This window comes from Candidatus Nitrospira salsa (assembly GCF_965152625.1).
In genome coordinates, this window is the sequence record NZ_CBCUCO010000002.1 from 55456 (window position 1) to 113126 (window position 57671).

Here is a 57671-nt window from a genome sequence, read left to right on the forward strand (position 1 = left end):
CTGTGCGGGATATCACCTATCGTTATCAATCACGCTTTGCAAAAAACCCTGAATCGGTCTTAACGGAACTAAGCTGTACGATTGAAGCAGGTAGCCTCATTGGAATTCTTGGCCCCAATGGATCAGGAAAAAGTACATTACTCAAACTTTTGGCTCGAGTTTTTTCGGCTCAAGATGGAACGATTGAGCTATTTGGACAAGATATCCTGAAGCTCTCTCAGGCTGAGATTGCTAAAACCGTGGCATTTGTTCCGCAAGAAACACAACAGATCTTTCCATTTACGATTGGCGAGATGGTTCTAATGGGTCGCTTTCCTCATCATGCAGGGGTGGGCGGCTGGCATTGGGAAGATCCCGCAGATTTAGCCATTGCAGAAATGGCCATGCAAGATCTTGATGTGGCGCATCTGGCTGATCGACTCATCACCGATGTGTCGGGAGGTGAACGGCAACGAGCGATCATTGCGCGTGCTCTCGCGCAAGACCCGAAAATTTTACTGCTGGACGAACCGACCGCATTTTTAGATCTGCATCATCAATTGGATATTGCCAGAATCCTTCGACGGTTGAATCAAGCGCGGAACCTCACGGTTGTTCTCGTCTCGCATGATCTCAATTTAGCCAGCCAATATTGTGAGCAGTTAATGCTCTTTAATCATGGTCATATTGTGACGACAGGCACGCCAGAAGAGGTCATCAGTCCTGATGTTTTAGAACAGGTGTATGGGTGCGAGGTGTTGGTTGATCGTCATCCGCAATCAGGCATGCCGAGAGTTTCATTGCCCGTATAAGAATTCGTCTCTCGTGAAACGTCTCTTGTCTCGTTTCGTCTACTGCGAGAGACGAACGACAAGAAGCTCGTTACAGTTTTTTCGTTAATGAGTTAATAAAAAGAGGAGGGAACATTTAAAGAGCAGTGTTCGTTGTGAAGGGGAAGCTGGTGAAAATCCAGCACGGTGCCGCCACTGTAAGCGGGGAGCAACTCTACTACAAGGCCACTGTGGATGCTTGATCCATGGGAAGGCGTAGAGACGCGATGATCCGTAAGTCAGGAGACCCAACTGTCCAGTCATTCCATAATACCCTTCGTGCTAAAGGGAGGTCGGTTCATGTATTCTCGTTATCATCGATTAATTATTTGTGTCTCAGTTTTCCTGTTTTGGAGTCTTGCCGTTTTCGTTCCTACGATTCTGCTCGCCGCAGATGAGCCTCAACTCGAGGATGTTCAACAGCTAGAACCCGTGGTCGTCAGTGCCACCAAAACCCCAGTGCCACTCAGTCATATCACGAGTGCCGTTGAAGTTATTACGGCGGAAGACTTTCTGCGTCGTAACGATCGGACCCTTGTTGATGCTCTTGGATTGAGTCAAGGCGCAGCGATAGTTTCCACTGGTGGATTTGGCGCAACTTCCACGTTTCGAATTCGCGGCGGAGAATCCGGGCAGACCTTGGTGCTCATTGATGGCGCCATTATTAACAGTGCCACGACAGGAAGTGCGAATCTAGGTACGTTGACCACGGACAATATTGAATCGATTACTGTCCTCCGAGGGGCCCAGAGCATGCTGTGGGGATCGGACGCCATGGGAGGCGTGGTTGATATTCGAACGAAACGGGGAGACGGAAAACCTGTGGCAAGAGTATTCTCGGAGTATGGGTCATTCAATTCTATTCGAGAGGGCGGAAGTCTTGCCGGACAGCTTGGACCGGTAGATTTTTCTGTGGCGTTGTCTCGTTGGGATATGAGTAAGTTTTCCTCAATCAATTTCCGTCGAGGAGCGGGTGAACGTGATGCCTTTCGAAACTGGCAGGGGTCTTCGTTGATTGGGGTGAACACGCCGTGGGATGGACGATTGGAGGTTTCGTTACGATGGGTTAATAACGATGTCGATATTGATAATCCGAGTACTATTGGCGGACCGTTTGATGTCTACAAAGCCAAGTCTACAAGCCGCCAGTATATCTACAGCGGGACGTATCATCAGCCAATCACAGATTGGTGGGATCAAAAAATTACGGTGTCACAAGCTCGAGAGACTGGGATCACCCAAGCAGGGACGAATCGGCTCAGTCTCACGACGGGACTCAGGAGTATCCCTCCCGACTTTGGGAATTCGGATATTCGAACACGAAGTAATCGGATTGAATGGCAAAGTAATTTTCATATCGGAGACCCGCTGATTGTGACCGTGGGATATCAGTTTCGAGAACAACTCGGGAAAAACAAGGGCAGTTTTGCAGAGAAAATCGTTTCAAGTCATGCCGGCTTTGCGCAGGCGCAACTGAATGTGTTTGATCGATTTTTTGCGACGGCCGGAGTTCGTCAGGATGCACATAATACGGCCGGAGATAAGACGACCTATCGCGTGACCGGTGGGTATTTATTGAAAGAGACGGGGACGAAATTGCGGGCGAGCTATGCCACAGGGTTTCGAACGCCTGATATCAATGAACTATTTTTCCCGAATTTTGGCAATCCGGCATTAGTCCCAGAAACCAGTCAAAACTTTGATGTGGCAATCGATCAAACGCTGTTTGAGAAACGCATGAAGATGAGTGTCGGGTATTTTTGGAGTCGATATCGACAATTGATCGTCACCGCGTTTGATCCAGTCAGTTGTGCGCCGTTTACTGTATTTGGGTTTTGCGCGCAAAACATAGGAAGTGCGAGAGTGAAAGGCGTGGAGACAAGTCTAAACGTGGTCGTGGCTGAAGACTTGCCAGGTCTTAAACGAGTCAGTTTGGATGGCCAATATACCTATACCTCGACGAGAGATCTGATGACCGGCACGCGATTAGCGCGCTGGCCTGTTCACCAAGGAAGTGCGTCTCTGACGTATCAGCCCACGGAGCCGTTGAGTCTGACGGGTACCGTTCGCTATGTGGGGTCGAGGTTTAGTACGACAGGCAATCAACGTCCTCTCCCTGATTTTTATCTCTTCAATGTTTCAGCAACCTTCCACATGACTGACAATGTACAAATTTATACGCGTGTCGAAAATCTCGCTGATCGAAAGTATGAAGAAGTTTTATTCTATGGGACACCTGGTCGTTCAGTCTGGGGAGGTGTACGTGTGAATTTTGAAATTCCTGTATATTCTGAATCTTCTGAAAGTGAGTAAATCATGAATTATCCTCGATTATTGATTGCCGGGACGCAAAGCGGTGTCGGCAAGACGACGGTGACATTGGCATTGTTAGCCGCGTTTCGAGCAAAAGGAAAGCGAGTGCAGCCGTTTAAAGTCGGTCCGGACTTTATAGATTCGGGACATCACCGAATGGCCAGTGGGCGCGAGTCCCGAAATCTTGATGGCTGGATGCTTGACCAAACGATCAATCGAACGACATTTTTGAGGGCCGCTCACGATGCTGACCTCTCCCTTATTGAAGGGATGATGGGCCTCTTTGACGGGAGTTCTCCGGTGAGTGAGCGAGGCAGTGCGGTTGAGCAAGCGAAGCAACTCGGTATTCCTATTCTTTTGGTTGTCGATGCGAGTGCCATGGCTCGTTCGGCGGCGGCCATGGTGCATGGATACGCGACATTTGATCCCTCCCTTCAAATCAATGGCGTCCTGTTCAATCGAATCAAGCGCGATGGGCATTACAAACTCTTAAAGGATGCGGTGGAACAGGAAACGAAGGTGAAGGTCGTGGGCTATCTTCGTCCTGATCCTGAACTGACTATTCCCGATCGACATTTAGGTCTTCAAACAGCCATTGAGGGAAAGAATGAACATTTTTATACGAAGTTGGGCGAGTCTATCAGAGAGACGGTTGATTTGGATCTGATTGAACAACTGGCTCAATCAGTCTCTCCATTGAGCAGTCAAGAGGAGAGTGACCAGATACATATTACTGGTCAAACAACCAAACACACAGTCAAGATTGGTGTGGCCTATGATCCCGCGTTTTGTTTTTACTATCAGGACAATCTTGAATTGCTGCAAGCCGAGGGTGCGGAAATCGTGAAGTTTTCTCCTCTCAAGGATCACGAACTTCCCAATGTCGATATGCTCTATGTGGGTGGTGGGTATCCAGAAGTCTACGCCAGTCAATTAGCGCAGAATATGGAGATGCGAAATGCAATTCATGATTTTGCCGATCGGGGGGGACTCATTTATGCGGAGTGTGGTGGCTTGATGTATTTAGCTGAAGCATTGCGAGATTTCGATGGAACGGTGTATGACATGGTTGGTGTGATTCCTGGAGAGACGGCGATGAGTCGATCTCAGATGACACTTGGTTATCGCGAATTGACCTTGACGTGTCCTGGAATTCTTGGAGAACAGGGAATGAAGATTCGTGGTCATGAGTTTCACTATTCACGACTCCAGGCCAAGAATGCACTGGAATATGGCGGACACATTGCTGATTCGCAGGGACGAGATCGAGGCGGTGATGGGATCAGAGTCAAAAATGTCATGGCGTTGTATACGCATTTACATTTTGCCAGTAATCCTCAGGTGCCATCCGCACTGCTTCGAGCGGCAAAGGTCTGATCAGATGATGAAGATTGGCGAACGTCGGATAGCTGTTCTCCCTTTCACCGCAACTTTATTTCGTATGGTCGGTGGTGCGTTGTTGATACTCCTGGTGACCGCGAATGTCGGTTTTGGGAAGACGCTTCTGGCTATTGTCTCTGACCGTTCAGCCGCTGATCTTGCCGCCGGAGCTGATGAGTTTCATGAACGGCATCAATCTCATCAATTGGTGATTCGCTCGCACTCTCAATTTTCGACGATGAGTGATACGGAAGCACAATCATTGCTAAACCAAAGTGATGCGTTCTTGGCCGTGGCGACGTTTGGCGATGATGCGGTTCGATTGCAACAGTTACTGAGTAAATACCAGACAAAGCCCATACTGGCCATCAGTTCGTCTCCCTCGCTTGTCTCTCAGTCACGTGATCATCTTGGTCCGCTATTTCGTGGCATGAGCGCCGATGCCATCGAGGAGATCGGAAAAGCTCCACGAAAGGATCAGAGCGCCGTGGAGTGGATCAATGAACGTTCCACGAAATTTCCCCGTCAGAAGATTTGGATACAAGTCAAAGCGTATTGGCATGCTCGTGGTCAAACGAACCTCGCGAACATGATTGCGCTGTTATTCAAGACGGCGGGGGCTGAAATTGAAATCGATGTCGTCCGTTCTCGAGAGAATGTTCGCCTCTATCACCAGCATGTCTTGAAGAGGCCCGATGAGATTTCGTTAACACCCGAGAAGCCGTGGATGGCCATCATCGATCATGATCGTGGTGATAGTAAGGGGAATATTGATTTGATCAATCAATTGTGTGCGTCAGCCACTAACGAAGCGTTGGATTGTGTGGCCGTCTTTGCCTTGTGGGGGGAAAGCAGCACGCAAGCGTTAACATTGCTTGAGACATTACAAGCGAAGGCTCCCTTGGCTGGAATTATTTCGCTTCAGGATTTCGTGATAGGTGGGGGGGAGGGGCGTGAAATGGCCACCCAGGTCCTGTCGCGTCTGAATGTGCCGGTCTTCAAAGGACTTCGTCTCACTGACCGTACCCGTGACCAGTGGGAACTCTCAGAAGACGGCCTTCCGTGGAATTCCGTCCATTTTCGTATCGCCATGCCTGAGGTCCAGGGTGTTAGTCAGCCACTCGTTCTGGCGACCGCCACGAAATCTTGGATACATCAATTAACGGGGCTTCGTCTCAGTATCACACAACCGCTCGCTGAACAAACGGATCGGATGGTCAAGCGAGTGAACGCCTGGAACCGATTACGTATAACCTCTAATGCGAAAAAGCGAGTGGCCATTGTGTATTACAATCATCCACCAGGCCGACATAACATTGGAGCGGACAACCTTGATGTTCCAGCAAGTCTTTGGCACATCCTGACAAGGATGAAGGCGCAGGGCTATCACACCGGAAAGCTTCCACCTGATCCTCAAGCACTGCTAGACCTTATTCAAGAACGTGGGGTGAACCTGCCAGAGCAGGCAGATTCATTGCGTCAGATGTCCAAGCTCATTACGACGGTGTCTCCTGATAGATATCGAACCTGGTTTACGCAATTACCTGATCCCTTGCAAGCTGAAATGGAGCACGGCCCGTTAGGGTATCTTCACGAACGGTTGCGAAGTGCGATTGACTCAAGTGAGCGGGAGCTTGCCGTCAAAATTTTGGAATCGGTCATGGGAAATGTACGGTTTGTTCTTGATGGAGCGACCCATGCGAGTCGAGATCGGGCCAAAGATCTTTTAGCTCAACTGGAGAAAGAATATCGTAGGCTGATAGACGGTGGAACAGACTGGAGTCAGGCGAGCAAGTTGAATCAGGCTGTTCGTGACACCTCGATAGAAGGATTGCGAGGATGGGGGACGATCCCAGGGCGCGTCATGGTTCATGAGCAACAGCTGCTCATTCCTGGAATACGTTTTGGAAATGTGTTCATTGGGCCACAACCTCCTCGAGGTTGGGAATTGAACGAAGAACTCTTGCATGCCAATACGACGTTTCCTCCTACGCATCAATACCTGGCGTTTTATGCCTGGCTTCGTGAAGAGTTTCAAGCTGACGGCATCATTCATTTAGGACGGCATTCAACGTACGAATTTCTTCCACGGCATAGCACTGGCGTCGGTCTGCTTGACTACTCTTGGCATATTGCGGGAGAGACGCCGGGTGTGTATCCCTACATTGTTGATGGTGTGGGTGAAGGTATTCAGGCCAAACGTCGGGGGCTTGCGGTCATGGTGAGTCATTTAACCCCGCCGTTAAGTACGACAGAGCTGTACGATGATCTTCTAGGACTTCGGCAATTGGTCGAAACATTTGAGGCGGCGGATCCTGACCCGGCTTCACCCGCGCGCATTCGTTCAGTGGCCGCCATTCGGGAACGGATTGACGGACTGAATTTACGTGATGAGCTTGCCGTCAGCATGGCTGACGAATTAAGCATTCGAGGGATACGTTTTGAAGAAGTCGATGATGATCTTCTTGTGCATGAAACCGGACATTATCTGACCAAACTACAGGAAAACTATATGCCACTGGGCCTTCATGTTTTTGGGAAAGATTGGACCGCGCAGGCGGTCAATATCATGATGGCCTCCATCGTGGGAGATACCGAAGAAAGACAAGAGGATGTGGCCCGACGACAGGATCTCGTAGATTCACCGAAAGAAGAGCGACGATCACTGTTCAATGCCTTAGCTGGTGGATTTGTTTCGCCGGGAAAGGGGAATGATCCGATCCGAACCCCTGAGGTCTTGCCAACAGGTCGAAATTTTCATGCACTTGATGGCAGTCTTTTGCCCACACGATTGGGTTTTGCTTTAGGAAAGGAACTTGCGATCAAAGCACGATTGGAGGCCCCAGCTTCAAAAGATGGTAAGGAAGCCGTGATTCTCTGGGCATCCGATGCGGTACGTGATGAAGGTGCGATGGTGGCCTTTGGGTTGAACATGTTGGGTATTGAGCCAGTGTGGAACAGCCGAGGGATCTTGACCTCGATTCAACGTGGGGTGTTGGCGAACAAGGAAGAGCGACGCGATGTGGTTTTTGTGACGTCTGGATTGTTTCGGGACTTATATGGGGCGCAGTTGGAATGGTTAGACAAAGCAGTGTTGTTAGCGCTCGATGGGGCGAGCGAGACGATTCGACGTCAATACCCGTCGCTTCGTTCAGCTCTCGAGGCCGCGTTGGAACCCTTAGGTCCACTAGCTCACGGTGGCAACGAACGGCTTCAGCAGAACCGAGTGGCTGCACAATGGGTGAAAGAGGCCACCACATTACTGGCAACAGGTGCGTTGGCGAAGGCCGCTGGACGCGAGGCAAGTTTGCGAATATTTGGAACAGCCCCGGGGTCCTATGGAGCTGGCGTCAATACTTTAGTGGAACGGTCTGGTGCCTGGGAGGACAGAAAGGAAATTGCTCAGGCCTACCTGAACCGGATGGGCCACGCGTACGGTGTAGATTATCGTGGAGAACGTATGCAAGACCGCTTTCAATCAAACTTGAAACAGATTGAACATACATACTTAGGCCGTGCCAGCAATCTGTACGGCTTGTTAGATAATAATGATGCCTTTGACTATTTGGGTGGATTAAGTCTTGCCGTCGAAAGCCTGACAGGGACTCCGCCGAAGGCGCGTATCGTACAGCATGCGGATCCGAAACATGCCACGTTGGTCAATTTGGATGAAGCCCTGATGACCGAGCTTCGTGGGCAATTTCTCAATCCTGTCTGGTTGGGAGCGTTAATGAAGCATGATTATGCCGGCGCTCGCACAATGGGGAGTGAGTTTCTTGAGTATCTGTGGGGTTGGCAAGTGACGAACCCCGAGATCATCTCGAGTGCGATGTGGGATGAGGTGAAGTCGGTGTACCTGGATGATCGCTATGACCTCGGCCTCGATTCGTTTCTTGAACAAAGTCATAATGTGCATGTCAAGACCAATATGCTGGCGGTGATGCTTGTGGCCGCGCAAAAGGGTTTTTGGAAAGCGGATGAACGCACCTTGAACGAACTGAGTGCACAACTCACCGATTTAATCATTCAACATGGGTTGCCAGGAAGCGGTCATACTCGACCAGATCATCCAGTATTTGACTGGATGGCGAATCGTCTCGACGCCGGTCAATTGAAGGGGTTGCATGAGGTGTTAGCCCATGAACAGATTCCAGAGGTCGCTCAAGAAGAGAGCATGGCAACGATTGCTGAGATTGAGACGGATGAGGTCATGGCGAACCCGGATGACTCTCAACTGGAAGCGGCTAAGAATGTGATCGATGCGGCGGTATCGCATGTGTGGATTCTTCTAAGTCTAGCTGTTCTTCTCCTTTATCTTGGTATTCGGACAGGACGTGGTCAGCGTTGGGAGAAAACCTAATGTTCAGTGGCGTCACTATTACGGTTATGCATGACTTTGTGTCGGTTCTGTTGTATCCCATTATTTTCGGGTTGGGTCTTATGATGATGTTAGCGGTTTGGGAAATCGGCATCACGATTGGTGAACGGTTCTGGGGGTTAAAGGAAATTTCAACGGCGAGTGATCGCAGGAATTTCGAAAAGATTGCACGATGGCGAATCGAACGAACCGATATCTTAACCCGAGTGTCTCCAATGTTGGGATTGATGGGCACGTTGATTCCGCTAGGCCCAGGATTATCGGGATTAGGACAGGGGGATCTCTCAATTCTCACGGCTGCGGTTTCCGTAGCCTTTGATACCACCGTCTTGGGACTATTAACGGGCATCATTGGTTTTGTTCTTGGACGCGTTCGCCGACGCTGGTACGACGAGGTCTTCAGCGAGGTGGAGGAATGATGAGGAAATGGTTGTGAAGCGATCCGCATGGCGAACATGCCGATTCGATCTACAGGAAAATGATCCGTTAGGTCCACTGGCGAATTTGGTTGATATTATGCTCGTATTTGCGTGTGGTTTGATTGCCGCCCTTGCGGCCCTCAGCCCAGAACTGATTGAACGGCTGACTCAACCTCAAGTAGTTGAAAAAGGTCAAGAGCTTCCACAGGTTCCACCAGGGATTAAACGTATGGGGGAGGGATACGAGTCAATGGGACAGGTTTTTCGCGACCCCAAAACAGGAAAGTTGTATCTCATCGAAAGGAGTGGAACATAACGATGACAACCACTGAATGATGATAGCAGAATAATCCATCTGGTTGAGGGAAGATTGGTGAGAGTCCAACACTGTCCCGCAGCTGTAAAGGGAACGAAAGCCATGGAATACCACTGTCACATATTGACGGGAAGGTCTGGTGAGTAGGGGGCCCTAAGTCAGAAGACCTGGCCAGAAGAAAAAGTAATCCTCGTGGAAAGGGATATGGATGAAGCGAGCAGTCAAAATTTGTATTACCGCTATGGTCTTGTCGGTGATGGCTTCAGTCGTCTGGGGAGAGCAACCTGACAGTGCTCAAAAAAAACAATCGGATCAACCTCTTCAGTTAGATGAAGTTGTGGTGATGGGACAAGATCTTCGCTTCACAGGCCCTCCTTCAACCAGTAGTCGGCTCGGGCTCACACCATTCCAGACGCCGGCGTCTGTTCATATTATTGATAATGTAGAGTTAAAACAGAAGGGCTATCCATCTTTGGCCGAAGCCGTCGAGACAGTTCCCGGAGTCATCTGGGGTGATCCCCCTGGTCAACCGTTTAGTTTTTCAATGAGAGGATTCACGGTCAATCAAATCACGGTGTTACGTGATGGAATTTGGCTTGGCCCGGCCTCGATGGTCGGTCGACCACAGAATGGGTTTAATCTGGACCGGATTGAACTGTTGAAAGGTCCCGCCTCCGTCTTGCATGGACAAGGCGCCATTGCTGGAACATTGAATATGATCACGAAGCGTCCGCGTTTACAAGAAGAACGTTCGTGGATAATGTTGACCGCCTATGGCCGTTACAACTCAATTAAACTGGGAATCGGAACAGCCGGCTCATTGAGTAACACCGTCTGGTATCGAGCGGATTTCAGCCAGACTTCTTCAGATGGATATGTGGAAGATGCCGATTCGCGATCATTGAATGGTACAGGGGCACTCCTCTGGAAGCCTCTTGAAGAATTAGAGATCACCCTTGGCTTTGATTACTTAGAGGACTCCCTGCCAAATTACTGGGGCACACCGCTGGTCTCAGGTACATTCGGGACCAATCCCCTTAAGGGTGTCGTCAAGACGACAGATGGTCGAACGCTCGACAAGCGAACACGATTTCAGAACTTTAATATCTCGAATGAGAAGGTGGCTTCACAGCAATATTTTACAAATCTTGATGTGAAGTGGACGTTGACTCCTTCATTCTTGTTACGCAATACGTTTTACTATTTTGCCGCAAATCGTGAGTGGCGTAATGCAGAAACCTATACGTTCAATGCGGCGACGAATCTGATTGATCGTGATCGGTTTTTTGTGTCTCAAGAGCAAATGACCGTTGGCAACCGCACGAATGCGACCTTAAACAATACGGTAGCCGGAGTACCGCATACGGCGTTGGTTGGCGTAGACGTTAGCTATGTGGACTTTACACGAAGAAGCCGATTTTTTGGTAATGTCGATAGTGTCGATCCGTTTGACCCAAATCCTGGACAGTTTGCAAGCTTCGGACAATCATTTCTGAACCCAACAAAAATTACAACGGTTGCCGTGTATATCGAAGATACTCTCGAATTGACTTCTGATTTACGAGTTGTCGCAGCCCTACGTCAGGATTTCATTCGACTGAACCGGAACAGTTTTAATTTGGATGGTAGTGTGAATGCCGCTAATGCATTTGAACGGAATTTTCGACCATTGAGTTGGCGCCTGGGGGTTGTGTATGAATTCACCCCGTCGATTGTGACCTACGGTCAATGGACTTCAGGTGCGGATCCAGTTGGATCGAATATTTTTATCGTCAATGGCAATCAAGACTTTGATTTGACCAACGTGAATCAATGGGAAGTTGGGATAAAATCTCAATTCTTCGATGGACGGGCAGAAGTATTATTGGCCGGCTACTATATTGAACGGGACAATATTCTGGTGGCAATAGGGAGTGGGGGGCAGGTTGATAATGTTGGTAAGCAGCAATCGAGCGGGTTTGAACTCGAAGGAATTGTACGCCCAACGACCCAATGGAGCGTGGGGGCCAATACGGCTTATACCGTAGCTGAGTTTGAATCTTTCGGCAGCAATTCAGGAAATCGTCCCCCGAATGTGCCTAAGTGGGTCATGAATGCGTGGACACGGTATCGCAATGTGGCTGGTCTTCCGGTTGAGCTCGGCGGACGGTTTCGTTATGTCAGTGATCGATTTAACGATAATGCGAACACTGTGACCCTCACGAGTTATGAACTTGTCGATCTTCATGTTGCCTATCACAACGGACCGGTACGGATTTTGGCAAGAGTTAGCAATGTGTTTGATACCGCCTATGCCTACTGGGGGGATACCTTTTATCCTGATCAGGTCCTGTTGGGCTCTCCTCGATCATATGAATTGAATGCCCAAATTGACTTTTAACTTTTTCAAAACGTCGTGCCCATGTTTGTGATTCGTGTATTGCATCGTTGGATAGGCATAGTGCTCTGCCTGATGTTTGCTGCTTGGTTTTTCAGTGGAGCGGTCTTGATGTATCATCCTTTTCCTTCGTTATCGTCAACCGAACGTCAGGCGCACCGTGCGGTTATCGATATCTCTCGTATTTCACAGTCTCCCGGTAAAGCACTCCAGGCATCCGGTGTTCCCACTCCCACGCGTTTGCGAATGATCGACAGGGACGGAATGCCAACCTATATTGTTCATTCGCATGCAGGCTCGGTCATCCCCCTTAATGCCGAAACCGGGACAAAACTTCCTCTCATCACAGAGAGAGTTGCTGGTCGAATTGCGACTGCTTTTTATGGCCAGTCAGCTATGAATGTCGAAGGTCCTATTGAGTATGATCAATGGGTTGTTCATCAACAGTTTGATCCCTATCGACCGTTTTACCGTGTTGTCTTTACAGATCGGCACAGCACGGTTCTGTATGTTTCTGCCAGGACAGGTGAAGTCTTACAGAAAACCCAACGACAGGAGCGAGCGTGGAATTATGTCGGAGCGGTACTTCACTGGATCTATCCCACGATCTTACGTCGTCATTGGGCGCTTTGGGATCAAGTGTTGTGGTGGATGGCTCTTTTCGGTGTGATGACGACAATGGCGGGGTTGTGGCTTGGTGTGTGGCGATTGCGCCAAATGAAAAAGGTCGCAAATGCTCAGGGCTTCAGCCTTTTTCACGGATGGTTACGTGGTCATCATATTTTGGGACTCTTTGCTGGCGGGTTTGTCTTACCGTGGATTGTCAGTGGATGGTTATCGATGGATCACGGGCGCATCTTTTCTATCCCCATACCTACTTCACCTCAAGTCGAAAGCTTTCAGGGAGTTACAACTGAAGCTTTGGCTTCAGGGTTCACAAGTACGTCCCTACAGAATCTCTCGGATGCAAATGCTATAGAATTTTTAGCAGTCGGCGGCAAACCGCTCATTCGCGTCACAGGAAAGACGAGTCTCCAACTCTATGAGAAGTTGAACTCTGAAGATCTTAGACCTTTAACCTTGTCGAGGTCTGAGATCGTCAATGCCGTTCAGCAGGCTTGGCCTAAGTCAAAGGTGGCTCTGGTCCAAAGTCCAGAGAGCAACGATTTGTATGGGCGACTGAGAGCGGGTAGATTACCTCAACAGACATTGAGATTAAAATTAGATGATTCCTCTCAAACCTGGGTTCATATTAATAGGGAAACCGGTGAAATTGTCTCGGTCATGGATCAAAGCCGTCGAATCTACCGTTGGTTGTTCAATGGCTTACATAGTTTAGACGTGCCAGGGTTGGTTGAGAGGCGACCCTTGTGGGATATTGTCATGCTTTTTCTTTTAACGGTTGGGTTCATGTTTAGTGTCACGGGAGTCGTGATTGGATGGAGACGAGTGGCTCACGATTGGATTTCTTAAGAAATACCGGGTAATAGGTTGATGAAACATGAGGAGGCAGAGCGAACACTCAGAGGAATGAAAAAGATTTTCTGGGAAAGATACGACCGACGGTGGTATTGTGCTGGCGCTGTCTCTATTCCACATATGTAAGAAATAATCATTGTATGTTCGAACGTGAGTGAAGGCAGGGAGAGGCTTCGTAAGTTTCAAATTATAATGGGGGATGAAGGACGAGGGGCATTTTGTGGTAAACGCGATAATTCGTAATGCGACTGTTCATGATGCAGCCTCAATCACACTTCTGGTCAATGAGTTACTTGAAGAAGTCATGCGTGAAACGAATGTGCCTTCTTTCGATGTGAATGTGGAGCAGATGCACAGTCAAGTCATGCAGTATATTGAAAACGAGCAATATGTGGTGTTTCTTGCGATTCTCGAAGATCAAGAAGAACCCCTTGGCTTATTATCGGTGTGTGAATGTCGTGCGCTCTATGCAGGAGGAACGTTTGGGGTGATTCCAGAGTGTTATGTTCGTCCCAATTTTCGAGCGCAAGGTATTGGGAGTTTGCTCGTAGCGGCTGTTAAGAGTTATGGAAAAGCAAAAAACTGGAAAAGACTTGAAGTGACAACCCCGCCACTTCCGAGGTTTCAGCGAACCCTCCGTTTTTATGAGAAAGCTGGGTTTGAAATGTCAGGCGGGAGAAAGTTAAAGGTTTCGGTATGACGGATCAAGATCATGAGTCACGAATGCAGCGACTGAAAGCGTCAGTCGATCGACGCATTGAAGCTGCACAAGAAGAAAAAGGTTTAGTGATTGTCTATACCGGCGCAGGAAAAGGGAAGACCACCGCTGCACTTGGTATGGCGATGCGTAGTGTCGGTCACGGGATGAAAATTGCGGTTGTGCAGTTTATTAAAGGAGCGATTGATACAGCGGAAGAACGGATCTTGAAAGGTTTTGGTGAGCAAGTCACGTTTCTCCGTATGGGAGAAGGCTATACGTGGGAAACGCAGGACCGAGAACGTGACAAACGTTTTGCACAAGAGGCTTGGAGTATCGTTCTGACATTTTTACGAGACGCTCAGTACGGCATGGTGATTCTTGATGAGCTGAATATCGCGATTCATCATGAGTATGTCACGCTTCAGCAGGTATTGGATGGACTCAATGAACGTCCGCCGATGATGCATGTGGTAATTACTGGACGTGGGGCCAAGGATGAATTAATTGAGGTGGCAGATCTGGTTTCGGAAATGAAAATGGTGAAGCATCCCTTTCGTAAAGGGATCAAGGCACAAAAAGGCGTAGAGTTTTGAGCCACACCTATTAATTGAAACGATGGATAGTCAAAGACAGAAGTCGTGTAGCCAATGTGGAGAGATGTTCGGGTGTACCTCTGGACATGGCTGTTGGTGTCAGGATGTCTCGTTGACAAAGGAACAACTCCAATGGATTGAAGCGCAGTATGATAATTGTCTTTGTCCAGGTTGTTTGACGTCTATGAGCAAAGAGCTCAATCCTGGGCGATTATAGATATTAATGTTTTACTTTAATTTTTTGAGTATGCGAATGTATGAATGTCTCAACTTCAAGAGTGAGTAAAAATGCCTTCTCCAGCATGGAACGCGATGCGGTGTATCGTGCTATCTTTGAGCGGCGTGACGTGCGGCAAAACTTTTTGGCGAAGCCAATATCTAAGGCGACATTAGAACGAATTCTCAAGGCATCCCATCATGCGGGTTCTGTCGGATTTATGCAGCCGTGGGACTTTGTCGTTATTCGTGAGAAGAAGACCAAGCAGTCGGTGAAGCATTTGTTCACGAAAGCCAATGACGAAGCGTCGCAGCGGTATCGTGGGTCGAAAGCGAAATTATATCGTAGCCTGAAGCTTGAAGGCATTGAGGAGGCTCCGATCAATTTGTGTGTGACCTGCACGAGGCAACGAGGCGGTCCACATGTGCTTGGTCGTTCAACTATTCGTGAGACCGACCTGTACAGCACCTGCTGTGCGATTCAAAATCTTTGGCTCGCAGCCCGTGCCGAGGGTATTGGTATTGGCTGGGTGAGTATTCTGGACTATGACGCGTTAAAAACTCTTGTCGGTATTCCACGGCCTGTGAAAGTCGTCGCCTATCTCTGTATGGGCTATGTCAAAGAATTTTCTTTAAATCCAGACTTAGAGAAGGCCGGCTGGAGAAAACGGCTTCCTCTTGAACAATTAGTCCATTATGAGGAATGGGGACGAAAGAATGGGAATGGGAATTTGAAGAAAGTCACGAAACGTTAGACTGTTCTGACCATTCTCATCTTTCACGATGACGGGTTGAGCCAATCGGTAAATTTTGATCGAGGCCATGGCTTATCCATCCACGAGGTATCAGGGAGAGGGCGTGTCATGGCTTCTTCTACCGATTGCCAGCCTGACGGAATGTCAACGTATGCGGTTGTGCCTTTTCGGGTGATCCATCGAAACGTGTTAGTTTTTTCACTCGTTTCGGCAATGTCTAATGTCAGCCGACAGTCTTGCGCCACATAATCTAAAACCTGTTGATGCTGGCCATCTTTCCACAACTGAGGGGCGACTGATCCATCAACGTTTTCGGGTTTACTGAGTCCGATGGCTTTGGCGGCGGCGTTGAGCCCAACCCCGAATCCTTTTTTGCAAAAAATATGAAACAGCATATCTACATGGTTTCGTGCAAGATGCCGGCAATCCTCCATGCGATTGGATTCTTCACCGAGAATATCAAAGTCAAATCCCAGGCCGTTGAGCGTCACAATCGTCCATCCGTTTTTGACTTGCTGCTGAAGAAAGTCAACGAATGCCGATAAGTCCTCTTGGTTCATTTGTGCGGCTGGCGTGCCGTCGGGGTTTCGTGAATAGAATCGTTGGGCCGCGTCTTCCTGACTGGCCCATGTCGCGGTACAACAGATTCCTAATGGGCGATGCGCCAGTAACTCGCCAAAGTCTTCTGGTAGAATTTTGGCGGTCTCAATATCAAATGCCAGATACTTACGGTTCATGATTGGCTCCTGTCATATTTAGAAAATGGTGAATTCCGTTGCATGCACATGAAGGAGAGTTCGTGTTCAATAATCAAAAGCAACGCATTTAGTCAAATAATGCTTGTTTGTGCGTCAGTGCTTGGCGGAAACTTTTGGGCCGGAGATTTTTTGCGAATAGTCAGAGGAGACATCCATGAGAATATCTAAAGTGTATACGCGAACGGGAGATGCGGGGAAGACCCGTCTGGCTGGCGGCCAAGAAGTGTGGAAAGACTCGTTACGGGTGGAGGCGTATGGAACGGTGGATGAATTGAACTCTGTGATCGGGTTAGCACGTGTGTTTAATCGTGATCTGAGGCAAGAGGGAGACGTGGTGATGCGATTAGATCAGTCGCTTCGGTGGATTCAAAATAAGCTGTTTGATTTAGGTGGAATTTTGGCGACCGCTCCGGGAGAAACGTTTAAAAATATGCCGACGGTCACAGCAGAACATGTTCAGCATTTGGAAAACCTGATCGATGAATGGCAAGAAGATCTCGAACCGTTAAAGGAGTTTATTTTGCCGGGTGGCGGAAAAGTGTCAGGCTTTCTTCATCAAGCCAGGACGACATGTCGACGTGCGGAGCGCCTGTGTGTCACCCTGGCTCGAGAAGAACAGGTTGACGAACAATTAGTGAAATTCCTCAATCGATTGAGCGATGCACTGTTTGTGCTGGCTCGGTGGGTTGCGAAAACTCAAGATGAGCCGGAGTATATGTGGGAACGAGAATGAGCAGACGAGAAAAAGAGGAAAGGTGAAAGTAGAAATTGATGGAGTTCTTGTTTTTGGATATCCGAAAGTTTTTTCTGCTTTACTATACTGACAATGGCACGTGTATCGACAACTAGAACAAAAACATCTTCTCTTATAAAGAAGCGGTCTGCGCCATCAAAACACAAGAGCGAGTTGATTTTAATTCTCGGTGGAGCGCGGTCAGGGAAAAGCGATTTTGCGCTGAAGCTCAGTCGAACGATGAAGCCACGGGCGTTTCTTGCAACGGCAGAACCCTTAGACCAAGAAATGGCTCTGCGGATTCGGAAGCATCAACGAGGCCGTCGAGGAGCCTGGGATACGGTAGAAATCCCCGTGAAACTCAGCCAGTGGTTTAACACGAAGGGGAAACCCTATCAGAGCGTGGTGGTTGATTGTCTTACTCTGTGGCTTAGCAATATTCTCGGAGATAAGACCATTCGCAAGAAATTTCCTTCTTTACTGAAGGATTTACTCAAGTCTGTTCGTCATGTCCCTGGCCGAGTCATTGTGATTAGTAATGAAATTGGATTCGGCATTGTTCCGAGTGATCCTGTGACCCGACAATTTCGAGATCTTGCTGGCCGAATGAATCAACAGGTTGCTGCTGCCGCTGATGAAGTCTATTTGGTGGTGAGCGGGCTTCCACTTCGGCTGAAATGATGGTTGAGAAAACAATGAAGACGATTCTTCCTTTAGATCCAAGACTCATCGTTCAAGCGCAAGCCAAGCTCGATCGACTGACGAAACCGCGCGGAAGTCTTGGGCGTCTTGAAGAACTCGCCGCACAGTATGTCGCGATTTCGGGAGAAGAGAGTCCGTTGTGCCCCAAGGCGAGAGTGCTCACTCTTGCAGCAGATCATGGCGTCGTGGTCGAAGGCGTCAGCGCGTACCCGAGTTCTGTTACGGCGCAGATGGTGACCAATTTCCTTAATGGTGGTGCAGCGATTAATGTGTTGGCGCGTCAAGTTGGAGCGGACGTGCAGGTTGTGGATATGGGCGTGGCCAGTCATCTCAATCATCTTGTTGGGCTGATTGACAGGAAAATTGGACATGGCACCAAAAATATGGTCTTGGGGCCGGCCATGTCTCGTGACGAGGCGATCCGGTCAGTCGAAATAGGCATTGAATTAGTTGAGCGAGCCTTCGATGACGGCGTGCGGGTGTTGGCTACCGGGGAAATGGGTATTGGCAATACAACGGCAAGCGCGGCGATTACCGCCGTCATGACGGGTCAGCCAATTTTTCGCATCACGGGTAGAGGAACTGGAGTGGACGATGAAGGATTGAGTCGAAAGAGACGAGTCATCGAACAGGCTCTTCGGGTCAATGATCCTCAAGCCGGTGATGCGTTTGACGTGCTCTGCAAAGTCGGTGGATTTGAAATCGGCGGGTTAGTGGGCGTCATTCTTGGGGGAGCAGCGTGTCGAATCCCTGTCGTTTTGGATGGGTTTATCGCGGGAGCGGCCGCTCTGCTCGCTGTGACGCTTGCCCCCACATGCCGAGAGTATCTTATCGCATCGCATCAATCAGCAGAGGACGGTCACCAAGTCGTATTAGAACACTTAGGATTGCATCCGTTACTTGATCTGCAACTTCGTCTTGGCGAAGGCACTGGTGCCTGTTTAGCGATTGGATTGTTGCAGTCCAGCCTTCTGCTTATGACGCAAATGGCGACGTTTGATGGTGCTGGCGTCGATCAGTCAGTGACATCCGACCCTGACGACCCTGAAGCGACATGAAGACGATGTGGTCGTCGTTTTCATTGGCCTGGAATTTTTTAACCATCATTCCCTTACCCTTCAGTACTCAATCGAATGTTCCATCACAGACGTTAGCAGCTTCCTTTGGATGGTATCCGTTTGTTGGGTTTTTGCTCGGGACGATTTTGGTGCTCTGCGATCGATTGTTTATGATGGTCTTGGCCGAACCGGTCGTTAATATGCTGTTAGTGACGATTGTGGTGATGATGACCGGGGCGTTGCATCAGGACGGACTAGCCGATACGATTGATGGCGTCGCGGGAGGGAAAGATCCTTCTCATCGATTGTCGATCATGCGAGATAGCCAAATTGGAGCCATTGGAGCCACAGGTCTTATCCTTGCGATAGGACTGAGGTATACCGGTCTTATGAGTCTTCCTCCTGGAGGCCGTGAATCGCTATTGCTCTGCATGCCGGCGTTTGGCCGTTGGTCAATGGTGATTGGATCATATAAGGTTTCCTATCCTCGTCCGGAGGGTGGTGTGGCCGCAGCATTCATCCAGCATCTTTCATTTCGGGATGTCTTGATGGCTACAGCTATATTGGGGATTGGACTGGTCTGGGCCATTCATCCTTTGCAAGCGATCCTTTTGTTGCTTGGCATTGTGATCGTGACTCGATTAATGGTTTGGGGCGCCTCTCGTGTATTTGGCGGCGTGACGGGTGATATTCTCGGAACGATTAATGAAGTCACTGAAATTGTATTCCTTCTTTCAGCTCCATTGTTGATGGGGCTTGTCTAAGCAGAGTCAAGCGAATATGAAACGCCGGATACCCAAGACGTGTGAACGATGTCAGCAAACATTTATCTGTGGTCTCTTTGGTTGTTGGTGCGGTGATATGCCGGTCACGGATCAACAATATGGGGAGATCGTTGAACGGTATCATGAATGTCTTTGCCCGGCCTGCCTTTTCGACCTTTCTGGTCATCCTATTCCGGCGAATGTGTTAAAGCTGAGTTCTCCTCTCATTGACCAATGATTGTTGCATTGAAAGTGATGGCAGCCTGTGGGCTTGATGCGGCGATTGGAGACCCACGTTGGTTTCTTCACCCTGTGCGACTCATGGGGATGCTTGCGCATTGGTACGAGAAGGGTCTGCTGCGATGGATCCACGGAAAAGCGAGTCTCTATGTCGCAGGAGCAATCTTGGCGCTGGGTCTTCCCTTGTTATGCTATGTCAGCGCCGAATGGATTCTGCACGTCACCTTACAGTTCAATGAATGGGTTGGGCATATGGTGTGGATACTGCTGGGATATACCACGATAGCTGCAAGGGATTTGGCCGACCATGCCAATCGAGTCTACTGGGCGTTACAGAATGGGTCGTTGGAAAAGGCACGTCTTGCTGTGTCGTCTATCGTCGGGCGTGATTCGGCCAATTTGTCAGAGCCCGAAGTAATTCGAGCTACGATTGAAACCGTTGCGGAAAGTACCTCTGATGGCGTGATAGCTCCATTATGTTATCTGGCAATCGGCGGCCCATCATTGGCTCTTGCGTACAAAGCCGTCAATACCTTGGATTCAATGATTGGTCATCGAACAGAGAGATACCAATATTTTGGATGGGCTGCAGCAAAATGTGATGATGTGCTGAACTGGGTTCCAGCTCGTTTGAGTGGTGTCTGTCTTGTCCTGGCGGCAGGGTTATTACACAGTACCGGCATGCACGCCTGGAAAATCTTGCTTCGAGATGGCCGTAAGCATGCGAGTCCGAACAGTGGACGTCCCGAGGCAGCTATGGCCGGTGCACTCCAGGTCCAACTTGGGGGCAGCAGTACGTACAACAGCATTGAGGTGACACGTCAATTAATTGGCGACCCTATGCAATCGTTCACGCTTGTTCATATTTCACGTGCCATTCAACTGATGACTGTCGCGTATTTGCTTGCGATCATCGTCATCATTGGGATTTTGTGGTTCTGATGTCCTTGCCCAGCCATGGAGGCAATGTCCATAAGATTGCTCGGTCTCAAGGCCGATCGGTCAAGAGAGTGCTTGATTTTAGTGCCAGTATTAACCCTCTGGGATTGTCGCCTGCCGTTCGCCGCGCCATTCAGCAGTCTATCCCTCTTGCCATTCATTATCCTGAGATTGATGCACAGCCTTTGCAACAACAGCTCTCGAAAATCCATAAGATTCCTGAAGCGTGTCTCGTGATTGGCAATGGGTCAGCTGAACTGATCTCCGTCATCCCTCGTGCGCTTGGGACCCGTCATGGTCTGGTTATCGGTCCGACGTTTATGGAATTCGAGCGCGCGTTGATTTTGGCTGAAGCGCATTGCACCTATGTGCATGCGACGCCGGATGCTGGCTATGCGCCACCCACCGAAGCAGTGTGTACGACGCTTGATCGGCAGGCAGGAACAAAAAGAAACAAGAACAGTGACAATACTGTGCCAGTCGATACGGTCTTTCTCTGTCATCCAAACAGTCCGACGGGGCAAGTCATTTCTCGGAAACAATTTGATCGGTTAATGACGTCGGTTCAAAAGGCAGGTGCGCGGATCATTGTGGATGAGGCATTTATTGATTATTGCGCATCACGTTCCGTTCTGAAGAACGTGGGTAAGATTGAAGGACTCTTCGTGCTTCGAAGTTTTACGAAATTCTTTGCAATCCCTGGACTTCGTATTGGGTATCTGGGAGGACCGGCAAGTGAAATCAGTGCGATTCGATCGCTGCTCCCTCCATGGTCGGTGAATATTCTAGCGTCTGCTGCAGCTGAGACGGCGTTTCAAGACAAAGAGTATCAGCGTCAATCCGTCATGTTTATGAATCTGGAACGGAAGCGATTCCGTGCTTGTTTACAACACATTCCACATGTCCAACGGGTCTACCCCTCTTCGGCCAATTTTCTCTTGGTGCAATTGCCAGTACATTGTCAGGTTTCATTATTGGTCCACGAACTTTGCGAGCAAGGTCTTCTCATTCGTGACTGTGAGAACTTTGCAGGAATCAATGTGCCAACCATACGACTGGCCGTTCGCCGTCCTAAAGAGAATGACCGATTGCTGAAGGCCTTAAAGCGTGGGTTGCTCAAATGGAGTTGACCATGCCAACGTCATGGAACACCTCATACCGGGTTGTCGACCGTACGCTTGTCATACCATTTACTTCCACTCGTCGGATTATATCATCTGCGGTTTATGGTGGGGGAATTGTGCACGCGAATGGAATCCTCAATCATCAAGTCATCAATCAAAAGTCTCCGGCGTATGATTTTTCTCGTGAGAAAGATCCCAGTCGGTATTTGGGAGAGTTGGCGAAACGCCTAAAGGTACATGGTCGATGTGTTGGGTTGATGACGGCGGTCGATATGCGGTGCCTTGTTCTTCAGCGTGTTGAAGCAGAGGGACTATGGATAGAAGGATTTTTTACCGTCGGGGTGTCGAACGCGGTTCGCGCCGGAGATGCCATTGTGACTCAACTCCCTACAAAGACAGAAATCAAAATTGGAACGATCAATATCATCCTGATTACGAATGCACGACTCAGCTCAGCAGCAATGGTCTGTGCTGTTGGCGTGGCGACTGAAAGTAAAACCGCAATGCTCTTCAGTGAAGACATCAAAAATATGTCAGGAACACATGTGGCCACTGGAACCGGGACGGATGTTGTGGCCGTCGCCTCAGGCCAAGGCCCGTTTTGTCGGTTTAGCGGCACGCACACTAAAATGGGAGAACTGATCGGCCGAGTTGTGAGTCAAGGCATCAAAAAAGGACTGCAAAAGTATAGAGCTTGGAGAAATTCCTCCATGAAATAATACGCTGTTCAGGGCAAACAAAGTGAGTTCTCTACCTCTGTACAGTAACTCTGTTTGACGCTGTTCAGCCTATGAATTGATGGATTGAGTGACAGTGAAAGATTGCACCTTCTTTCAAGACTTCTTCGCAATGCCTCGACGGTTTGAAAACCTTATTGATGCTCGTTAGTATTCGTATTCAGTATTGTGGTTATGTTGAGCGTTTCTGCATGAGAGCAAACTACTACGCGAGCGTATGATGAGTCCTATCGTGATTATGAACATAGGGGAAAAAGGAGATTGTAATGGGTAAAACTCTTCGATTCATATTCGTGCTATTTGTCTTAACAATATTAACAGCCTGCACTGGCGTTCACCTTCCTGAAAGTCCGTCATGGAAAGAAGTTCCAATTATGAATGTCGAAGATGTTGCTGGAAAATGGGAAGGCACAACCTGGACCGAGCCGAAAACTGTCCGCCAGGAAGATTGGGTGAAGGTACGAATTACAGAAGAGGGTCAGTACGAATTTGCAAGTTATCGGATGATTGGTGCATGGCTGGGAGGTGGTACTCTTAACCTAGAAAATGGAAAGCTTGTAACAGAACCTAACCCAGATACGGGAAGTGCAACGTTCATACTCTATGAAGATAACGGCCAGCGCATGTTGAAAGCTCAGGGTACGACGAAAGCAAGTCTTCGGCAGGTAGCCGAGTTAACTCCGGTGGAAAAATAATCTTCTACAATCTGCTTCTAGTGTTAATAATATTTGAAATTCCCCCTGTTTATGGTGATGTCGACATTGATTACAGTGCCGTACGGTGATGTTTTGGCAAGGTGTGCTAGATGAGGTTCTACGCGATGAACCTCATCTAGCTCTTGAGTTGACCGCACAAGTTAAATTGCCTGACACGTACGATTGTTATCTTCGTTTGTTTCCTGCACTGATTTTTCGGGGTCAATATCCGCACACACAATCACTTTTTTCCGAGGCAACAGGAAAGAGCTTCAAATTGATGACTCCATCGTTGTTGTTGAAGCAGGCGATTTATCACATGATATTTCACCGTGGCGGTGCGCGACGTATGTCTATGTCGCTAATGTTGATGATGTGTATTTACGGGCTCTAGCGCTTGGGGCCACGTCGTTGTCTGAGCCGACAGAAAAGCCATATCAAGAGCGCCAGGCTGGATTTCATGATGTTGCCGGGAATATCTGGTGGATCAGCACATATAAAATATAACCCAACTGATGATGGAGGATTAGGTGAAGTCAAGCAGCGGCTCTCAATTCATATGCCCAACAACATGAGAAGAACGCCTAGCTTCATGACTCCCGTAGCGTCTTTAGGGTTAGTCGAATTACCTATCCAGCTGTTGATGGTTTTTTTGGTGACCGTACGTTTGAAGCGAGATACGGCATAACGCATGGCAGGTTCTCTTGGCAGGATAACTGGAGTTCGAATGGAGAGTCTACAAATGTGTTTTCCCTATGTATGCTTTTTCATCGCAATTCTTCATGAATCCCTTCGGCAGTCCGCCGCTCATTTCCTGCGCTGGTTTCGTGTTCCCGCACGGCTTTCATTCGAACATACAGCCGTCTCAGGTGATCTTCGTATTCACCTTTTTTTAACCCGGCATGGTCTCGCTCAAATACGCGTCCTAAGAGGTATCCAATGTTTTCCATAACGTTGATCAGCTTGTTGTCCAGCTCCATTGCATGTTCAGAGAAGAACTCCATGACCGCTACCACCTTTGGCCCTATTAAAATAGGAAACGCGAAGCCAGCTTTCAGTCCGATTTTCTCAGCAAGACGAGCGCGAGGGAAATTGGGATCTTTCGTCACATCTTGAATCCATGCAGCTTTTGTGTTCGCCAGCACCCGTCCTGGTAACCCAACGCCCGGCACAAATTTCGTGGTCTCTGTTATTTGTCGAAACACCTCGAATTGATTTGTATTATTGAAAATCCAAATTTTACTGGGACTCAGCAGGTCACTATCACCATCTCGGATATATAAATGCGCCACGGGCCAATCCGTATAATCACAAATTGTTTGCATGGATTGCCGTAATACATCTTCCACCGAATCATTGGTATTGGATAACACCGCAATGGCCTGATTCAATTGCAGAAATTGTGTTTCTTGTTTTAAAAGGTTATACGCTGTTTTTATTTTTTCAGATTCCTTCTGTTCTTCGAGGAAGCGTAGTTGGGTTAAGGCAAACACCACGATCAGCCAGATGATCAATATGGCCAACGCCCGATTGGATTCCGTTATCCATAATTCCACGCCAGGGCTGGATATATAGAATCCTTCTAATGTCAGAATGGTCCCCACTATCGCCCCACCAATGATGAGTCGTTTATCTTTGCTCATGAGGCCAAGTAACACCAAAAGGGCATAGGCTTCGCCAACAGAAACGCCTTGGGGGAGCATGCTATCAATTGTGAAGATAAATATGGCGCAGACGACCATACCAATGACATAACCAATGGAGGTTTTGGAAAATTGGGGAATGCGTGTCGAGGAATCGGACATTAACGTGCCTCGAAATTTTTTCTCATGAGATGGAAAACTTTACCATAATTCGAGTGTTTGTACAGAGCCATTTTATATTAATCAACTGTGAGGGATGATTTACGTTGAGGCGCTGTGGTGGTTTTTTTAAAGACAAACTCTTCTTCCAACCATCGCACGCAATCAAAAATATCGTCAAAGATGTGTTCTTCTGGAATGAGTCGTGGCACCAGGTCGACTGCGCGCAGCATCGTGAGCGGCTCGCTATGTAGGTTAGCAAGTAAGACTTTAATTCCACGTTTTTGTAAATATTCAAAGACAAGTTCCAACGCATGCGCAGCCGATTGGTCCAGATAGGGAACGCGATTCATCTCAAAGACAATAATGGTCACAGACGGTAATTGTTTGAGATTGTCGATGAGAAATTGAGAAAATCCAAAGAAGATAGGGCCTGAAAATGTTTTGATATATACGTGATCCAAATAATCCGGAGGTAACAGAAACTCATCTCGCACGTCACACGGTTTTCTAATTTTCAGAGAACGAAGTGGAAAGAGTGCAATTTTTTCTTCTCCTATAGCCCCCATTTTTTTCATAAACACAAAGACGGACAGGGTCATTCCAATTCCGACGGCCGTGATCAAATCGACAAAGACCGTCATCAACAACACAATACATAGGATGGCGCCTTCTACTCGTTCGACTTTCATGACTTCTTTGAGACCGTTATAGTCGATGATGTCTAGCCCAACCGTAATCAGAATGGCTGCCAAAACTGGGATAGGAACGTATTGCACATAACTTCCCAAGCCGAAGAGTACGGCGAGGAGAAAGAGACTGGAGATCACGCCCGCTAGGGGGGTCCGACCGCCAGCTTTCACATTGACGATCGAAGACATCGTTGTTCCAGCGCCCGGTAAGCCACCGAAGAATGCTGAGGCAATATTGCCCATGCCTTGTCCAACGAGTTCGCGGTTACTCTGGTGCTTGGTCTCCGTGATTTTATCGACAATCACGGCTGTTAATAGGGTGTCGATACATCCTAAGGCTCCGAGAGTTAATGCTGAACTGAGAATAAACCAAGGCTCTGTCACATCAATGTGCCATAACCTTTCAAGCTGTAATGCGGGCAACCCCTGAGAGACTTCACCAATATGAGGAACGGATAAGCCGGTACTGAAAGAAATAAGAGTTCCGGCGATCAAAGCCAACAGCGTGGCGGGAATTTTCGAGGTGAGCAGAGGCGCTGCGTAGAGAATTGCGAGTGTCAGTCCTCCAAGACCGAGCGCTTGTACATTCAGGTCAAGCACGGCTTGGGGTAACCCAAGGATAACCTTATAGATCGTCGGAGGACTCGATACCCCTATGAACGGATAGATTTCAAAGAGAATCAAGATAATACCAATACCCGTCATGAAGCCGGAAAGCACAGGGTATGGGATATATTTCACATTGCTGCCAATCTGCAGAAGGCCGAAAACGATCTGTACGATTCCCGCCAAGATGAAAATTCCCAGTATGGTCCCCAGCGCCTGCTCTAAGCTTCCTGTAAGGGCAATGGCTTGCGAAATCGTGAGGGCCGCGACAACGGTCATGGGGCCGGTGGGGGTGCTAATGAGTGTGCGAGTCCCACCAAAGAGAATCGCGATGGCTCCAAGGAAAATGGCACAGTAGAGCCCCGAAACTGGACCAAGGCCGGATTGAAGCCCAAAGGCTAATGCCAAGGGTAAGGTGACAACGCCAGCCGTCAGGCCACCAAAGATATCCCCCTTCACATGAAGAAGATTGAACTTGGATTCCGGTAATTCCTGTGTCATATTATTTGGAGAGTTATGCTTTAGATTTTAAAATTTTGGCCAAAAATAGAGAGCAAAGGCCATCAATGGCCATGAAGGGATTGAGGGGGTAGTTTAATGTGATCTTCACATTTCTTTTGGGGCGGGAAGGAATTTCCCGAAAAGATACAGTGTTTCGACCAAAAAGGCCAGACTGTCTTAACTTAAGAAAGCAATAAGTGAGTTTAATGACGAGGCGAGATCCATGCGAAAGTTCTGGTCAACTAGAAGTGGACCCACAAACGCTTCATTTTTCTGGGATGTCCTTCTTTGTCAAAGGCGTGAGTGATGTCAAAATATACAGTAGTACTTCTGATATGGAAACAGTCATGAGTCAGTTCGTATGCCGCCAATTTCATCTTTGCTCTACGGAAAATCTTAAGCGAGCAAGGCATGATTTCTGTGAAAAGTATGGATGAGTATGTGTAACAACGGTTCAACCCTTCCTTCTTTTTCATTTTTATCGAGTAGTTTCTCCCTTCATAAATGAATCCATTTTTCGTGCCTGACTCTAGGCGTATGAATGGAAAGCGTAAGATTTTCTTTTGTGGAGAGCTATAGCCGTTTCAAATAACGTCCGCATGTTTGAAGTGAGTAATCGCGCGGGGTTAGTTGGTAGGCCTCAGCTGGAACTTATTTGGATTCGCTATAGTCTTGGTTGCCTCTACGATTGCCACAGATTCATCTACGTTCTAATTTTGAGATTGTGACGCCGGTAGTCTGTCAGTCGAGTAATGGACGTTACTTTTCTGTCGAGGTCTTGAAGATGTTGGATAGAATATTAAGGACTATATTTGATGTTATTTCTGTATGTTATTGATAAATATTGCTTTAATTATCTCATTGAAAACTGTACCAGCTAGACGGTATAGTCGCGTTTATGCCAACTTCAACTCGTCATTCGATACTTGAGACAGCTATTGATGTGTTAGTCAGGGACGGTGTCGGTTCGCTGACATTAGAACGCGTTGCCCAAGACGCAGGACTGAGCAAAGGAGGGCTGCTGTACCATTATGAAGGCAAAGAGCAGTTACTCGAAGGACTCATCGAGCTACTCGTCAACGAATTCGATCGTGAGCAAATTGGTATGCCTTCTGTAAGTTCTACCTCGACGCAGCAGTCCCATGCGTTTCTTTCGACCGATCTTCCGTTAAACGGAGTGGATGACATGCTGGTCGAAAGTCGATCGCTTCGTGGGCATGAGATTGCGGCTATTCTTATGGCGGCCTTTGCCATCAACCCGGAACTACTTGTGCCTATTCGTGAACGATATCGAAGTTGGCAAAGCCTTTTGCTTGCGGATGAAGCGGCTTCAACTCGTCCTCTTATTGCACGACTGGCTTCAGAAGGACTTTGGTTTAGCGAAGCCTTAGGGTTGGCCCCGCCCACTCGTGAGCAACGTGTGGCACTGGCTCACGAGATTCAAGATCTTACGCAAGAAGGAGATTCCATGAGAGAGATAGCCACTTTGATCGAACCCTCGCAGCCAGGAGACATAGCTGTCACATTGCCATCAGCCAATGCCTACATAGAAGAACTTCAACAACGGACACTCGAATCGACACAATTATCTGCACAGACATTGTTGGCTAAGCAAAATGTGCAGGGGTTTTGGCAAGGAGATTTAACGGCAGATACGACGTTGGAGTCCGACTATGTGCTGCTTTTGCTTTGGCTCTATCCGCCCCAGGCGGGAAAATGGCATGACGACATACAAGCAAAAATTGACAAAGCGATGCGTACCATTCTGGACCGTCAGCTTGCGGATGGAGGATGGAATATCTATTCGGAAGGTCCCGCTGAAGTGAATGCCACGACCCGAGCCTATGTCGCATTGCGAGTGTGTGGCTACGATCCCGACCATCCAATCATGGAGCGTGCGCGACAGCGTATCCTGGCTCTTGGCGGACTTCAATCAACGAATAGTTACACAAAAAACAATCTGAGTATGTTTGGTCTGTTTCCTAGAAAGTTTACGCCGAGCGTGCCACCGGAACTCGTGTTGATCCCTGGCAATGTGTTGTATGAAATTTCCTCCTGGAGTCGTGCCATCGTGGTTCCGCTTTCCATCATCCAGGCGTCCGGTGTGCAACGCCAGGTGCCCGGCAACTGGACCGTTGATGAACTGATGTTACCGAATCGGAAATTGATGTTTCCGCGGAAAGATCCGTTTTCTATTATGTTTCATCAAGTGGATAGAGTGTTGAAATTGTGGGAGAAACGTGGATTTAAAGACATTCGGGCTAAAGCGATTCGTGAAGCCGAGAAATGGATGCTGGACCATATGCGGTTTACGGACGGTCTCGGGGCCATCTTTCCGGGAATGATGTATGCGCTGATGGCCATGGATGCACTGGGGTATGAGCGTGACCATCCAGACTTTATCGAAACGTTCAATCAACTTGAAGGGCTTATACTTGAGCGGAACGATACACTGCAGTTTCAGCCAAGCTTATCTCCGGTATGGGATACGGCCATTTCAATGTTTGCGTTGGGAGAACTTGGAGTTAGTGAATCGGAAGCCATGCGGCATGCAGCGGATTGGTTGCTGAGTAAAGAAGTGCGGCGAAAGGGGGACTGGTCAGTCAAGCGTCCCAGCTTACAGCCTGGCGGATGGCCGTTTCAGTTCGCGAATGAACTGTATCCGGATATTGACGATACCGCGATGGTCTTATTGGCGTTTGAGCATGCGAAAGCTTCAGACCCTGAACGCCAGGCTCGTGTCGAAGGGCGTGCGGTCAACTGGTTATTCGGCATGCAATCCTCTGATGGGGGTTGGGCCGCGTTTGATGTTGACAACAATTGGGAGCTGTTAAATAAGGTCCCGTTTGCCGATCATAATGCGATGCTGGATCCAAGCTGTCCGGACATTACAGGAAGAGTGGTCGAGGCTCTTTGTCGGCGTGGGTTTGATCATCAGCATCAAGCGATTGCGCGTGCCGTTCAATACTTGTTGGGGCATCAACAGGCCGATGGGAGTTGGTATGGACGTTGGGGTGTCAACTACACGTATGGGACCTTTCTTGCGGTTCGGGGTCTTCGTGCGAGTGGTTCCCCGACTGCAACTGCTGCCATTCAGCGTGCCGCCGCTTGGGTCCACTCCGTCCAAAATTCTGATGGAGGTTGGGGGGAAAGCTGTGCCAGTTATGAGAAGCATGCATTCGTGGAGGCCTCCAGCACACCTTCCCAAACCGCTTGGGCTCTGCTCGCGCTTCAGTCCGCAGGTGATCGATCGTCACCTTCGGTTCTCCGTGGAGTCGAGTGGTTGCTCACAAGGCAAAATCAAGAAGGCGGATGGGATGAAGTACTCATGACAGGGACGGGGTTTCCTAATGTTTTTTATTTGAAATACCATCTGTATTCGCACTACTTTCCTCTGCTAGCGCTTGGCACGTGGCGAGCCAGCGTCGCGACTTGAAGGGAGCAGCTGCTTGCCTGGAGTGAGGAACTTAGTCTTCGTTCTCCATCCACCGTTCAAAGGTTAGATATCTATCATTGGCGATTAAACTTGAGCACGTTGTACTGTTTGGCCGTTCGTTAGGTGAATATCTGGCCATGTTTGACCTTACTCCGTGTGACTTGTCAAAGAATTCTCGGGGTCGGAGATGGGCCTGCCAGTTTCAATGCAGAAATGACAGCATTAGGTCATTTTGTGTTGTCTATTGATCCGCTCTATCGATTCACAAGGCAGGAAATTAAGCATCAATTTGACGCTGTGGTATCGCACAAGTCAGTTCTACTCCGGCCGATTGGGCGTGGACGTATCACAAATCTCCTGAAGATTTGAAAATTAATCGAATGGCTGTGCTTCAAACATTTCTCGCTGACTACGATCAGGGGAAAAATCAGAAGCGATATCAAATTGGAGTATTGCCATACGTATCAGAAGTGACTGATATGTCTTTTGAGCTTGCCTTATGTTCGCATTTATTTTAATACTCTGATCAACTTGATGTTCAATTTCATGAATCCGCGTTGCTGGACATGCTCCATGTTGCCTCCGAGGTGAGAATATTTCCACTCATGACATTACAGGGGCAACGCTCCGTTCATGTCGAACCGATAGTGCAGTTTTTACGAGATCAGGGTTACGAGGTTGGCATTCAGAAGGTTCCTTACGAATTACAGCGGGGGGTGGAAATGAAATGTTATGGATACGAAGAGCCGTACATATAGGAGAAACTGTCGTGTCCCTTCGACACGTCGCATGTGCTCGTATTTGACTTTCGTTGCTGTAGGGTGAATAACAGGCATGAGACTTGAGGTCATCCGATTAATTCTACCTTTGATCTTTACGGGCACCGTGGCCCCCTGATATAGAGAAGGGACGTATGTCAAAACCTTTACTTTTTTTCCTGGCGTTTATTGCCATGGGCGCACTCTGGGTGTATTCCACTCAACCTCCTCCAGGGACACCATTGCCTGATGACCCTAAGGCTCTTGAGGCATTGGAGAGAGTCAAAACCCATGGTTCACGCGATTCTACAACCATTGAACAGGCTCTGGATACGGTGATAGAGGACATCGAGAGTCTCGGGCATCCAATTCGAGTTGGTGAGTGGCGGGTAGCCATGGCAGGGGAAAAGGAAAAAGAGACCTATGTCGTCAGCCGGTTGATTCGTGAAAAAGGCGAGACGGGCTGGATTGAGCGAGATTTTGCGTGGAGAGTGAATTTAAAGGAAAAATGGATTAAGGTGGTGACGCTTGCGGCAAGCAGCATTATGCCAATCCATGAGCTAGCTCCTCTTCCTCATTCGGATGAGATTTCTTGAAAATTTTCCTGGATAGGAGGTTGAAGCAAAATTTGAATTTCCCCATTTGTTTCTCGCGCTTCGTAGCGAGGGACTTTCCACGATTCAACGGGGTTTTTCAGGCAGGTTCCTGTTGGAATATCAAATTTCCATCCGTGCCAGGGGCATGCGACATGTGTCCCTTCCACCGTTCCTTCACCTAACGGGCCGCCCGCATGTGGGCAGACGTTATCCAATGCATAAATTTTTCCCTCGATATTAAAAAGGGCAAGGGTGACATCGTCGAGATCAATGGAACGGCAGGTTCCCGGCTCAAGATCGCCCATTTTTGCCACTGTCACAAACTGTTTTTCCACTTGCGGTGATTTCTTTTTAGTAGATTTTTCAGAGAAGAGGTAGTCTAGCAGGGAAGAAATGTTGCTTCAAGCGTGCAAAGACAACATATTGATTCCTCATATGTGACGATGCTATAGACATGATAGGTTGGGTATTGAGTAAGTGATAGTGCTGAACTCTCATTTTTGATCCCAATGGAAATGACCTTACTTCTCAATGCGACCTATGAACCACTTCGGGTCGTAGGCTGGCAAAAAGCGATTACCTTGTTATGGCAAGGTAAGGTGGAAGTCCTTGAATTTCACGAACGTGATGTGAGAGGCGTGTCCATCAGCTTTAAGCTGCCCTCTGTCATGCGACTATTAAAAATGGTCAAGTTACGAGGGAATTACCACGCTGTCAAATTTTCACGCATTAATATTTTCACTCGAGATCAATATACCTGCCAGTATTGCTATAAGCACTTTCGAACGGAAGAGCTGACGTTTGATCATGTTATGCCTATCGCGAAAGGCGGGAAAAAGACTTGGGAAAACATTGTGACAGCGTGTTGGCGCTGTAATAATCGAAAGAGCGGACGGTTACCGCATGAGGCGAATATGAAGCTATTAAAAAAGCCTGTTAAGCCTCGGTGGACACCTCGTCTCACATTAATGATTGGCATTCGAAATGCGCCAGAAAGTTGGCGAGACTATCTTTATTGGAATATGGAGTTGGATACCGAGAATTAATCGTTCTTGACGGTTCTGCCACTACCACCCTCCCTTTCGAGATTCAATTTCCTCTTCTGTGCCAAGCCCGTCTCCATGGTGTTGATTCAATGCGTGCTTCAACGGTGACCGCATGGGGGTGTTGTTTTCGCAGGCCTAAATTCTCAATCCAGAGACCTAGACGACATAGGAAGATTTGTGGAAATGATTGTTGGGCAATAATAAAGATTGTGTGAGGCGTTTGAGGGAAGATGAAGGTTGGTCGCTGGGTTTTATCTCGTGATAAGACTGGTCGGTACGCATGTCAGTAGATAAAACCCAGGATGACCATTGCTGTTGTGTTGTCGTGTCTCAGTAAACAGATGGAGCAAGGTGTCTATTGAAACTCGCTTTGAGTGATAAGCGATCATAGGCATGGTTTATTTCAAAACATCATGTCCGCACGAGAGGATTTGGTGCTTGCTCCGCTTGTTTGCGTCGACCGCAGTTAATGCAGACGAAAACCATTAAGGCCATGCCGGCTTCCATATCGACTTCACGATCTAGAGTCATCGTGCCTTCACATTTCTCACAACTTCGCATGGAGATATCCCTTTCCTTGAAAAACACTACACGCAATAAATGAATAAAGAAAAATTCTTTGAAAAAGAACAAGGACCGCTGAGTTTTGCCTCATCTGTTGCCACGAGAAATAAGCCCAAAGCTACCACAGTCAGACTCTCTTATGCTAGAGCACAAGGTTGTCGGATTTTGGTTGCACCCATTTGATCTGATTGTGATGAGACTGGTGCACGACGAGAAGTTTCAGCTGTTACTCGGCAACATGCTGAAAACGCACAGAAAATATATTTGTCTTGAGATCATTTCTGACATAACATATTTGTAATGCTGTCGAAGGTTCTAGAAAAAATGGGTGCCGGGGAGTCTTGACGATGAACGACAAGAATCATGAACCTGAATGGGTGAATTGGTCTGATGAACAATTACTGAAGTTGCGTCTATGTGATCTTCATGTTCAAATTAAGGGTACTCCCCTCGCCAAATTGATTAAGCAGCTTCACCAGGAACTTGCGGCCAATAAATTACAGTTCCGTCCGCATTGTTGGTTGTCGGATGATTGGTATTCTCCCGATGGTATTCCTGGCATTGCCATCCCGTTTTATATGAGTCATCCACGATTAGCCAAATTAGAGCAGAGTCAGATGTTGGAGGTCGAAGGTGGCACACCTGAATGGTGTATGCGGATACTTCGACATGAAGCCGGCCATGCGATTGAAAATGCGTATCGGTTGCGCCGGCGTCATCAACGGCAACAGCTCTTTGGTAATACATCGCAACCTTATCCAGACTGTTATCTGCCGAAACCCTACAGTAAGAGTTTTGTGTTGCATCTCGATACCTGGTACGCCCAGAGTCATCCGGATGAAGATTTCGCCGAGACGTTTGCCGTGTGGTTAACCCCTGGGTCCGATTGGAGAGAGCGGTATGCGGGATGGCCAGCACTGCGAAAGTTGAAATATATGGATTGTTTAATGACCGAACTGGCTGGCGTGGTTCCGCCTGTGAAGATCAAGCAACGGCTTGATCCGCTTCCGGCGCTTCGTAAGACACTTGGTGAGCACTATCAACAGAAACGGGAACGATATGGATTGGACTATCCAAACTTTTACGATCGTGATATTCAACGATTGTTTTCCAATGCGAAGGAATATCAGCACTATCCAACCGCTGCGAGTTTTATTCGGCGTTTTCGAAAAGAGATTCGTCGGAAGGTGGCGGATTGGACTGGGGAATATCAATACACCATTGATCAAGTGTTAAAAGATATTATCGAACATTGTCGAGAGCGGCAGTTGCGTCTTACGGTTCCGGAAGAACACGCTAGATTGGACTTTACCATTCTGGTCACCGTGCAGACGATGAATTATCTTCATGGTGGACAGCATCGAGTCGTTCTATGAGAAAGCTTCGCGTCCTGACTCTCATGCACGAAGATTTGGTTCCTCCAGTCAATCTTGAAGGCGTTGACCTGGCTACGGTGGAATGGAAAACGGAGTTTGATGTCATTACGACCCTCCGGGACATGGGGCATGATGTAAGAGTGGTCGGTGTGCGAGATGAATTAGATGTCCTTCGAGAAGCCGTCGCAGATTTTAAGCCACACATAGCCTTTAATTTGCTTGAAGAGTTCAACGGGTTCGGAGGTTTTGATCAAAATGTCGTGTCATATCTCGAATTGGTTGGAGTTCCGTATACGGGGTGTAACCCACGTGGCATGGTGTTGACCCGAGATAAAGGCTGGTCAAAAAAAATTCTCACTTATCACGGCATTCTATGCCCGAAGTTTGTGGTGTTTTCTCTCGGTCGCCTGGTCAAATGGACTGATGAGATTCCATTTCCCGTGATTGTGAAATCCATCTCTGAAGAAGCCTCACTGGGAATTTCTCAAGCTTCCATTGTTGACGATACAGAGAAGCTTGAAGAGCGGGTGAAGTTTATCCATGACAGTATTGGCAGCAGTGCTATTGTTGAGGAGTTTATCGAAGGGCGAGAGCTCTATGTTGGAGTGCTTGGAAATAAGCGGCTGCAGGTTTTTCCGGTTTGGGAATTAATTCTCAAAAATCTGCCGGATGATGTTCACCGAGTCGCGACGCAGCGAGTGAAGTGGAGCGTGAAGTATCAAAAAAAATATGGTATTACCTCACAGGAGGCAAAGGGGCTGAGCAAATCGATGACCGGCAAGATTCAACGTTTGGCTAGGAAAGCTTATGGTATTTTGGGGCTCAATGGGTATGCGCGTTTGGATTTTCGTTTAACAAGCGATGGCAAGCTCTATTTTCTGGAAGCCAACCCAAATGCCCAGATTGCCTTTGGCGAAGATTTAGCCGAATCAGCAGAACGCGCTGGGCTCTCCTATGAGAACCTTTTACAACGCGTCCTCAATCTTGGGTTACGCTGGAAACCTGAGAATGTGCGATAGCCGCATGTTATCATGCCCGTACGCCAAGCAATTCTCGAAATTCATTCTTCTTGCGTTGCACTTCTCACATTTCGTCATACATCGTTACCGATGGCTTTTCTCGTTCAATATATTCCGTAAAATAAATCTGTCTCCATGTATTGATCATTTGCAGGAAGCCAATTGAGGTTGCTCAATGAGCCATGGCATGTAATGAGTTAAGGCTTTTGCCGCATGATCTGGTAAATTTGCCGAAGAAGTTTCCTGTATCTTCACCGCTCGCTCTGCCGATGAAAGAACCCCTTTACCCGATGAACAGAAGTCTTCTTGAGTCTTTCTGGCAGTTTCATTATAAGCCATGGCCAGGTCAAATGACGCGAACAAATCATCGGGATAGAGGCTCCAAGCCTTTTCTATTTGAAGTTTCTGTGCGATAAAGGGGGCATGTCAACATCAACGATGACCAGAAAAGGCCGGGTCACCATCCCGAAGGAAATTCGAGACCGCTTGGAAGTCAAAGAGGGTGATCAAGTGTTTTTCGTCGTCAAAGGTGAAGAGATCATCCTGAAAGTGATACGTGGAACGATCCTCGATCTGAAGGGTTCGATTAAAGCCACCCGACATCCGGAGGACTTTGAAAAAATCCGCCAATCCGTCAAACAAGTACGCTCGACAAAGGTTTCTCACTTGTGACGAAACGATTCGTCGATACCAACGTGTTCCTTCGATTCCTGACCAATGATGATCCCAGAGAGCCAAACGTGCGGAAGTGCTCTTTCGCAAGGCGGTCAAGGGAGGCATCACGTTAACAACCAGCCTTTTAGTCTTTGCCGAAATCATATGGACCTTAGAGTCATTTTATAAACTTGGTAAAGAAGAAATTGCATCAAAAGTCGAGAAAATTTTAAACACACCGAATCTGGAATGTCCCGAAGCCCACCTTGTGCTCATGGCACTGGATCTTTATGTTCGCGAAAATATCGATTTCATTGATGCATATCATGCCTATTTTTTGAAGGATATCGCCATCAAGCATATTTACACGTATGACCGTCGACACTTTAATCGTATCCCCTGGCTCGACATTATGGAGCCGTGAACATCTCCCCTTTCTCTCAAAATCTATGTTAGGAATGAACATCATCGACAAGTCCAAGCGTGGTCACGTAGCGCAAGATAAGCAGGCGGCACCAAAGTAACGGCGGCTACATCAAGAAATGACCACCATTCTCTGACATAGGAATTTTGTTAATACTTAGAACTACCTCTTCAAGACCCCTCGCTGTTCGAGGTAAACAGGCCTGCGCGACCGCAGCCTTCAAGGAAGGCCTGTTTTAGGAAGTTGCAGTCGGTGAACCGGCTTTTGCCGGCTTGCCGGGAAAATGTTTGTAGATAATTGTCAGGTGAGCGGCCATCTTCCTGCCACTCATCAAGAAGATGTATGAGCCACTACCTTCCGTCATTCCACAACAACAGACGCTCCTTAATTCCTTGTAAGTATTATAGTTACCCGTCCAAACCACCGACATTTCAACTACGAAAGGCACGGAACTTGTCACGAGCTTTGTTTATCTCATGAATAATATCCATCTGTGGCCTTGGTGATAAAAAGCTCAACCTCCTCAGACGGAATTATTGGTTCGATCTCTCTCAACACCTTCATGTCAACAAGATTCCTAGCATTCACAGCCTCCTTTAGTGAAGCTGCAGAAATCCAATCGACATTCCATATCTTAGTACTCACACCATTGACCAATTCACATATAGGTTCATGATAGTGTATATCTTTGGTGAGTGGCAGAGTTACGCGCTGAAGCCAGATATCCATATGCCCTGTATTTGGAATTTGAGAGAACTTACGTTTAATTCTTTCTATGACTTTCTTCTTTTCTTCATCTGTTTTAATGAAGCTTAAAAGTTGGGGCTGTCGTAGATTAGTTATAACCTGCACCACCGTTTCAGGGTGATAAATTGTTGGTGGTGGGACCCATAATTAAATCTGAATTCTGATTCTTTTAGGAACCAGTAGAAGTGCTTGGCCGGAATGCCATTATATTTGCGTAACACACGTTTGGCTTGGTTCCAGAAATTCTCAATCCCATTGATATGATTGCGTCCCTCTGCAAACACGGCAGAATGATTAATCCGGTAATGCTTAAATTCGGAGATATCTAAGGCATTGTACGAACGATAGCTATCGGTGTACACAATGCTATCAGGCTGGATTTTACGGCGGATAATCGGCATCAGTGTGTCGGTACGCGTGTTAGCAATAATCTGAGTATAGACCTTCCCACCTCGTTTTAGGATGCCAAACACCGGAACTTTTCCTGCCGCCCCTCGTCCACGCTTGCCTTTCCGAACTCCACCAAAATAGCTTTCATCCAACTCAATCTCTCCCGAGACCTCTGAGGCGGCGGCCTCGAGTTTCTCCGCAATGAGCACTCGAACTTTTCGATAAAACAACGTCGTCGTATTCGCCTGAAGCGCCAGAAGGTCTGCGGCCGCACGAGCCGTGACTTCCAACACAAAAAACTCAAGAAGCTTTCTTTGCGTTTTCTTCGTTAATTTGCAACGCTTTACGCTCATACGCCATCATAGATAGTCTTCGTTATCTACGACAGCCCCTAAAAGTTTGCTAAGGATAGCGGCGCAAATCGAATAAGTTCTTGGATTGCGGCAAGCGATATCAACAACAATAGCAACCAACGGCATCGGCTGCTCAATCGATGTTCTCTGTTTTTCAATTCGCTTGTGGTACTTGCCCAATGCAATCACTACACTTCCAGCATTTGGAAAGTGCATTGCGTGGTCATGAATAATTAGCAAATGTTTCTGAAGGTTCCTTATTGAGTTCTTCCTACAAATCCAGGCCAATTTGTCGCTCTTAATCGAAGCACGAACCACATTGCTACTGACTTTTGTTTTTGATGGACTCAACTTCAAGCCAAGATTAATGAGGGTCTCCGTAAGAAGCTTTACAATCTTCTCTCCAACTTGCGGATTGTTGGTAAAGATACGATAGTCATCGCGGTATCGTAGAATGAAGTAATCATCAATGGATTGCTGTTTGATTTTTTCTGAAAGCTTTAGGTCGGCATAGCCAAGAACTTCCTCTGCGAAAAAGTCCATCAACGCCGAACCTTGAGGAATACCGTTGGTTTGTCCATGACACATGTCTTGAATGTGGGAATCAATCACATTCCCTATCAAGTCGTTGTTCTTTTTCTTTTCTTTCGCTTTCTTCTTTGTATGAAGCGCCCAGGCGATAGAATGCGTATAAATAGAGCCGTAGCAATCCGTGATATCCGTTTCCAGAAGATACTCATAGTCCAACGATAGCTCAATCGATTTTTGCTCAACCTCTTGCCACCAATGCGATACCTGTTCAGCCTTATCTTTTTCATCTGACAGAGAAGTAACTGGCAAGCTAAGACAGCGAATCTTGTCGTTAATAGAAAACTCCTTGAAGCGATCACAAATAAGCTTCCAGTTATTTTTTTCTGTAATTCGATGTGCAAGAGAAACATACAAGGCAGGGTGGATGAGCTGGAACGGCCGCCAGGCATACTTACCATCTTTGTTATTAAAGATGGTGTAATTAATATCCTCACGGTCTCTGGCGTTGTTCTTCTCTATCAAGTCGGATAGCTTCTTGCCACTCAAAACCTTATTGACATCAGTTATAAGGTTATCAAAGACAAGATATGGTGGCAGATCAAGACTGCAATAACTTTCCGCTTTCAAGAAAAACCTGCAAGCATCAGCATGAGAGCGTTCAAGTACTGACACTCTTGATTGTTGATGAGTATTATTCGTAGCCTTTTGCTCACTCATTTCATAGCCCTCGACAGTTTTTTCGTGCTCTTCGTGCATTCTTTCGTGATTTCATTGCATTGAATCCAACAACATATGCGATAAATCCCATTTGGCCTCAACCACAGCAAGGGGTTTCCCATTTTTCCCAAGTAGGACGTAATCGCTGAACTGGTGTCCCTCATACCGTGTACGTGGCTCGGCAACCCTTTCTAAGGGCAACGTCAGAATGTCGAACTCTTCAACCACTTGCGTAGGATCTTTGACATTCCAGCCTGATCCTTCCAGCTGTTTGTCAATGAGTTCTGCGCGGGTTTGCGCCTCAGAATTTGCCATACTGGATAAACCTCAATTTAGGGCTCCAGAGGTTTCGGAAGAAACTCCTCTCAACTTTGACAGCATCGTTTTGTCATCCTCAGTAATGTCAATAAACGTCGAATTGTGCTGATTTTCTATTTGTGGACTCTGACATGAATGGCTCAAAGATAAGGGTTAGTGCTTGGAGTAGCATAATACAACTTCCCATTCTAATTATTTGATTTTTTCTTGTCTTTGCTAGATGCAGAAGTTCTGACTGTGATTTCAGGCGCCATGCTACTAAACACTTACTGAAAAGTACATATATGTTAATGTTGAAATTTTGTTGGTGGGTTGGATGTTGTGGTGAAGATTTTGTGGGGTGGTTTGATCCTGGCAAAATGGCGAAAGCCTTTGAAGATGGCGTCAAACGCATGTGTCATGACAGTATTTACCACGTCGTTAAAACGTAATTGAGTTACCACATAATAAAAAAAACTGGGCAGAGGGATTCAGCCCCAGAAAGAGGAGAGGTTACATCAATTGTGTAAGCATTTTCGGGTTATGACTCTAGTTAAATGCCAAAAACCGGTCACATCCGGTGATGATGTTTGAGAGGACAACGAGTCCGCAGAAGGTGACTTCTTTGGGGTAGCCTTCGGTCGAGACGTTGTGCTGTTGACAGCCGTAGGCACAGACAAAGAATTTGGCTCCTGATGAAGCGAGTTTGAGTAGGGGAGGGTTTTGAAGATTTTTGACACCTTCATCGATTAAATACAGGTACACATCCACTCCGGCGCTGAGGGCTTCTTCTCCGAGTCGAGTGACGGTGTGGGCGTTCTCGTTTTCCGGTGGAGTCGAGAGGAGAATGCCGAGTTTCTTCCCTTTCAAAGAAAGCTCTGCTGGAAGCTCAAGTGCCATAGGTGTCGTGTGGGTTTACAGTGAAAGAAATGGTTGATCGGTGAATCTACGTGGAACCAGTGGGGCTGTCAAGCGCCGGAAACTTGGCCCTTTGCTTGACGATGTTTTTAGGCCACTTCTATAATGTTGATGTTCTTACGAAAATCTATCGTTGTTCAATGGCTTGATCGTATCGCAAGCGGTCTTTTTCCTGATGGCACAAGGGTGTTATGGCTGAATTGACTCATTTTAATGAAGCTGGACGTGCACGCATGGTCGATGTGACGAACAAGACCTCAACCGAACGGATTGCCACAGCTCAAGGGAAAGTGTTGGTCTTACCTGAAACACTCAAGAAAATTCAAGAAGGTCAGATTGCCAAAGGCGATGTGTTGGCTGTAGCGCAAGTTGCCGGAGTCATGGCCGCCAAGCGCACGCCAGACTTGATCCCCATGTGTCATCCGCTGCTCCTGACGAATGTGGATATTGACTTTAAAGAGGACCCACAGCCTGATGTGTCTGGTCGTTGCTCGATTGCCATTTTTGCGACGGTGAAAACGACTGGCGGAACGGGAGTGGAGATGGAAGCCATGACGGCGGTGTCTGTGGCAGCCTTGACCATTTATGATATGTGTAAGGCTATTGATAAGGGGATGAGTTTTGGCGACGTCTGCCTGCTTTCGAAATCAGGGGGAAAGTCCGGAATGTATACGCGCTCAAGTTAATTTAATGATACGAACATACTTGTCGAAACTTTATGCTTTCTATTAAACTTTTCGGGATGGTGAAAACATTAGCCCAACAACAAAAAGAGTTATCGATTGAATTTGCTGATGGCCTGACAGTTAAGGATCTTATTGAGATTTTGCAAGCTAAGTATCCGGAGATTGGAGACTTAGTTTCAAAGAAGAAGGTCTTGATTTCGGTCAATCATGAAATTTCTCATCCAGATACTGTGATTTCTACGGCGGATGAAGTGGCCTTGTTGCCTCCATTTGCCGGTGGTTCCTAGTGAGTGAATTTTAACGGAGGATGCCCCCTATGGCTGTTAGAACTGAAGAAACGATGCTGGTTCGAGTGCAGGCTGAGGACTTTTCCGTCGATCAAGAAATCGATCGCGTGCGCGCACGATCAACTCGTATTGGCGGGATTTCGACGTTCTTGGGAACCGCGCGTGACCGCTCCAAAGGTCGCGATGTCAGTCTTCTGACTTTTGAACATTACGAAGGCATGGCGCAAAAAACTCTTCGCGAAATTCGAGAACGCGCGTTACATGATTTTGATGTCATTGAAGTGTTGATCCTTCATCGATATGGTGCCATGAATATTGGCGATAATATTGTCTTGATTGTTGTCGGGGCCGAGCATCGTGCCGATGCTTTTAAGGCGTGTGAATGGTGTATTGATGAATTGAAGAAAATTACGCCTATTTGGAAATTGGAAGAGACGCCGGAAGGCGAAGTCTGGGTTGAAGAACACCCATGATCACATCGAATCAACTAGGCGAATCTCCACGTTTGGCTGTCGACACATTGGGACGTCCACTTCGAGCGTTACGTGTCTCAGTGACGGATCGGTGCAACCTTCGTTGTCAGTATTGTATGCCGGAAGAAGAATATGTCTGGCTGCCACGGGAAACCTTGTTGACGTTTGAAGAAATCGTCAGGCTGACCAACATCTTTACCTCTCTGGGCGTCGATAAAGTTCGTATCACGGGTGGAGAACCGCTACTCAGAAAAGATCTTCCCGCATTAATTTCTTTGCTTCGTCAAAATTCTAAAATTAAAGACATTGCGGTGACTACGAATGGCATTCTGCTGAAGGAGCAAGCTCAATCACTCTATGAGGCTGGGCTGCACCGGGTTACTGTGAGTCTTGATACGTTAAAGGCTGACCGGTTTAAAGCGCTGACGAAACGCAATACGTTTTCGCAGGTTCTTGATGGAATCGATACGGTCAGGGCAATCGGATTTCAAGACTTAAAGCTTGACACGGTGGCGATGCAGGGAATTAATGATGACGAGTTGATCGACCTCATTGAATTTGGGAAAGACGTTGATGGAGAAGTTCGATTTATCGAATACATGGATGTTGGTGGTGCGACTGATTGGTCTGCTGATAAGGTCTTATCCTGTGAGAGTATTTTACAGATATTAAGCCAACATTACGGACTTATTGAACCAATCATTGAAGATTCCTGGGCTCCAGCTAAGCGATTTCGACTGTCTGATGGAACCCGATTTGGAATCATCGCCTCAACGACGCTTCCATTTTGTTCGACCTGTGATCGTAGCCGTCTGACGGCAGATGGTCTGTGGTATTTATGCCTTTATGCCAAGACGGGTATTGACTTGAGGCAGCCGTTACGTGATGGCGCAACAGAAAAGGAATTGAGGGCATTGCTTGAGTCAACCTGGCAAGCTCGAGCTGATCGCGGCGCGGAAGAACGTAAAGAGCTTGAGCGCGTCGATACTCGAGGGCGGTTTGTTGAAATTGAGCGCCTTCGACAAGATCCTCATCTGGAAATGCATGCGCGTGGTGGTTGATAAGTCGCCTATGATTGGGCCTTTACTCTCCTCATATATCTTCCTGCCTTTCTATACGATTGTTCTTGTGTGAACAACCTACACGTTCTCTTCTTTTTGTCTAATCGGGAAATATGAATAACGCGAAAATCTAGAGCGATAAATCATGGCGACTGATGCTTCACGTCATGTATTCCTTTACCGCTCTCAGAATCTAATTTTTTTGTTATGGATATCTTTCTTGCTGGGACATTGGTCCTATGATAAGGTGCAGACTGCCGGTTATGGCCATTTCAAATAATTTCCGTTGTTTGAAGCGAATAATCGCGCGAAGTTAATTGATATGCCTCAGCTGGAACGTATTTGGATTTGCTATAACTATTCAACGAGTACAATTCGTGGTTGCTCTGGGATCATTGGTGGCATGTTCCGCGAGAGACACGACAGACGGTTAAGCATATCTGAACCATCGGGATCCATCACACCATTCTAACTATAGAGCCTTGAGTAAGAAGGAGTCGTCATGGGATGGTTTAAACGCCAAAAATCGACGGACGATAACGAAAAGTCATCAAAAGTAGTTGAGGGGATGTGGCTCAAATGCAACTTGTGTCGGGCAATTATCTATGCAAAAGAAGTTGATCGAAATCTGAAGGTGTGTCCGAAATGTGATTATCATTTCCCGTTATCGGTGGAAGAGCGCATTGAGCTTCTGATCGATCAAGAGTCTCTCGAAGAATGGGACGAGGATTTGGTTCCTGAAGACCCTCTCGAATTTGTTGATACCGTTTCATATTCAGATCGGCTCTTTGCCGCGCAACAGAAAACCGGGAAAAAAGAAGCCATTGTTGTCGGTAAATGTGCCATTGGCGGGCATAGTCTCGGTATAGGAATCTTTAATTTCCGATTTATGGGTGGAAGTATGGGGTCGGTCGTCGGTGAAAAAATTTGCCGTGGGATTGATCGTTCGTTACAAGCACGAATGCCGTTTCTGTTGATTACGACATCCGGTGGCGCTCGCATGCAGGAGGGGGCACTTTCCCTGATGCAGATGGCCAAAACAGCGTCGGCTCTTGCTCGATTTCATGAGGCTCGCCTCCCATTTTTTGTTCTGCTCACAGATCCGACATTTGGCGGTGTAACGGCAAGTGTGGCGATGTTAGGAGATATTATTTTAGCCGAACCTAAGGCGTTAATTGGATTTGCCGGACCTCGGGTGATTGAGCAAACGATTAAACAGCGGTTGCCAGAGGGATTTCAACGTGCGGAGTTTCTCCTTGAGCATGGTATGATTGATCGGATTGTCCCTCGGAAAAATCTCAAGACTGAAATGCAGATGTTATTACATCACATGATGGTGTAAGAAACGACCCTCATGTGATCAGGTGTGGGTTGGCCATCTTCTTATCTGAACGCGTCATCATACGATGCTCGCGGTATTTCAACGATAGCCTTTTTCAACGATAGCCTTTTTCAACGATAGCTATTTTGTGACGTGTCATGGACTATAAAGATACGACGGAGTTTCTTTATAGTTTGTATCGGCATGGGATTAAGCTTGGTCTTGAGTCGATTGGATCAGCATTACACGCCTTAGGAAATCCTCAGCATCGCTACAAGACTCTACACGTTGGTGGAACAAATGGTAAAGGTTCGACTGCGGCGATTCTGGCCAAAATTCTTCAGGTCGCAGGGTATAGAGTCGGTCTCTATACTTCACCTCACCTGGTTGATTTTCGAGAACGTATTCGGGTCAATGAACAGTTGATCTCGGAAAATCAAGTGGTTGCCCTCACTCAACAGGTTCAATCAACAATTCCCATTGCCCTCACATTTTTTGAATTTACGACAGCTATCGCCTTTCAGTACTTTGCTGATGAAGCGGTCGATATTGCCGTTGTCGAAGTGGGAATGGGTGGACGGTTTGATGCGACCAATGTCCTCACTCCTCTGGGTGTTGTGATTACTTCTATCTCCTATGATCACGAATCCTACCTCGGTTTGACACTCTCTGAAATTGCTTTTGAAAAAGCGGGTATTATTAAACCCGACACCCCAGTTATTTTGGGCGACATGCCTGTAGAAGCCGAGACTGTGATTCGAGAGGTGGCGTCTTCTCGTCAGGCGCCGTGTTATGGGTTAGGAACGGAGTTTCACGTTTTCCATGAACCTAGTGAAAGGTTTCGCTATGAAGGAATCGAGACACACTTTTCTCACCTTTATTGTTCTCTCCTCGGGAATCATCAAATGAACAATGCCGGTTGTGCCATAGCATTATTGGAACATGTGAGTAGGAGGGGATTAAATATTCAGGAGGCAATGATACGAATGGCGCTTTCGCAGGTGGTGTGGCCGGGAAGATTGGAGATACTGGAAGATCATCCACGTCTGATTATTGATGGGGCTCACAATCCTGCAGCAGGTAAGGTTTTGGTTGATGCCCTGGTACCGATGCTTCATAAAGATGACGCTCGACTGATTGTTGTATTGGCCATGATGCGGGATAAAGATTGTGCCAAATTTTTGAAATTGGTGTGTCCGTTTGTCGATCACTTGATTCTGACTGAAATGTCCATGACGAGGGCAGCGACAGTGCATGAACTAAGGCAGCATGTACCAGAGGGACATTTTACGTTGAACGAAACCCCTCAACTGGCCGAGGCTTTGAAGTTCGCGAAACAATTGGCGAAATCTTCTGATGTGATTTGCGTGACCGGTTCGTTGTTCCTGGTTGGTGAAGTGAGACATCTCCTCAAAACTAGTCAGTCGTCCTCATCGACATGAGTATTCTTGTGAGCTGTAGATTGAGGTATTTTCGACATTGGTTTTCAGTGATGGCGGTGTTGGTCAGTCTTTTCTTTTCCGTACAGGTGAGAGCACAAGATACAAGTCCAGAGTCCGCGCAGCAGTCCTCCTCTGCGTCTTCTCCTGTCGAGCTTACCGCTGACAAGCTTGACTATAATCAGGCAACAGAAGTCTATGACGCCGAGGGATCGGTCGTCGTCATTCAAGGTCCCATTCGTCTCACTGCAGATCATGTCACGCTCCATAAACTTTCTGGAGATTTATTCGCCGAGGGGCACGTGTATCTGCGCGATCGGAATACGGATGTGTGGTCTGAGCAGTTAGACTTGAATCTCAACACCGAAGCCGGGGTTATTACCGATGGAGATGTCTTTATGCGAGAGAAAAATTCCTTCATCACCGGGCAACGACTTCGTAGATTTTCAGAAACACACTATCGCGCTCAAGATGGATCGTTTACCAACTGTGATGCAAAAGACGGAGAGGTGCCCGCATGGCGGTTTACGTTTCAGGATATGGACTTCGATTGGGATGACAGTCTTTATGGAAAAGGTGTCTGGTTTAACATTAATGATGTTCCGATTATCCCCCTTCCCACTTTTCGTTACCCTCTAGGAAGTAACCGAAAAACTGGATTATTGATTCCATCAGTCGGAGTCGACAATGTGTTTGGATTTCGCTACCAACAAAGTTTTTTTTGGGCGATCAACCCTAGTCAGGATGTGACCGTGTCTCCGCTCATTCTCAGCAAACGTGGAGGAGGAAGTGATTTTGAATACCGGTATATTCTTAATCAGCGGTCTCAAGGTAGCTGGTTGGTCAGTACCTTATACGATACTCAGCAAAGTCGGGGGCGTGCCGATATCAATGGTGTTCATATCCAGGAAGTGAATCCAGACCTTTCTGTGAAATTGTTGGTCAATTATTCTACAGATCGTTCGTTCTTGCAGGATTTGAGTAGTGCTGGAACTCTTCGGGCGTTGCCCAGCCAAGAATCGCTCTTGAATATTAATCAACGATTGGATCATGGAAGCTTGTATCTCCTTGGGCAATATCTTCAACCATTAGAAACTGGTGGGAGCATGACATTTCAACGCTTTCCCCAGATTGGACATATATTCCCAAGTTATTCGGTGTTTGGGAGTCCGCTCGCCGTAGGAATGGATTCCACGTTTGTCCACTTTTTTAGAGAAGAAGGCTTTCAAGTTAGTCGTATGGATTTTTTGCCAGGTGCGTCGCTGAATGGTCTTCATCTTGGAAATGTGTTGGGTATTAAGCCGCAAGTGAAATTTCGAGAAGTAGCCTATACACGAGGGCAGACGTCAAAAAAGGTACAAAGTCGAGAAACCTTTTGGGCGGCGCTGGAGGCGTACACACATTTGTCCAAACGCTTTAGGCTTGATGAGCAGACACGACTTCGTCATTCAATTGAACCGCGCGTTATCTACGAGTTTGTTCCTCCAACCGATCAGTCTGAACTTGTGCTGATTGATGCAACGGATGATCTTATCAAAAAAAGTCTGGTAACGTATTCGTTGAATTCGCGATTAAGTGAACAGAGTATGACTGGTGGATCTGGCACATGGCTTGATTTGCTAGTTGCGCAAAGTTATCACGTTGGCGATCCACCACCTCTTGCTAAGCGGTTTTCTGATATTTGGGGACGTGCCACGTTCAATAGACCTGTGAGTTTTACGCAAGTGTTCTCAGATTTCCAAGTTGCAGTTGATGCATTTTACGACCCAAATCGTTCAAATTTCAGTCAATGGAATACCGATTTTCGACTACAAGCCAATCAATCTTGGTACGTTGAAGTTGGTCAGCGATTTACGCGTGCTGGCGCACGAGTGAGACGGGGTGATATTTGGAATTCTATTTCGTTCAATGAGGTCTTGGTTCCTCAACCAAAAATATCATTTTTGACTGCAGGAGGTGCAGTTCGGTTACCGATGGGACTGTCCGTTGGGGCGAAAGTGTATCGTGATATTCGAACAAATCAGAACTCTGAACTTGATATCGTCGGACTCTATCAAAACCCTTGTCGGTGTTTTTCCTTCGGATTGTATTACATTGAATTTCCGGATCGAACACAGTTTAATTTTCTATTTAGTCTCACCGGTTTATGGACTGGGGCAGGAATCGGACAGGAGTTAATGAGCACAATTTTGGGGCCATTGTTCATTGGTGACGACAGGGGTGTTCCATGGTCCTCTCGTCGTTAAACAGCATGATTAATCCTGAGGTGAGATATGATGTTGTGACAAGCAATGTTCTGCAACAGATTGCCATAGGTGTGATCGTCAATTTGGGTTTCTTAATGGTTTACCCTTTTTCAACTGTTTGGTCTCAAGAGCGTATCACTGACCAAGTCGCAGTCACCGTAAATAAGGGGCGAGTATTGGGCATTCACCGTGGAGAAGGTATTGCTCGTATTCCATTGGCTGCAGGGGAAGATATCGTCGATATTCAAGCGAAAGGTGTGACGGGTTTTGTGCAAACGTCACTTCGACTGCTTGGGTATTCCGGCACGATGCAACGTTGGAGCCCACTAGAATTAGAAGTGTCTGAACAGGTTGTGAAGTCGTACGTCACTCCACGATTGATTCTGGTTGTCGGTGAACAACGAATTTATGGTTTTCAGGGAGAAATTGGTCGATGGAAGGTTCAGGAGCTTCGTCCTCGGGAAACGCTTCAACAAGTCATCGTGAGGGATCATGTTGCTGTACTGGTTACTGCAAATCAAGCCTTGGGATTTTCTGCATTTACCGGCGGATTTTTCTCTAAAGACCTGCCTCATTCCCAAGATATTATTACAAGCCATGCGAACGATAATATTATCATCCTGACTTTCAATGATAGGCAATTACTCTTCAGGTCAGGTCTTGCTATTTGGGCAGAACTACGATGAGCTAATAGGAAGTCAACATGCGAGAGGGAAACCATATAAAGGAATCAGCCGACTATTTATTAGTCTGACACATTTCATATTTCAAAAGTCTCGAACTGGAAGGAGTTAGTTGGAGGAGAGGGTGTTATTCGTGAGGCCTGCCTGGGTAAGTCCTGGGTAATCAACTCCGATAGGGTTGGTCGAGCAATGGGCTCCCCACCATTCAACAACTTCATGCAAAAATGGATCTTCTGGACCAGTAGCGAAGAGATGCCCATAGAGATACCCTGTTTTCGTATCAAACAATATGAAAATGGGCATTGAGGTTTTTTCTGGCACCATGGTCTCCTTCGTCAAATCAGGAATGAATCGCATACCCTGTTTTTCCTGAGGTCTATCAATCCTTTCGGTCGGTCTTGTTTACTTCTTGAGTTCTCTGAGCACTCAGTTCATCAAATATATATGGAATCATGAAGAGTGTAAGTTTCTCCTTGTTTTCCTGAATCAGAGAGGTGAGCTTGGTGATTCGACGGTCAGAGTGCCTTGAATTGTCTGGGAATTCTTGCTGGCGACTTGACCTTTGTTGCATAAATAATGTTAGCTATCTTGCTATTAGTGTTGTTTTGATTAAGAATTTAGAGAGTTGCTGTGAAAAGAATCGAAATTAGGAGGGTTTATGGGCTCCTCTGACACACACGCGGCCACGCAAAATCTTTCGCATGCACAGATCTTGCTCGTTGAAGACGAAAAAGATGTTCGAGAAGCCCTGAGTGCGCAACTTCAGGATGAAGGCCATCATGTGGTCGAAGCTGAGTCGGGAACCGAGGCGTTCTCTCTGTTGCAACAATCGCCGTTCGATATTCTTCTCACTGATGTGATGGTCCCCGGCATTAATGGCATTGAACTTGTTGAACAGATTGCAGATCTGCCATCGCAACCGGTCACGATTGTCATGACAGGCTTTGGATCTGTGGAGATGGCAGTGAAGGCTATCAAAGCTGGAGCCTTTGATTTTTTGCAGAAACCCTTTTCCGTTGAAGTGCTCAGCGCGACGATCGAAAGTGCGCTACGCGTTCAATCTTTACGAAATGAAAATGTCGAGTTACGTCGAACAGTTAAAGGCCAATTTGGATTAGGGAATCTCATTAGTTCGAGCGAGGTGATGAAGGAAGTATTTCGACTCATTGAATGTGTCGCAGATGCTGAAAGTACAGTATTAATTCTCGGAGAAAGTGGGACTGGAAAGGAGTTGATTGCCCAAACAACACACTTCCATAGTAATCGCAGAAAAGGGTGTTTGATCCCAGTCAATTGTGGAGCGATTCCGGAAGCATTGCTTGAAAGTGAATTGTTTGGTCATGAAAAAGGGGCTTTCACTGGGGCGGTAGCCACGAGGGTTGGACGATTTGAATTGGCAGCTGGTGGGACCATTTTTCTTGATGAAATCGGGGATTTAAGCCCACCATTGCAGGTAAAAATACTCCGTGTGTTACAAGAAAAAACTTTTGAGCGTGTGGGGGGCACTCGAACGTACAAGGCCGATGCCAGGGTGATTGCTGCAACCAATCAAGATTTGGAAGAGTTGGTTGCGAACAAACAATTTCGAGAAGATCTCTACTATCGACTCAATGTGGTCCCAATCGTAGTTCCGCCTTTACGACATCGTTCAGAAGATATTCCGTTGTTGATTGAGCATTTCATGAATATATTTAATGAGAGACGATCGTCAAAATTAACGGGAATTTCTCCAGAGGCGATGACATTGCTTTGTAGCTATCAATGGCCTGGAAATGTTCGAGAACTGGGAAATATCATTGAACGGATGGCCATTTTGAAACGCGATGGGCAAATTGATCTGGCTGACCTCCCTGAGAAAATTCGATCTCCGCATGCCGTGTCAGCAGCCAATGTCTCTGCCGCTATTCCAGTTGGCGGGATCAATCTCTCAGGTACAGTTGAAGAATTCGAAAATCGCTTGATTATTGAAGCACTTGAACGAACGAATTGGGTCAAAAGTAAAGCGGCTCAATTACTCCATATCAATCGTACGACCTTGATTGAAAAACTTAAAAAGAAATCCTTAGCCGAAATTGTAGCGAATCGAACCGGACAAGAGACGAAGTCCGTCACTTCCTTTTAATCTACTTGATATTTTCCAGCCCTTCGACTTCTGCCTTTTTCTCTCATATTTCCATTCCCTAAAAAGACGATGTTTTGACCTTACCGTCAAGCATTTGACGAAAAAGTCATCGTCGTTCCTCATTGGTCATTTCATATATTTGTCCGTGTTTCCAATATGTTGACTCGCATAATGAGCTTGAGTGTTCATAAGTAATACTCTCGGTCTAGTTTTTGCTATTCACCTTCATACTAAGAATTATCAAGGGTCATCGTCTGTGTATTGGATCTATATTGTTGCGAGTCTTCTTATGTCGCCGATGTTGAGTTATGCCTCATCTTGTTCGGAATTCGAGTGGCACTATCCTTCTGAAATGGCCGAGCCAGAGATGTTTCGAAGAGCTCAGCAGTCGATGGTCGATGGAGAACTGGTGGTTGCAAGAGAATTGTTTTTGAAATTTTTACAGGAACAACCGGAAGGCGTATTTGCTGAAGGGGCCCAATACGCAGTGGCATCCTTACCAAATCCTGAAGATGTTCCGGATGCCAAAGTCCTAGCGATGATTAAACGTTTATTTGCACAACGGAAGGAACATCCTCAGAGTCCCTATGCGCCATGGGCACTGTGTCGTGTGGGTGAACTTTTTGATCAAATGGGATGGGCTCTTGAGTCCAACGGGGTCTTCGAAGAATTTTTGAGCACCTATCCCGACCATCCGCTGGCCGGTGGGGTGTTATTGAACGCAGGAATAAATTTTTTAGAAGAAAAGAAGTATATCGAAGCCTCTCTCGTTTTTCGGCGGTTGGTTCAGGAGCCAAAGTGGACTCAGTACCATCTGGAAGGCGCTCTGGGATTAGCCGATGCGACAGCCTTTTCGCATGCTTGGGATCAAGCCTATTATTGGTATCAAGTCGTTGATGTTGAACAGCCTCAATTGATTCGGTCATCTGCGGCTTCCGCTTATCATTATGGATTGAGTATCGCTCAGGTGGGAAACCCTGGGCAGGCGATGAAGTGGTATCTCACGACCTATAATCTTCATCCAGAGAAAATTGAAGCCGGGTTTGCATTAAATAACATTGCTCAGTATTTGCTGGAACGCGATCATGAAATGGCGGCACTTTGGTTTTTTCAAGAAGCCTCGCTTCGCTATCCACAACGTGAACCTGGACGTCGCGGACACGCAGCCTTGACGCGATGGGTTTTTTCGTATTTAGGTTCCGACCATTCTCAAGAAGCATGGAAAACTCTCTACGATCGTTTGAATGCGCTAGAGATCTATTTGTCGGTGTCGTGGGATGGAGTCGTTGAGTCTTCCAGGGAGTTGGCGCAAGCCCCTGAAGCTGATGTGGCAGATGAAGCGCAATTCTGGCTAGCGAAGGGATATCAAGAAATTGGAGATGAGGGGGGGGGCTTGGCGGCCTATAGACAATTGCTGCTGTTTGGTCAGACTGAACCTTGGAAAACGAATGCTCAAAATATTCTCACTCTCAAGGTATCGCAAACCTTCCAATCCCATTATCAACAACAGCAATGGGTGGAACTCATTCGATATTATGAGCAGCAACAATTGCTCGTACGTTCTCTCCCCCAAAACCTTGAGTGGATGCGAATGTTGGCAGAGGCCTACCGTCAGATTGGTCTTTCAAAAGAGGCGTTGAAGTGGTACGACAACATGTTGAAGGAAAATCCTACTAAAAAAATCAAAGAACAAATTCTTTCGACACAAGTCATCCTGGCACATGAACTTGGTGAGATTGATCGGATTCGTCAGGCAGCAAAGGCCTATATCCAGGCCTATCCCAAAGGTCAGTTCAGGGACGATATTTTCTTGACTCTTGGACGCGTGGATGTCTCTGAACAAAAATTCACGAAGGCCATTACGCAATTTACGCAAGTGATAGAGCGTGGCGCAGACAATCAGAAGCAACAGATGGCTCGTATTGAACGGGCTCATACATACGAGGCTTTGGGAAAATTCGGTCTAGCCATTGAAGACTATCGCTATGTGCTGGAGCATCATCCTACTTCAATTGGTGCGCAATTATCTTTGGCTGATCTCTTGTATGAGCAGAAACGCTATGCAGAAGCTGAGAATTTGTATCAAGCGATTGGAGAGTCGGAAGCAGTGGTTGAAGTCAAAACGTGGGCGCAGTTTCGCTTGGCATTGTGTTTCCAAGAAACAGGAAAGCAGGCTGCGGCAACCCCACTCTTAGACCGTCTTCGACAACCTGGTCAAAATGATGCGGAATTAGAATCCACGATACGAGCTGCGGCGTCTGCCGTACTGGATGAATATCATCGAACCAGTAACGCCTCGTAAGCGACGACTCATTATGAATCATTCTTCGATGGAAACGATACAAGATTATTTTAAAGATGCTCACCAGAGTGTCCTTGATCGAGTGCAACACCTCGATCTCGAATTACAAGCCGTGTCTATTGGGCTGAAAAATAAGTTTGCAGAAACACAAAGACTTCGTGAGCAAATGAATCGGTTTTTCGAGTACCTTCCGATTTCGGCGATACTCATGAATCACGACCGAACTATTCAGCAAGTGAATCGAGCCGCCAGAGCAATTCCGGGACTTGGAGAAATTATGGTGAAAGGACGGTCTCTCGATAAGGCTTGGCGACAATTAGGATGGCCCTCAGTTCCATGTATGCACGTGGCTCATCATGGACGCACCTTGAACTGTTGGGAGGAAGTCCTGGGACAGCCAGGAACCGTGCCTTGTTTGATCGTGCGATTTATTTGTGAAGATCAGACGGCACCTGTTTCGACTCAGATTGCGAAAGACGAACGTATGCGAGTAATGGGAGAACATGTGGCCAAAGTTTCACATGATCTTCGAAACTCATTGGCGAGTATTGAGTTATTTGCTTCATTAGTTGAGCGACGTATGTGTAACGACGCTGAACACCAACGAGTCGGTCATCATCTTGTTCAATCAATCCGAACTCTTGAGCAGTTTGTGGATGATTTGTTGGCGACAGCAAAAACACGTGAAGCCAGAATTGACAAAGTCCAGGTTCATACCCTGTTTGATCAAGTCGAACTTCTCCTGACCCAGCCTTCTCAAGATCGGCAAGTGACGATAAGAAGGCGAGTGGCTGTTGATGCCGAAATGATTGAAGGCGATCATGTGCTACTTCAGCAAGCCTGTCTCAATATTTTACATAACGCAATTTCGGCATCACCTCAGGGTGCGGATATCGATATTGAATGTCGGAGGGTGAGGCGAACACCGTCCAATGGTCAATTACAAGAGGAAAGCCATGATGTCCACATCTGTGTTCGTGACTATGGCTGTGGGATCAACGCGGATGAGCTTCCCTACGTGTGCCAACCCTTTTATTCAAAACAGAATCATGGAACAGGACTTGGACTCTCCATTGTCAAAGATGTGATGGATGCACATCATGGAACGATTGATGTACGAAGCCGGGAACAGCAAGGGACTACCGTGTCCTTATGCTTTCCACAACAGAGGAGACCTGCATGACCCAAACGGAATGGTATGACAAGCAACCCATTTTAGTGGTGGAAGATGATGTCCATTTACAAACGGCGTTATCTCAAACCTTAGGCGGACATGGGTATTCAGTTTCGGTCGTGAATGACAGCCGCGAAGGCCTGGAATGGCTTCAACGGAATGGGGCCAGCCTGATAGTGGCTGATGTAAATTTGCCAGGGAAAAGCGGTATCGACATGTTACGCGATATCAGGTTGTCTGGAAATCAAGTGCCGGTCGTGATGATGTCTGCTTTTGGTTCAGTCGAAACAGCAGTGGAAGCTCTCAAGTTAGGAGCGACCGAGTTTCTTCAAAAACCATTTCGGGCTGAAAAATTGGAGGAAATTGTTTCGCGGATTAAAAGTAATGTACGAGAACATGTATCCGGTAGTTCGTCCGAAGCTGGTCACGATGCCGAGTCGGTTGGATTTCTCACTCGGAACGAGCGTGTCCTGCAGACATTAAAGACATTAGAGACCGTTGCCGCGAGTCAAGCCACGATCCTTATTCAAGGCGAGAGCGGGACAGGAAAGGAAGTTTTGGCTCGCTATGTTCATCGAAACAGTCCACGAGCCAATCAGCCCTTTGTCGCGGTCAATTGCGCAGCACTTCCGGAAGGTCTCCTTGAAAGTGAGTTGTTTGGGTATGAAAAGGGCGCGTTTACCGGCGCGTTGGCTCGTCGGTGCGGAAAGTTTGAACTGGCTCATCAAGGCACACTTTTATTGGATGAGATTGGCGAAATGACCTTAGGCCTTCAAGCAAAATTATTACGTGTTTTGCAAGAACGTGAAGTCGATCGCTTGGGGTCCCGTACACCGATTTCTGTTGACGTACGTGTGATTGCCACGACCAATCGAAATTTGATGCAAGAAGTGCAGGCTGGGCGATTTCGAGAAGATGTGTACTATCGTCTGAGCGTGATGCCGGTGACCATTCCGTCACTGCGCGAACGTCCAGAGGATATCGAAGTGTTAGTCGAACATTTTGCTCAACAGTCTTGTCAACGCAATGGTCGTCCGAGCACCAGTATTACGGAAGAAGCCATGAGTTACTTAAAGACCCGTCGATGGCGTGGAAACGTTCGTGAACTTGAAAATGTGATTGAACGGGCCGTGTTGTTGTCGGATTCCGGTCCATTACGGATGGAACATGTCACATTTGAAGAACCGACATTGAGCACCCCAGCTCCGTCGTCACAACCGACAGGCTCGATTTGGGAAATGGAACGCGACCTCATTTTTCGAGTCTTAGATCGACATGGCGGAAACCGAACACATGCCGCACGGACATTAGGGATTAGTATTCGTACCTTACGAAATAAATTACGTGAGTATCGGCAGTTAAATGGGGGAGAGAGCCTTGAACTGTAGCGACGGTCGGTTGTCGTGATGAAACTCGTTGAGAATATACTCAAGAGTGAAGGGTCGGGGTTGAGTGAGCGACCCGGCAAATACTACCTCATAGGAAAAAATGTCACAATGATTTTTTTACTCTGTCTCTTATTGATGTCATATATCGAGAAGGAAGATGCCCATTAATTGTCCTCAGTCGTCAATACGGTCATTTTTCTGACAATGTCGACCTATGGGTAACGTTGGCATCAGGGTTGCTGAAGATAGGACAATGTGAGGTGGTGACGCAACACATGCGGGGGGGGCGTTGTTATTTAATGAGTATGGAGGGGGACCATGGTGAATTCTATCTGGGATAGTGGGTCAGTATTGTATGAACGGGCGCTTAATGTACGAAGTGCCATTCATGAAACTATTGCCTCCAATTTAGCTAATGAAGAAACACCAGGATATAAAAACCGTATTCTCCCCTTTCATGAAACGCTTGCATCACTGCAACGAGGAGAAGCACCATTTGACACCAGGCGTACACATCCACGCCACCTTTCAATTTCGACTCCAGGAAATCAGGTATTTCAACATGTGAATGTTGTGAACTCTGGTGGTGGTCTGGATGGTAATACCGTCAATTTGGAAGAAGAAATGACTCAGATGGCTGAAAATACCATGATGTATATGGCAGTGAGTCAATTTTTGAAAGGTCGGTTTGATGGATGGCGTTCGGCGATTGGTGAGGGCCGAAATGGTTAAGGCCGGTGCGATTTCAGTGAGACGTGAAGCACACGCGAAAGCGACGTGGTTTCCAAGGTTATCTTGTATGTAGGAGGTTCTCGTATGAATGTCGATCGTTTGTTTAATGTGGTCGGGTCGGCGCTGAACTCTCAGCGTCAGCGACTCAATATTATCGCAGGGAATCTTGCGAATGCCGAATCCACGCGATCACCCAATGGTGGTCCCTATGTACGAAGGGATGTCGTGTTTCGGGCTGAATCACCGTCTTCTCCATTTATGTCGGTTTTCTCTCAGGCTTTTGGACGTTCAGCCGAACCTAGTGGCGTGCATATTGAAAAAGTGGTGTTGGATGAACGCCCTTTTCGCAAAGTCTATGACCCTCAACATCCTGATGCTGATAACAAGGGGTATCTTGAGCTACCGAATGTGAATGTCATTGAAGAAATGACCAATATGTTGTCGGCCTCTCGTGCGTATGAGGCGAATTTAGCCGTGTTGGAGACCGGAAAATCAATGACCATGCGAGCATTAGAAATGGGACGATAATGTTCCCCTGTATTGAAGGATGCCCCTAATGGAAGATTTTTCAATTCGTGGGTTTGATCCGATTCTTGAGTCGATCGCGAAAGATGCGCTTCGAGGACCGACTCAAGCAAATGGTGCAAGTTTCGGCGAATTGCTGAAAAGTGCGGTCGAGTCGGTGAACCAACTGCAGCATCAATCGGACAGACTTGAGGGTGCCGTTGCCAGGGGAGAGGATGTCGCGATTCATGACGCGATTATTGCTGGCGAAAAAGCTGGGTTGTCGTTTCGGCTCATGATGACCATGCGGAATAAGCTGCTGGAAGCTTATCAAGAAGTAC

The 57671-nt window shown here is 47.2% G+C and carries 54 protein-coding genes, 1 pseudogene and 2 riboswitches (2 of these 57 only partly in view); of the genes and pseudogenes, 45 read left to right on the top strand and 10 right to left on the bottom strand.

The genetic code is table 11. The features are described 5' to 3' along the window. The 12 genes from ACWQXP_RS02125 to bluB all read left to right on the top strand — a co-directional run. On the top strand, nt 1–791 hold the 3' portion of the coding sequence (locus ACWQXP_RS02125; RefSeq protein WP_454061186.1) for an ABC transporter ATP-binding protein. The gene continues 40 nt to the left of window position 1, outside the view; the window shows 791 of its 831 coding nt (coding positions 41–831); the start codon falls outside the window, past its left edge; it ends in the stop codon at nt 789–791. 96 nt (nt 792–887) lie between these two features. Then, nucleotides 888–1079: riboswitch (cobalamin riboswitch) on the top strand. Nucleotides 1080–1109: 30 nt separating this feature from the next. Then, nucleotides 1110–3122, top strand: coding sequence for a TonB-dependent receptor plug domain-containing protein (locus ACWQXP_RS02130; protein ID WP_454061187.1), 2013 nt, complete (start codon nt 1110–1112; stop codon nt 3120–3122). A gap of 3 nt (nt 3123–3125) precedes the next feature. Then, nucleotides 3126–4499: a cobyrinate a,c-diamide synthase gene (locus ACWQXP_RS02135; RefSeq protein ID WP_454061188.1), complete on the top strand. Its 1374-nt coding sequence runs from the start codon at nt 3126–3128 to the stop codon at nt 4497–4499. Between the two features lie 4 nt (nt 4500–4503). Continuing rightward, nucleotides 4504–8862: a cobaltochelatase subunit CobN gene (locus ACWQXP_RS02140; protein WP_454061189.1), complete on the top strand. Its 4359-nt coding sequence runs from the start codon at nt 4504–4506 to the stop codon at nt 8860–8862. Further along, on the top strand, nt 8862–9299 hold the full coding sequence (locus ACWQXP_RS02145; RefSeq protein ID WP_454061190.1) for a MotA/TolQ/ExbB proton channel family protein: 438 nt from the start codon (nt 8862–8864) through the stop codon (nt 9297–9299). Before ACWQXP_RS02140 ends, ACWQXP_RS02145 begins: the two co-directional genes overlap by 1 nt. 13 nt (nt 9300–9312) lie before the next feature. After that, on the top strand, nt 9313–9615 hold the full coding sequence (locus ACWQXP_RS02150; RefSeq protein ID WP_454061191.1) for a hypothetical protein: 303 nt from the start codon (nt 9313–9315) through the stop codon (nt 9613–9615). A 23-nt stretch (nt 9616–9638) separates the two neighbouring features. Beyond that, a riboswitch (cobalamin riboswitch) is annotated at nt 9639–9805 on the top strand. Nucleotides 9806–9823: 18 nt separating this feature from the next. Next, nucleotides 9824–11995, top strand: coding sequence for a TonB-dependent receptor (locus ACWQXP_RS02155; protein ID WP_454061192.1), 2172 nt, complete (start codon nt 9824–9826; stop codon nt 11993–11995). 21 nt (nt 11996–12016) lie between these two features. Then, nucleotides 12017–13465 carry a PepSY domain-containing protein gene (locus ACWQXP_RS02160; RefSeq protein WP_454061193.1) on the top strand — a complete coding sequence of 483 codons (1449 nt, stop codon included), beginning with the start codon at nt 12017–12019 and terminating at the stop codon, nt 13463–13465. 226 nt (nt 13466–13691) lie between these two features. Next, the gene (locus ACWQXP_RS02165; RefSeq protein WP_454061194.1) at nt 13692–14171 is read left to right on the top strand and encodes an N-acetyltransferase family protein; all 480 of its coding nucleotides are present in this window, start codon (nt 13692–13694) and stop codon (nt 14169–14171) included. Continuing rightward, nucleotides 14168–14764 (top strand): cob(I)yrinic acid a,c-diamide adenosyltransferase, encoded by a 597-nt coding sequence (cobO, locus tag ACWQXP_RS02170; RefSeq protein ID WP_454061195.1) that lies wholly within the window; start codon nt 14168–14170, stop codon nt 14762–14764. Before ACWQXP_RS02165 ends, cobO begins: the two co-directional genes overlap by 4 nt. Nucleotides 14765–14786: 22 nt before the next feature. After that, the gene (locus ACWQXP_RS02175) at nt 14787–14981 is read left to right on the top strand and encodes a cysteine-rich CWC family protein (protein WP_454061196.1); all 195 of its coding nucleotides are present in this window, start codon (nt 14787–14789) and stop codon (nt 14979–14981) included. A 40-nt stretch (nt 14982–15021) separates the two neighbouring features. Next, nucleotides 15022–15735, top strand: coding sequence for a 5,6-dimethylbenzimidazole synthase (bluB, locus tag ACWQXP_RS02180; RefSeq protein WP_454061197.1), 714 nt, complete (start codon nt 15022–15024; stop codon nt 15733–15735). Between the two features lie 23 nt (nt 15736–15758). Here the strand turns inward: bluB and ACWQXP_RS02185 are convergent, their stop codons facing one another. After that, the gene (locus tag ACWQXP_RS02185; RefSeq protein ID WP_454061198.1) at nt 15759–16472 is read right to left on the bottom strand and encodes a ribonuclease H-like domain-containing protein; all 714 of its coding nucleotides are present in this window, start codon (nt 16470–16472) and stop codon (nt 15759–15761) included. A 175-nt stretch (nt 16473–16647) separates the two neighbouring features. On the opposite strand from ACWQXP_RS02185, the gene ACWQXP_RS02190 reads away from it, so the two are divergent. The 10 genes from ACWQXP_RS02190 to ACWQXP_RS02235 all read left to right on the top strand — a co-directional run bounded on the left by ACWQXP_RS02190 (nt 16648) and on the right by ACWQXP_RS02235 (nt 24173). After that, the gene (locus ACWQXP_RS02190; RefSeq protein WP_454061199.1) at nt 16648–17226 is read left to right on the top strand and encodes a cob(I)yrinic acid a,c-diamide adenosyltransferase; all 579 of its coding nucleotides are present in this window, start codon (nt 16648–16650) and stop codon (nt 17224–17226) included. Between the two features lie 174 nt (nt 17227–17400). Beyond that, nucleotides 17401–17907 (top strand): bifunctional adenosylcobinamide kinase/adenosylcobinamide-phosphate guanylyltransferase, encoded by a 507-nt coding sequence (gene cobU, locus ACWQXP_RS02195; protein WP_454061200.1) that lies wholly within the window; start codon nt 17401–17403, stop codon nt 17905–17907. Further along, complete coding sequence (gene cobT, locus ACWQXP_RS02200; protein ID WP_454061201.1) at nt 17904–18986, top strand: nicotinate-nucleotide--dimethylbenzimidazole phosphoribosyltransferase; 1083 nt, start codon at nt 17904–17906, stop codon at nt 18984–18986. Before cobU ends, cobT begins: the two co-directional genes overlap by 4 nt. Then, nucleotides 18983–19750, top strand: coding sequence for an adenosylcobinamide-GDP ribazoletransferase (cobS, locus tag ACWQXP_RS02205; protein WP_454061202.1), 768 nt, complete (start codon nt 18983–18985; stop codon nt 19748–19750). The genes cobT and cobS overlap by 4 nt, the downstream gene beginning before the upstream one ends. A 16-nt stretch (nt 19751–19766) precedes the next feature. Next, nucleotides 19767–19988, top strand: a complete 222-nt coding sequence (locus ACWQXP_RS02210; RefSeq protein ID WP_454061203.1) for a cysteine-rich CWC family protein — start codon at nt 19767–19769, stop codon at nt 19986–19988. Continuing rightward, nucleotides 19985–20932 carry an adenosylcobinamide-phosphate synthase CbiB gene (cbiB, locus tag ACWQXP_RS02215; protein WP_454061204.1) on the top strand — a complete coding sequence of 316 codons (948 nt, stop codon included), beginning with the start codon at nt 19985–19987 and terminating at the stop codon, nt 20930–20932. The genes ACWQXP_RS02210 and cbiB overlap by 4 nt, the downstream gene beginning before the upstream one ends. Further along, the gene (gene cobD, locus ACWQXP_RS02220) at nt 20932–22059 is read left to right on the top strand and encodes a threonine-phosphate decarboxylase CobD (protein WP_454061205.1); all 1128 of its coding nucleotides are present in this window, start codon (nt 20932–20934) and stop codon (nt 22057–22059) included. The genes cbiB and cobD overlap by 1 nt, the downstream gene beginning before the upstream one ends. A 2-nt stretch (nt 22060–22061) precedes the next feature. Further along, nucleotides 22062–22772 carry an adenosylcobinamide amidohydrolase gene (locus ACWQXP_RS02225; protein WP_454061206.1) on the top strand — a complete coding sequence of 237 codons (711 nt, stop codon included), beginning with the start codon at nt 22062–22064 and terminating at the stop codon, nt 22770–22772. 284 nt (nt 22773–23056) lie between these two features. Next, entirely contained in the window at nt 23057–23485 is a 429-nt protein-coding gene (locus tag ACWQXP_RS02230; protein ID WP_454061207.1) for a hypothetical protein, read from the top strand. Nucleotides 23486–23882: 397 nt separating this feature from the next. Further along, nucleotides 23883–24173, top strand: coding sequence for a hypothetical protein (locus tag ACWQXP_RS02235; protein ID WP_454061208.1), 291 nt, complete (start codon nt 23883–23885; stop codon nt 24171–24173). 79 nt (nt 24174–24252) lie between these two features. Here ACWQXP_RS02235 and ACWQXP_RS02240 read toward each other — a convergent pair whose 3' ends face one another. Then, the gene (locus tag ACWQXP_RS02240; protein ID WP_454061209.1) at nt 24253–25290 is read right to left on the bottom strand and encodes a GAF domain-containing protein; all 1038 of its coding nucleotides are present in this window, start codon (nt 25288–25290) and stop codon (nt 24253–24255) included. A 77-nt stretch (nt 25291–25367) separates the two neighbouring features. Next, nucleotides 25368–27086, bottom strand: coding sequence for a SulP family inorganic anion transporter (locus ACWQXP_RS02245; protein WP_454061210.1), 1719 nt, complete (start codon nt 27084–27086; stop codon nt 25368–25370). A gap of 898 nt (nt 27087–27984) precedes the next feature. On the opposite strand from ACWQXP_RS02245, the gene shc reads away from it, so the two are divergent. Both shc and ACWQXP_RS02255 read left to right on the top strand, forming a co-directional pair. After that, nucleotides 27985–30522 (top strand): squalene--hopene cyclase, encoded by a 2538-nt coding sequence (gene shc, locus ACWQXP_RS02250; RefSeq protein WP_454061211.1) that lies wholly within the window; start codon nt 27985–27987, stop codon nt 30520–30522. A 913-nt stretch (nt 30523–31435) separates the two neighbouring features. Next, nucleotides 31436–31876, top strand: coding sequence for a hypothetical protein (locus ACWQXP_RS02255; protein ID WP_454061212.1), 441 nt, complete (start codon nt 31436–31438; stop codon nt 31874–31876). On the opposite strand, the gene ACWQXP_RS02260 is transcribed toward ACWQXP_RS02255, so the two are convergent. Further along, complete coding sequence (locus ACWQXP_RS02260) at nt 31855–32211, bottom strand: Rieske (2Fe-2S) protein (protein WP_454061213.1); 357 nt, start codon at nt 32209–32211, stop codon at nt 31855–31857. The genes ACWQXP_RS02255 and ACWQXP_RS02260 overlap by 22 nt on opposite strands. Nucleotides 32212–32385: 174 nt before the next feature. Between ACWQXP_RS02260 and ACWQXP_RS02265 the strand changes: the two genes are divergently transcribed. The 3 genes from ACWQXP_RS02265 (at nt 32386) to ACWQXP_RS02275 (ending at nt 35881) form a co-directional block, all read left to right on the top strand. Beyond that, a complete protein-coding gene (locus tag ACWQXP_RS02265; protein WP_454061214.1) occupies nt 32386–32922 on the top strand; it encodes an HNH endonuclease in 537 nt (178 codons plus the stop codon). A gap of 911 nt (nt 32923–33833) precedes the next feature. Next, nucleotides 33834–34862 (top strand): putative zinc-binding metallopeptidase, encoded by a 1029-nt coding sequence (locus ACWQXP_RS02270; protein WP_454061215.1) that lies wholly within the window; start codon nt 33834–33836, stop codon nt 34860–34862. Continuing rightward, nucleotides 34859–35881 (top strand): D-alanine--D-alanine ligase family protein, encoded by a 1023-nt coding sequence (locus tag ACWQXP_RS02275; RefSeq protein WP_454061216.1) that lies wholly within the window; start codon nt 34859–34861, stop codon nt 35879–35881. Before ACWQXP_RS02270 ends, ACWQXP_RS02275 begins: the two co-directional genes overlap by 4 nt. 144 nt (nt 35882–36025) lie before the next feature. Here ACWQXP_RS02275 and ACWQXP_RS02280 read toward each other — a convergent pair whose 3' ends face one another. Continuing rightward, nucleotides 36026–36220, bottom strand: coding sequence for a hypothetical protein (locus tag ACWQXP_RS02280; RefSeq protein WP_454061217.1), 195 nt, complete (start codon nt 36218–36220; stop codon nt 36026–36028). An 84-nt stretch (nt 36221–36304) separates the two neighbouring features. Here ACWQXP_RS02280 and ACWQXP_RS02285 point away from each other — a divergent pair, with 84 nt between their 5' ends. After that, nucleotides 36305–36553 carry an AbrB/MazE/SpoVT family DNA-binding domain-containing protein gene (locus tag ACWQXP_RS02285; RefSeq protein ID WP_454061218.1) on the top strand — a complete coding sequence of 83 codons (249 nt, stop codon included), beginning with the start codon at nt 36305–36307 and terminating at the stop codon, nt 36551–36553. A 76-nt stretch (nt 36554–36629) separates the two neighbouring features. Continuing rightward, nucleotides 36630–36959: a PIN domain-containing protein gene (locus ACWQXP_RS02290; RefSeq protein ID WP_454061219.1), complete on the top strand. Its 330-nt coding sequence runs from the start codon at nt 36630–36632 to the stop codon at nt 36957–36959. A gap of 839 nt (nt 36960–37798) precedes the next feature. Here the strand turns inward: ACWQXP_RS02290 and ACWQXP_RS02295 are convergent. The 3 genes and pseudogenes from ACWQXP_RS02295 to ACWQXP_RS02305 form a co-directional block, all read right to left on the bottom strand. Then, nucleotides 37799–38449, bottom strand: a complete 651-nt coding sequence (locus ACWQXP_RS02295) for an IS1595 family transposase (protein ID WP_454061220.1) — start codon at nt 38447–38449, stop codon at nt 37799–37801. Nucleotides 38450–38455: 6 nt separating this feature from the next. Further along, nucleotides 38456–39736, bottom strand: coding sequence for an RNA-directed DNA polymerase (locus tag ACWQXP_RS02300; protein ID WP_454061221.1), 1281 nt, complete (start codon nt 39734–39736; stop codon nt 38456–38458). Between the two features lie 51 nt (nt 39737–39787). Next, nucleotides 39788–40012 (bottom strand): annotated as a pseudogene (locus tag ACWQXP_RS02305) (hypothetical protein); the annotation flags it as partial. 287 nt (nt 40013–40299) lie between these two features. Between ACWQXP_RS02305 and ACWQXP_RS02310 the strand changes: the two are divergent. Beyond that, nucleotides 40300–40446 carry a hypothetical protein gene (locus ACWQXP_RS02310; protein ID WP_454061222.1) on the top strand — a complete coding sequence of 49 codons (147 nt, stop codon included), beginning with the start codon at nt 40300–40302 and terminating at the stop codon, nt 40444–40446. A gap of 97 nt (nt 40447–40543) precedes the next feature. Here ACWQXP_RS02310 and ACWQXP_RS02315 read toward each other — a convergent pair whose 3' ends face one another. Continuing rightward, a complete protein-coding gene (locus ACWQXP_RS02315) occupies nt 40544–40894 on the bottom strand; it encodes a DsrE family protein (RefSeq protein WP_454061223.1) in 351 nt (116 codons plus the stop codon). Between the two features lie 209 nt (nt 40895–41103). On the opposite strand from ACWQXP_RS02315, the gene moaC reads away from it, so the two are divergent. The 8 genes from moaC (at nt 41104) to ACWQXP_RS02355 (ending at nt 49111) form a co-directional block, all read left to right on the top strand. After that, on the top strand, nt 41104–41598 hold the full coding sequence (moaC, locus tag ACWQXP_RS02320) for a cyclic pyranopterin monophosphate synthase MoaC (protein ID WP_454061224.1): 495 nt from the start codon (nt 41104–41106) through the stop codon (nt 41596–41598). 32 nt (nt 41599–41630) lie between these two features. Beyond that, the gene (locus ACWQXP_RS02325; RefSeq protein ID WP_454061225.1) at nt 41631–41885 is read left to right on the top strand and encodes a MoaD/ThiS family protein; all 255 of its coding nucleotides are present in this window, start codon (nt 41631–41633) and stop codon (nt 41883–41885) included. A gap of 29 nt (nt 41886–41914) precedes the next feature. Then, nucleotides 41915–42358 carry a molybdenum cofactor biosynthesis protein MoaE gene (locus ACWQXP_RS02330; RefSeq protein ID WP_454061226.1) on the top strand — a complete coding sequence of 148 codons (444 nt, stop codon included), beginning with the start codon at nt 41915–41917 and terminating at the stop codon, nt 42356–42358. Further along, entirely contained in the window at nt 42355–43419 is a 1065-nt protein-coding gene (gene moaA, locus ACWQXP_RS02335; protein WP_454061227.1) for a GTP 3',8-cyclase MoaA, read from the top strand. The genes ACWQXP_RS02330 and moaA overlap by 4 nt, the downstream gene beginning before the upstream one ends. 502 nt (nt 43420–43921) lie before the next feature. Then, the gene (gene accD, locus ACWQXP_RS02340; protein WP_454061228.1) at nt 43922–44761 is read left to right on the top strand and encodes an acetyl-CoA carboxylase, carboxyltransferase subunit beta; all 840 of its coding nucleotides are present in this window, start codon (nt 43922–43924) and stop codon (nt 44759–44761) included. A 137-nt stretch (nt 44762–44898) separates the two neighbouring features. Then, nucleotides 44899–46182, top strand: coding sequence for a bifunctional folylpolyglutamate synthase/dihydrofolate synthase (locus tag ACWQXP_RS02345; RefSeq protein WP_454061229.1), 1284 nt, complete (start codon nt 44899–44901; stop codon nt 46180–46182). Between the two features lie 8 nt (nt 46183–46190). Then, complete coding sequence (locus ACWQXP_RS02350) at nt 46191–48425, top strand: LPS-assembly protein LptD (protein WP_454061230.1); 2235 nt, start codon at nt 46191–46193, stop codon at nt 48423–48425. Next, a complete protein-coding gene (locus ACWQXP_RS02355; protein WP_454061231.1) occupies nt 48407–49111 on the top strand; it encodes a hypothetical protein in 705 nt (234 codons plus the stop codon). The genes ACWQXP_RS02350 and ACWQXP_RS02355 overlap by 19 nt, the downstream gene beginning before the upstream one ends. Before the next feature lie 105 nt (nt 49112–49216). On the opposite strand, the gene ACWQXP_RS02360 is transcribed toward ACWQXP_RS02355, so the two are convergent. Continuing rightward, the gene (locus ACWQXP_RS02360) at nt 49217–49465 is read right to left on the bottom strand and encodes a hypothetical protein (protein WP_454061232.1); all 249 of its coding nucleotides are present in this window, start codon (nt 49463–49465) and stop codon (nt 49217–49219) included. Nucleotides 49466–49766: 301 nt separating this feature from the next. Between ACWQXP_RS02360 and ACWQXP_RS02365 the strand changes: the two genes are divergently transcribed. The 7 genes from ACWQXP_RS02365 to fliE form a co-directional block, all read left to right on the top strand. Then, complete coding sequence (locus ACWQXP_RS02365) at nt 49767–51230, top strand: sigma-54-dependent transcriptional regulator (RefSeq protein ID WP_454061233.1); 1464 nt, start codon at nt 49767–49769, stop codon at nt 51228–51230. Between the two features lie 256 nt (nt 51231–51486). Beyond that, nucleotides 51487–53532: a tetratricopeptide repeat protein gene (locus ACWQXP_RS02370; RefSeq protein WP_454061234.1), complete on the top strand. Its 2046-nt coding sequence runs from the start codon at nt 51487–51489 to the stop codon at nt 53530–53532. 13 nt (nt 53533–53545) lie between these two features. Next, nucleotides 53546–54715 (top strand): sensor histidine kinase, encoded by a 1170-nt coding sequence (locus ACWQXP_RS02375; protein ID WP_454061235.1) that lies wholly within the window; start codon nt 53546–53548, stop codon nt 54713–54715. Continuing rightward, nucleotides 54712–56094, top strand: coding sequence for a sigma-54-dependent transcriptional regulator (locus ACWQXP_RS02380; RefSeq protein WP_454061236.1), 1383 nt, complete (start codon nt 54712–54714; stop codon nt 56092–56094). Before ACWQXP_RS02375 ends, ACWQXP_RS02380 begins: the two co-directional genes overlap by 4 nt. A 318-nt stretch (nt 56095–56412) precedes the next feature. Beyond that, the gene (gene flgB / locus ACWQXP_RS02385; RefSeq protein WP_454061237.1) at nt 56413–56826 is read left to right on the top strand and encodes a flagellar basal body rod protein FlgB; all 414 of its coding nucleotides are present in this window, start codon (nt 56413–56415) and stop codon (nt 56824–56826) included. Nucleotides 56827–56910: 84 nt separating this feature from the next. Continuing rightward, complete coding sequence (gene flgC / locus ACWQXP_RS02390) at nt 56911–57354, top strand: flagellar basal body rod protein FlgC (RefSeq protein ID WP_454061238.1); 444 nt, start codon at nt 56911–56913, stop codon at nt 57352–57354. Between the two features lie 28 nt (nt 57355–57382). Then, a protein-coding gene (fliE, locus tag ACWQXP_RS02395; RefSeq protein ID WP_454061239.1) for a flagellar hook-basal body complex protein FliE crosses the window boundary here: on the top strand, nt 57383–57671 show its 5' portion. The gene runs 17 nt beyond the window's last position; only the first 289 of its 306 coding nucleotides appear in the window; its start codon is at nt 57383–57385; the stop codon falls past the right edge of the window.

Bases quoted from the DNA above. Each gene is read 5' to 3' on its own strand.
- cbiB (WP_454061204.1), top strand. From the start codon at position 19,985: ATGATTGTTGCATTGAAAGTGATGGCAGCCTGTGGGCTTGATGCGGCG.
- ACWQXP_RS02300 (WP_454061221.1), bottom strand. From the start codon at position 39,736: ATGCACGAAGAGCACGAAAAAACTGTCGAGGGCTATGAAATGAGTGAG.
- ACWQXP_RS02285 (WP_454061218.1), top strand. From the start codon at position 36,305: ATGTCAACATCAACGATGACCAGAAAAGGCCGGGTCACCATCCCGAAG.
- ACWQXP_RS02360 (WP_454061232.1), bottom strand. From the start codon at position 49,465: ATGCGATTCATTCCTGATTTGACGAAGGAGACCATGGTGCCAGAAAAA.
- ACWQXP_RS02140 (WP_454061189.1), top strand. From the start codon at position 4,504: ATGATGAAGATTGGCGAACGTCGGATAGCTGTTCTCCCTTTCACCGCA.
- ACWQXP_RS02145 (WP_454061190.1), top strand. From the start codon at position 8,862: ATGTTCAGTGGCGTCACTATTACGGTTATGCATGACTTTGTGTCGGTT.
- ACWQXP_RS02160 (WP_454061193.1), top strand. From the start codon at position 12,017: ATGTTTGTGATTCGTGTATTGCATCGTTGGATAGGCATAGTGCTCTGC.
- ACWQXP_RS02225 (WP_454061206.1), top strand. From the start codon at position 22,062: ATGCCAACGTCATGGAACACCTCATACCGGGTTGTCGACCGTACGCTT.
- cobD (WP_454061205.1), top strand. From the start codon at position 20,932: ATGTCCTTGCCCAGCCATGGAGGCAATGTCCATAAGATTGCTCGGTCT.
- ACWQXP_RS02345 (WP_454061229.1), top strand. From the start codon at position 44,899: ATGGACTATAAAGATACGACGGAGTTTCTTTATAGTTTGTATCGGCAT.
- bluB (WP_454061197.1), top strand. From the start codon at position 15,022: ATGAATGTCTCAACTTCAAGAGTGAGTAAAAATGCCTTCTCCAGCATG.
- ACWQXP_RS02375 (WP_454061235.1), top strand. From the start codon at position 53,546: ATGAATCATTCTTCGATGGAAACGATACAAGATTATTTTAAAGATGCT.
- moaA (WP_454061227.1), top strand. From the start codon at position 42,355: ATGATCACATCGAATCAACTAGGCGAATCTCCACGTTTGGCTGTCGAC.
- ACWQXP_RS02210 (WP_454061203.1), top strand. From the start codon at position 19,767: ATGAAACGCCGGATACCCAAGACGTGTGAACGATGTCAGCAAACATTT.
- ACWQXP_RS02280 (WP_454061217.1), bottom strand. From the start codon at position 36,220: ATGGCTTATAATGAAACTGCCAGAAAGACTCAAGAAGACTTCTGTTCA.
- ACWQXP_RS02190 (WP_454061199.1), top strand. From the start codon at position 16,648: ATGAGAATATCTAAAGTGTATACGCGAACGGGAGATGCGGGGAAGACC.
- ACWQXP_RS02185 (WP_454061198.1), bottom strand. From the start codon at position 16,472: ATGAACCGTAAGTATCTGGCATTTGATATTGAGACCGCCAAAATTCTA.
- ACWQXP_RS02270 (WP_454061215.1), top strand. From the start codon at position 33,834: ATGAACGACAAGAATCATGAACCTGAATGGGTGAATTGGTCTGATGAA.
- moaC (WP_454061224.1), top strand. From the start codon at position 41,104: ATGGCTGAATTGACTCATTTTAATGAAGCTGGACGTGCACGCATGGTC.
- cobS (WP_454061202.1), top strand. From the start codon at position 18,983: ATGAAGACGATGTGGTCGTCGTTTTCATTGGCCTGGAATTTTTTAACC.
- shc (WP_454061211.1), top strand. From the start codon at position 27,985: ATGCCAACTTCAACTCGTCATTCGATACTTGAGACAGCTATTGATGTG.
- ACWQXP_RS02230 (WP_454061207.1), top strand. From the start codon at position 23,057: ATGGGTAAAACTCTTCGATTCATATTCGTGCTATTTGTCTTAACAATA.
- ACWQXP_RS02265 (WP_454061214.1), top strand. From the start codon at position 32,386: ATGGAAATGACCTTACTTCTCAATGCGACCTATGAACCACTTCGGGTC.
- ACWQXP_RS02130 (WP_454061187.1), top strand. From the start codon at position 1,110: ATGTATTCTCGTTATCATCGATTAATTATTTGTGTCTCAGTTTTCCTG.
- cobO (WP_454061195.1), top strand. From the start codon at position 14,168: ATGACGGATCAAGATCATGAGTCACGAATGCAGCGACTGAAAGCGTCA.
- ACWQXP_RS02380 (WP_454061236.1), top strand. From the start codon at position 54,712: ATGACCCAAACGGAATGGTATGACAAGCAACCCATTTTAGTGGTGGAA.
- ACWQXP_RS02175 (WP_454061196.1), top strand. From the start codon at position 14,787: ATGGATAGTCAAAGACAGAAGTCGTGTAGCCAATGTGGAGAGATGTTC.
- accD (WP_454061228.1), top strand. From the start codon at position 43,922: ATGGGATGGTTTAAACGCCAAAAATCGACGGACGATAACGAAAAGTCA.
- ACWQXP_RS02240 (WP_454061209.1), bottom strand. From the start codon at position 25,290: ATGTCCGATTCCTCGACACGCATTCCCCAATTTTCCAAAACCTCCATT.
- ACWQXP_RS02315 (WP_454061223.1), bottom strand. From the start codon at position 40,894: ATGGCACTTGAGCTTCCAGCAGAGCTTTCTTTGAAAGGGAAGAAACTC.
- ACWQXP_RS02135 (WP_454061188.1), top strand. From the start codon at position 3,126: ATGAATTATCCTCGATTATTGATTGCCGGGACGCAAAGCGGTGTCGGC.
- ACWQXP_RS02355 (WP_454061231.1), top strand. From the start codon at position 48,407: ATGGTCCTCTCGTCGTTAAACAGCATGATTAATCCTGAGGTGAGATAT.
- flgB (WP_454061237.1), top strand. From the start codon at position 56,413: ATGGTGAATTCTATCTGGGATAGTGGGTCAGTATTGTATGAACGGGCG.
- ACWQXP_RS02310 (WP_454061222.1), top strand. From the start codon at position 40,300: ATGTTAATGTTGAAATTTTGTTGGTGGGTTGGATGTTGTGGTGAAGAT.
- cobT (WP_454061201.1), top strand. From the start codon at position 17,904: ATGATGGTTGAGAAAACAATGAAGACGATTCTTCCTTTAGATCCAAGA.
- ACWQXP_RS02245 (WP_454061210.1), bottom strand. From the start codon at position 27,086: ATGACACAGGAATTACCGGAATCCAAGTTCAATCTTCTTCATGTGAAG.
- flgC (WP_454061238.1), top strand. From the start codon at position 56,911: ATGAATGTCGATCGTTTGTTTAATGTGGTCGGGTCGGCGCTGAACTCT.
- ACWQXP_RS02155 (WP_454061192.1), top strand. From the start codon at position 9,824: ATGAAGCGAGCAGTCAAAATTTGTATTACCGCTATGGTCTTGTCGGTG.
- ACWQXP_RS02365 (WP_454061233.1), top strand. From the start codon at position 49,767: ATGGGCTCCTCTGACACACACGCGGCCACGCAAAATCTTTCGCATGCA.
- ACWQXP_RS02325 (WP_454061225.1), top strand. From the start codon at position 41,631: ATGCTTTCTATTAAACTTTTCGGGATGGTGAAAACATTAGCCCAACAA.
- ACWQXP_RS02295 (WP_454061220.1), bottom strand. From the start codon at position 38,449: ATGAGCGTAAAGCGTTGCAAATTAACGAAGAAAACGCAAAGAAAGCTT.
- ACWQXP_RS02275 (WP_454061216.1), top strand. From the start codon at position 34,859: ATGAGAAAGCTTCGCGTCCTGACTCTCATGCACGAAGATTTGGTTCCT.
- ACWQXP_RS02330 (WP_454061226.1), top strand. From the start codon at position 41,915: ATGGCTGTTAGAACTGAAGAAACGATGCTGGTTCGAGTGCAGGCTGAG.
- ACWQXP_RS02255 (WP_454061212.1), top strand. From the start codon at position 31,436: ATGTCAAAACCTTTACTTTTTTTCCTGGCGTTTATTGCCATGGGCGCA.